45 protein-coding genes and 8 pseudogenes (1 of these 53 cut by a window edge) are annotated in these 57,671 nt (G+C 39.2%); 35 read left to right on the top strand and 18 right to left on the bottom strand.

The window, feature by feature from the left end; genetic code table 11:
• Window positions 1–389 precede the first annotated feature (389 nt).
• The 3 genes from AC0VZ4_RS10935 (at window position 390) to tnpC (AC0VZ4_RS10925) (ending at window position 4,974) form a co-directional block, all read left to right on the top strand.
• A complete protein-coding gene (locus tag AC0VZ4_RS10935) occupies window positions 390–2,366 on the top strand; it encodes an agarase (RefSeq protein WP_475439679.1) in 1,977 nt (658 codons plus the stop codon).
• 51 nt (window positions 2,367–2,417) lie between these two features.
• The gene (locus AC0VZ4_RS10930; protein WP_475441477.1) at window positions 2,418–3,386 is read left to right on the top strand and encodes an IS30 family transposase; all 969 of its coding nucleotides are present in this window, start codon (window positions 2,418–2,420) and stop codon (window positions 3,384–3,386) included.
• Between the two features lie 148 nt (window positions 3,387–3,534).
• On the top strand, window positions 3,535–4,974 hold the full coding sequence (tnpC, locus tag AC0VZ4_RS10925; protein WP_475439674.1) for an IS66 family transposase: 1,440 nt from the start codon (window positions 3,535–3,537) through the stop codon (window positions 4,972–4,974).
• Between the two features lie 579 nt (window positions 4,975–5,553).
• Here tnpC (AC0VZ4_RS10925) and AC0VZ4_RS10920 read toward each other — a convergent pair.
• From AC0VZ4_RS10920 to AC0VZ4_RS10910, 3 genes and pseudogenes are all read right to left on the bottom strand, one after another.
• On the bottom strand, window positions 5,554–6,315 hold the full coding sequence (locus AC0VZ4_RS10920; RefSeq protein WP_475439610.1) for an IS5 family transposase: 762 nt from the start codon (window positions 6,313–6,315) through the stop codon (window positions 5,554–5,556).
• An 89-nt stretch (window positions 6,316–6,404) separates the two neighbouring features.
• Window positions 6,405–7,298: pseudogene (locus AC0VZ4_RS10915) on the bottom strand (NHL repeat-containing protein); the annotation flags it as partial.
• Window positions 7,299–7,375: 77 nt separating this feature from the next.
• Window positions 7,376–8,149 carry a phytanoyl-CoA dioxygenase family protein gene (locus tag AC0VZ4_RS10910; RefSeq protein ID WP_007378079.1) on the bottom strand — a complete coding sequence of 258 codons (774 nt, stop codon included), beginning with the start codon at window positions 8,147–8,149 and terminating at the stop codon, window positions 7,376–7,378.
• A 235-nt stretch (window positions 8,150–8,384) separates the two neighbouring features.
• Between AC0VZ4_RS10910 and AC0VZ4_RS10905 the strand changes: the two genes are divergently transcribed.
• From AC0VZ4_RS10905 to AC0VZ4_RS10865, 9 genes and pseudogenes are all read left to right on the top strand, one after another.
• A complete protein-coding gene (locus AC0VZ4_RS10905) occupies window positions 8,385–9,152 on the top strand; it encodes an IclR family transcriptional regulator (RefSeq protein ID WP_475439678.1) in 768 nt (255 codons plus the stop codon).
• A 227-nt stretch (window positions 9,153–9,379) separates the two neighbouring features.
• Window positions 9,380–10,264, top strand: coding sequence for an IS982 family transposase (locus tag AC0VZ4_RS10900; RefSeq protein ID WP_475441595.1), 885 nt, complete (start codon window positions 9,380–9,382; stop codon window positions 10,262–10,264).
• Window positions 10,265–10,396: 132 nt separating this feature from the next.
• Window positions 10,397–13,167: pseudogene (locus AC0VZ4_RS10895) on the top strand (TonB-dependent receptor).
• 73 nt (window positions 13,168–13,240) lie between these two features.
• Window positions 13,241–13,597 (top strand): annotated as a pseudogene (locus AC0VZ4_RS10890) (tryptophan 7-halogenase); the annotation flags it as partial.
• An 89-nt stretch (window positions 13,598–13,686) separates the two neighbouring features.
• Window positions 13,687–15,012: an IS4 family transposase gene (locus AC0VZ4_RS10885; protein ID WP_475439677.1), complete on the top strand. Its 1,326-nt coding sequence runs from the start codon at window positions 13,687–13,689 to the stop codon at window positions 15,010–15,012.
• 28 nt (window positions 15,013–15,040) lie between these two features.
• Window positions 15,041–16,234 carry a tryptophan 7-halogenase gene (locus AC0VZ4_RS10880; protein ID WP_475441642.1) on the top strand — a complete coding sequence of 398 codons (1,194 nt, stop codon included), beginning with the start codon at window positions 15,041–15,043 and terminating at the stop codon, window positions 16,232–16,234.
• Window positions 16,235–16,257: 23 nt separating this feature from the next.
• Window positions 16,258–16,638, top strand: a complete 381-nt coding sequence (locus tag AC0VZ4_RS10875; RefSeq protein WP_475439676.1) for a SapC family protein — start codon at window positions 16,258–16,260, stop codon at window positions 16,636–16,638.
• Window positions 16,625–16,873, top strand: a pseudogene (locus tag AC0VZ4_RS10870) (transposase); the annotation flags it as partial. The gene AC0VZ4_RS10875 and the pseudogene AC0VZ4_RS10870, both read left to right, overlap by 14 nt.
• Before the next feature lie 37 nt (window positions 16,874–16,910).
• Window positions 16,911–17,729, top strand: coding sequence for a sulfatase-like hydrolase/transferase (locus AC0VZ4_RS10865; RefSeq protein ID WP_475439675.1), 819 nt, complete (start codon window positions 16,911–16,913; stop codon window positions 17,727–17,729).
• Between the two features lie 127 nt (window positions 17,730–17,856).
• Here the strand turns inward: AC0VZ4_RS10865 and tnpC (AC0VZ4_RS10860) are convergent, their stop codons facing one another.
• Window positions 17,857–19,296 (bottom strand): IS66 family transposase, encoded by a 1,440-nt coding sequence (tnpC, locus tag AC0VZ4_RS10860; protein ID WP_475439674.1) that lies wholly within the window; start codon window positions 19,294–19,296, stop codon window positions 17,857–17,859.
• Window positions 19,297–19,638: 342 nt separating this feature from the next.
• Here tnpC (AC0VZ4_RS10860) and AC0VZ4_RS10855 point away from each other — a divergent pair, with 342 nt between their 5' ends.
• A complete protein-coding gene (locus AC0VZ4_RS10855) occupies window positions 19,639–20,238 on the top strand; it encodes a hypothetical protein (protein ID WP_475439673.1) in 600 nt (199 codons plus the stop codon).
• Between the two features lie 387 nt (window positions 20,239–20,625).
• Window positions 20,626–20,805, top strand: a complete 180-nt coding sequence (locus tag AC0VZ4_RS10850; protein WP_007376635.1) for a hypothetical protein — start codon at window positions 20,626–20,628, stop codon at window positions 20,803–20,805.
• Between the two features lie 416 nt (window positions 20,806–21,221).
• On the opposite strand, the gene AC0VZ4_RS10845 is transcribed toward AC0VZ4_RS10850, so the two are convergent.
• From AC0VZ4_RS10845 to AC0VZ4_RS10830, 4 genes and pseudogenes are all read right to left on the bottom strand, one after another.
• Window positions 21,222–21,836, bottom strand: a complete 615-nt coding sequence (locus AC0VZ4_RS10845) for a GntR family transcriptional regulator (RefSeq protein ID WP_007376633.1) — start codon at window positions 21,834–21,836, stop codon at window positions 21,222–21,224.
• Between the two features lie 172 nt (window positions 21,837–22,008).
• Window positions 22,009–23,367: pseudogene (locus AC0VZ4_RS10840) on the bottom strand (agarase); the annotation flags it as partial.
• Between the two features lie 29 nt (window positions 23,368–23,396).
• Window positions 23,397–24,494 carry an ISAs1-like element ISPsesp1 family transposase gene (locus AC0VZ4_RS10835; protein ID WP_475439672.1) on the bottom strand — a complete coding sequence of 366 codons (1,098 nt, stop codon included), beginning with the start codon at window positions 24,492–24,494 and terminating at the stop codon, window positions 23,397–23,399.
• Window positions 24,495–24,546: 52 nt separating this feature from the next.
• Window positions 24,547–25,560: a hypothetical protein gene (locus tag AC0VZ4_RS10830; RefSeq protein ID WP_475439671.1), complete on the bottom strand. Its 1,014-nt coding sequence runs from the start codon at window positions 25,558–25,560 to the stop codon at window positions 24,547–24,549.
• Window positions 25,561–25,660: 100 nt separating this feature from the next.
• On the opposite strand from AC0VZ4_RS10830, the pseudogene galT reads away from it, so the two are divergent.
• The 4 genes and pseudogenes from galT to AC0VZ4_RS10810 form a co-directional block, all read left to right on the top strand.
• Window positions 25,661–26,137 (top strand): annotated as a pseudogene (gene galT / locus AC0VZ4_RS10825) (galactose-1-phosphate uridylyltransferase); the annotation flags it as partial.
• Complete coding sequence (gene galK / locus AC0VZ4_RS10820; protein WP_475439670.1) at window positions 26,134–27,288, top strand: galactokinase; 1,155 nt, start codon at window positions 26,134–26,136, stop codon at window positions 27,286–27,288. The pseudogene galT and the gene galK, both read left to right, overlap by 4 nt.
• Window positions 27,289–27,298: 10 nt before the next feature.
• Window positions 27,299–28,327: a UDP-glucose 4-epimerase GalE gene (gene galE / locus AC0VZ4_RS10815; RefSeq protein ID WP_475439669.1), complete on the top strand. Its 1,029-nt coding sequence runs from the start codon at window positions 27,299–27,301 to the stop codon at window positions 28,325–28,327.
• 68 nt (window positions 28,328–28,395) lie between these two features.
• Entirely contained in the window at window positions 28,396–29,004 is a 609-nt protein-coding gene (locus tag AC0VZ4_RS10810; RefSeq protein ID WP_475439668.1) for a hypothetical protein, read from the top strand.
• Here AC0VZ4_RS10810 and AC0VZ4_RS10805 read toward each other — a convergent pair.
• Both AC0VZ4_RS10805 and AC0VZ4_RS10800 read right to left on the bottom strand, forming a co-directional pair.
• Entirely contained in the window at window positions 28,933–29,871 is a 939-nt protein-coding gene (locus tag AC0VZ4_RS10805; RefSeq protein WP_475439667.1) for a transposase, read from the bottom strand. The two genes, AC0VZ4_RS10810 and AC0VZ4_RS10805, sit on opposite strands and share 72 nt — an antisense overlap.
• 33 nt (window positions 29,872–29,904) lie before the next feature.
• Window positions 29,905–30,252, bottom strand: a pseudogene (locus AC0VZ4_RS10800) (transposase); the annotation flags it as partial.
• 142 nt (window positions 30,253–30,394) lie between these two features.
• On the opposite strand from AC0VZ4_RS10800, the gene AC0VZ4_RS10795 reads away from it, so the two are divergent.
• The 3 genes from AC0VZ4_RS10795 to AC0VZ4_RS10785 all read left to right on the top strand — a co-directional run bounded on the left by AC0VZ4_RS10795 (window position 30,395) and on the right by AC0VZ4_RS10785 (window position 32,574).
• Window positions 30,395–30,835, top strand: coding sequence for a sulfatase-like hydrolase/transferase (locus tag AC0VZ4_RS10795; protein ID WP_475439666.1), 441 nt, complete (start codon window positions 30,395–30,397; stop codon window positions 30,833–30,835).
• Between the two features lie 158 nt (window positions 30,836–30,993).
• On the top strand, window positions 30,994–31,116 hold the full coding sequence (locus tag AC0VZ4_RS10790) for a hypothetical protein (protein WP_475439665.1): 123 nt from the start codon (window positions 30,994–30,996) through the stop codon (window positions 31,114–31,116).
• A gap of 54 nt (window positions 31,117–31,170) precedes the next feature.
• On the top strand, window positions 31,171–32,574 hold the full coding sequence (locus tag AC0VZ4_RS10785; protein WP_475439664.1) for a sulfatase family protein: 1,404 nt from the start codon (window positions 31,171–31,173) through the stop codon (window positions 32,572–32,574).
• Window positions 32,575–32,636: 62 nt separating this feature from the next.
• Here the strand turns inward: AC0VZ4_RS10785 and AC0VZ4_RS10780 are convergent, their stop codons facing one another.
• Window positions 32,637–34,592 carry a CRTAC1 family protein gene (locus tag AC0VZ4_RS10780; protein ID WP_475439663.1) on the bottom strand — a complete coding sequence of 652 codons (1,956 nt, stop codon included), beginning with the start codon at window positions 34,590–34,592 and terminating at the stop codon, window positions 32,637–32,639.
• Window positions 34,593–34,883: 291 nt separating this feature from the next.
• Between AC0VZ4_RS10780 and AC0VZ4_RS10775 the strand changes: the two are divergent.
• From AC0VZ4_RS10775 to aldA, 3 genes and pseudogenes are all read left to right on the top strand, one after another.
• Window positions 34,884–35,905, top strand: a pseudogene (locus tag AC0VZ4_RS10775) (zinc-dependent alcohol dehydrogenase).
• A gap of 31 nt (window positions 35,906–35,936) precedes the next feature.
• Window positions 35,937–36,701: a 2,5-didehydro-3-deoxy-L-galactonate 5-reductase gene (locus tag AC0VZ4_RS10770; protein WP_475441641.1), complete on the top strand. Its 765-nt coding sequence runs from the start codon at window positions 35,937–35,939 to the stop codon at window positions 36,699–36,701.
• Window positions 36,702–36,705: 4 nt separating this feature from the next.
• Window positions 36,706–38,154, top strand: coding sequence for an aldehyde dehydrogenase (gene aldA / locus AC0VZ4_RS10765; RefSeq protein WP_475439662.1), 1,449 nt, complete (start codon window positions 36,706–36,708; stop codon window positions 38,152–38,154).
• A gap of 80 nt (window positions 38,155–38,234) precedes the next feature.
• Here aldA and yfaE read toward each other — a convergent pair whose 3' ends face one another.
• The 5 genes from yfaE to ubiG form a co-directional block, all read right to left on the bottom strand.
• A complete protein-coding gene (yfaE, locus tag AC0VZ4_RS10760; RefSeq protein ID WP_475439661.1) occupies window positions 38,235–38,507 on the bottom strand; it encodes a class I ribonucleotide reductase maintenance protein YfaE in 273 nt (90 codons plus the stop codon).
• A complete protein-coding gene (gene nrdB, locus AC0VZ4_RS10755; protein WP_007376605.1) occupies window positions 38,507–39,637 on the bottom strand; it encodes a class Ia ribonucleoside-diphosphate reductase subunit beta in 1,131 nt (376 codons plus the stop codon). Before nrdB ends, yfaE begins: the two co-directional genes overlap by 1 nt.
• A gap of 66 nt (window positions 39,638–39,703) precedes the next feature.
• Window positions 39,704–41,986 (bottom strand): class 1a ribonucleoside-diphosphate reductase subunit alpha, encoded by a 2,283-nt coding sequence (gene nrdA / locus AC0VZ4_RS10750; RefSeq protein ID WP_475439660.1) that lies wholly within the window; start codon window positions 41,984–41,986, stop codon window positions 39,704–39,706.
• A gap of 412 nt (window positions 41,987–42,398) precedes the next feature.
• A complete protein-coding gene (locus AC0VZ4_RS10745; RefSeq protein ID WP_475439659.1) occupies window positions 42,399–43,079 on the bottom strand; it encodes an HAD family hydrolase in 681 nt (226 codons plus the stop codon).
• Window positions 43,079–43,789: a bifunctional 2-polyprenyl-6-hydroxyphenol methylase/3-demethylubiquinol 3-O-methyltransferase UbiG gene (gene ubiG, locus AC0VZ4_RS10740; RefSeq protein WP_475439658.1), complete on the bottom strand. Its 711-nt coding sequence runs from the start codon at window positions 43,787–43,789 to the stop codon at window positions 43,079–43,081. The genes AC0VZ4_RS10745 and ubiG overlap by 1 nt, the downstream gene beginning before the upstream one ends.
• A 176-nt stretch (window positions 43,790–43,965) precedes the next feature.
• Between ubiG and gyrA the strand changes: the two genes are divergently transcribed.
• The 10 genes from gyrA to AC0VZ4_RS10690 all read left to right on the top strand — a co-directional run bounded on the left by gyrA (window position 43,966) and on the right by AC0VZ4_RS10690 (window position 54,918).
• On the top strand, window positions 43,966–46,665 hold the full coding sequence (gene gyrA / locus AC0VZ4_RS10735; RefSeq protein WP_007376601.1) for a DNA gyrase subunit A: 2,700 nt from the start codon (window positions 43,966–43,968) through the stop codon (window positions 46,663–46,665).
• A 158-nt stretch (window positions 46,666–46,823) separates the two neighbouring features.
• Entirely contained in the window at window positions 46,824–47,906 is a 1,083-nt protein-coding gene (gene serC, locus AC0VZ4_RS10730; RefSeq protein ID WP_033016435.1) for a 3-phosphoserine/phosphohydroxythreonine transaminase, read from the top strand.
• Window positions 47,906–49,198, top strand: coding sequence for a 3-phosphoshikimate 1-carboxyvinyltransferase (gene aroA / locus AC0VZ4_RS10725; RefSeq protein WP_475439657.1), 1,293 nt, complete (start codon window positions 47,906–47,908; stop codon window positions 49,196–49,198). Before serC ends, aroA begins: the two co-directional genes overlap by 1 nt.
• A gap of 91 nt (window positions 49,199–49,289) precedes the next feature.
• Window positions 49,290–50,000, top strand: a complete 711-nt coding sequence (cmk, locus tag AC0VZ4_RS10720) for a (d)CMP kinase (RefSeq protein WP_007376598.1) — start codon at window positions 49,290–49,292, stop codon at window positions 49,998–50,000.
• A gap of 95 nt (window positions 50,001–50,095) precedes the next feature.
• Entirely contained in the window at window positions 50,096–51,763 is a 1,668-nt protein-coding gene (gene rpsA, locus AC0VZ4_RS10715; protein WP_002961176.1) for a 30S ribosomal protein S1, read from the top strand.
• A gap of 66 nt (window positions 51,764–51,829) precedes the next feature.
• Window positions 51,830–52,117, top strand: a complete 288-nt coding sequence (ihfB, locus tag AC0VZ4_RS10710) for an integration host factor subunit beta (protein ID WP_007376597.1) — start codon at window positions 51,830–51,832, stop codon at window positions 52,115–52,117.
• A 21-nt stretch (window positions 52,118–52,138) separates the two neighbouring features.
• Window positions 52,139–52,420 carry a lipopolysaccharide assembly protein LapA domain-containing protein gene (locus tag AC0VZ4_RS10705; RefSeq protein WP_007376596.1) on the top strand — a complete coding sequence of 94 codons (282 nt, stop codon included), beginning with the start codon at window positions 52,139–52,141 and terminating at the stop codon, window positions 52,418–52,420.
• Window positions 52,421–52,422: 2 nt separating this feature from the next.
• Entirely contained in the window at window positions 52,423–53,559 is a 1,137-nt protein-coding gene (lapB, locus tag AC0VZ4_RS10700) for a lipopolysaccharide assembly protein LapB (RefSeq protein ID WP_475439656.1), read from the top strand.
• 187 nt (window positions 53,560–53,746) lie between these two features.
• Window positions 53,747–54,451, top strand: coding sequence for an orotidine-5'-phosphate decarboxylase (pyrF, locus tag AC0VZ4_RS10695; protein WP_475439655.1), 705 nt, complete (start codon window positions 53,747–53,749; stop codon window positions 54,449–54,451).
• A 92-nt stretch (window positions 54,452–54,543) separates the two neighbouring features.
• The gene (locus tag AC0VZ4_RS10690; protein ID WP_475439654.1) at window positions 54,544–54,918 is read left to right on the top strand and encodes a hypothetical protein; all 375 of its coding nucleotides are present in this window, start codon (window positions 54,544–54,546) and stop codon (window positions 54,916–54,918) included.
• 108 nt (window positions 54,919–55,026) lie between these two features.
• Here the strand turns inward: AC0VZ4_RS10690 and AC0VZ4_RS10685 are convergent, their stop codons facing one another.
• Together AC0VZ4_RS10685 and AC0VZ4_RS10680 are read right to left on the bottom strand one after the other, a co-directional pair.
• On the bottom strand, window positions 55,027–55,857 hold the full coding sequence (locus tag AC0VZ4_RS10685; protein WP_475439653.1) for a CvfB family protein: 831 nt from the start codon (window positions 55,855–55,857) through the stop codon (window positions 55,027–55,029).
• Between the two features lie 2 nt (window positions 55,858–55,859).
• Entirely contained in the window at window positions 55,860–57,188 is a 1,329-nt protein-coding gene (locus AC0VZ4_RS10680) for a DEAD/DEAH box helicase (RefSeq protein ID WP_475439652.1), read from the bottom strand.
• Window positions 57,189–57,396: 208 nt separating this feature from the next.
• Between AC0VZ4_RS10680 and trhO the strand changes: the two genes are divergently transcribed.
• A protein-coding gene (gene trhO, locus AC0VZ4_RS10675) for an oxygen-dependent tRNA uridine(34) hydroxylase TrhO (RefSeq protein WP_475439651.1) crosses the window boundary here: on the top strand, window positions 57,397–57,671 show its beginning. 733 nt of this gene lie beyond the right edge of the window; 275 of the gene's 1,008 nt are visible here — the first part of the coding sequence; the start codon lies at window positions 57,397–57,399; its stop codon lies beyond the right edge, outside the window.

Below are 57,671 nucleotides of genomic sequence, written 5' to 3'. Positions count from 1 at the left end.
CCAATGTGATCATTAGTCATCTTCCTTTTGAATGAATAACAACAAATTGTTAACACTGAAAAACGTCTGAAATAATTAGAATGTAATTAAAAGTCACACATAAAATATTTTTTATCAAATGCTTGGGTTCTGGTTTGGCTAAAAAGCAAGCATGCTGCAGCAAATTCAACCTCAAAAAGTTAACACTCTCTAAATACCTAGTTGTAAATAGGGTGTTCAGCTTGTTCATTTACGGCGTTAACTTAGTCCCGTTAATTACCACTAAAGTGTGAAATTTGAACAAAACTTTAACTAATCGTTGCATTTTGTTAATTGTTAACATTATATTAATCGTGAGTTCCATGCCTTTACACAAAGGATTAATTTTTACACCAAGATAGGTAACAGTTATGAAAAAAAGATCATTGTATTGTGCGGTTTCGAGTGCGCTATTACTTTCAAGTACCTTTAATGTGCACGCTGTTAAAGTGCAGTTTAATATTGATACAAAACATGCTGTAGGACAGTTTGATAGCTTCGATCGTCGTAAATTTATTACGTTACATTCATCAAATACCGAAAGTGACTGGTTTGGAAATAACGCTCAAAGCTTAAATGCGCCTAATGCTGATCCTGATTTAATGACGCATTTTTTAGAAGATTACGATGTGTACTTTGGTCGTGATACAGGGGGCATGAAATATCAACTAACACAATTACCAGAAGATTCAGCAAAACCAGGTTATGCAAGCGCAGCAACCGCAACAACAAATGGCGGCGGAGTAAAATGGAATTACACCAATATTACAACAGCTCAAGCTAAAACAATGCGAAAGCATGAAGGGCGTAACAGCGATTTAATTGTCGCTGCACAGCAACATCCTTATTATCCTGATGGCACTAAAATTGGTAATCAAAATTGGTCTTTCTCGCAAAGAGATACTGCGGCTGAACCACTAGGTACAGCCATGGGCGACTACATGGCGCAGTTTTTACAAAAATACTTTAAATCAGGCCCATCAGATAGCCTTGGTCAAAAGCGCCCAACGTATGTTGAGGTAATGAACGAGCCACTGTTTGAACTGCACGACTTTCCGCATACCGGTTATGATAAAGAAAGCCTCTATGACATTTTTAGATTGCATAACTCAGTTGCTGATGTGATTAATGCTAACCCTGCACTGAATGATGTGAAAGTAGGGGGCTTTACGGTGGCGTTTCCTGATTATGAAAAAGGGTCACAATTTTTCGATAACTGGAAGCAACGCGACAAGGCATTTTTAGATATTGCAGGAAATAAAATGGACTTTATTTCGATGCACTTATATGACTTTCCAAATTTCCCAGGTGGCCCTGGTGGTCAGCATCAAATACAGTACCGAAAAGGCAGCAATATGGAAGCGACCCTTGATATGGTTGAGCAATATATGGCTTATAAATGGGGAAGTATTAAGCCGTTAGTTATTTCCGAATATGGCTCTCAATTACAAGGCTCATTTGGTACTAAATGGACACCGCAACGTGACTGGTTATGTCTAAAGGCAATGAGCTCTATGCTGATGAGCTTTATGGAAAGGCCAAACCGTATTGATAAAGCCATTCCGTTTATTCCATTAAAAGCAGAATGGGGCCGTATAAGCGACACTATTCCCTATTACTGGCGTTTACTGCGTCAAGCTAAAGAAGGTCAAGGTGAAACCGGCGAGCAATGGGTTTACACCGAAATGGTTAAGTTTTACCAGTTATGGTCTGATATAAAAGGGACGCGAATAGATAGCTGGGCAAGCGATATGGATATTCAAGCTGACGCGTATGTTGATGGCAAAGATGTTTATTTGGTATTAAACAGCCTTGAATTTTCGCCGACCAATATTGATTTAAGTGTTTTAGGCAAGGGTTCTAACAACGTAACGGGTGTAAATATTAAGCATTTATATCCTAATGCCCAAGGCAAACCAGTATTGGATAACATCAACAGTACAACACTCCCAAGCTCTGTTGTATTAGGCTCTGAGTCAACCATGATAATTAAAGTGAGTCACAAAAAAAATGTTGTTATTAACAATATTAATCAAGAGACTAAGCATTACGCAAGTGCAGTAGTTAAAAATATTGCAGCCAACGCGACCCAGTTCTTTACTATTAACAATGTAGATAAAGGGGCTAATGGCGAGGCTACATTGCGCTTAGGTGTTGGCCGCCCTCATGGTAAGTCGTTAACGCCAGTTGTAACTGTTAATGGTAATAGAGTCGCTATTCCTACTGATTTTAGAGGATATGATCAAAAAAATGGTGGCCTTGGACGTGAGCGTTTCTTTGGTGTTATTGAAATTCCAGTGCCATATAATAACCTAAATTCGGATAATAAGTGCAATTTCTCAGATTAGATGGCCAGCTGTTATAATTCGGCCATTCTCTCGCCAAAGGAAATTGCTTTAATGAAATATAAACAGCTGACACAAGCAGAAAGATACCAGATTTACGCGTTAATAAAAGCAGGAAATAACCAAAAACAGATAGCTGATGAACTCACTCGTTCACCGTCATCTATCTCTAGAGAGTTAAAACGCAATAAAGGGCTTAAAGGCTATCGACCTAACCAAGCCAATAATTTTGCAGAGCAAAGACGCAAGTCATCTTTCAAAGCAAGTAAGTTAACAGATGATGTTACTGACTGGATTAATAAATTGTTGGTTGACGGACTTTCGCCAGAGCAGGTGGCAGGCCGCTTAGCTTTAGAGAAAAAGGTCGTTTTGCATCATGAAACGATTTATCAATATATTTACAGAGACAAGGCTCGTGGTGGTGAACTACATAAGACACTCACTCGTGCATGTAAAAAGTATAAAAAACGCTATGGAAGCTACGATAAACGTGGACAGATAGTTAATCGAGTCAGTATTGATGAACGCCCAAGTATTGTGGATTCAAAGTCTAGGATTGGTGATTGGGAGGGCGATACAGTGATAGGCAAAGGGCGTAAAAATGCCCTTGTTACAATGGTTGAACGTAAAACGTTATATACAGTCGTTCACAGAATTGAAAGCAAGCATGCGAAAATAACAGCCGATGCGCTGATCAAGTGTATGACACCCTATAAAGGTAAGGTTATTACCGTGACTTTAGATAATGGAAAAGAGTTTGCTCACCATGAGCATATTGCACAAAAATTAGAAGCGGATGTGTATTTCGCTCACCCATATTCATCATGGGAGCGGGGCATAAATGAGAATACCAACGGCTTACTTAGACGCTTCTTCCCCAAGGGAACTGACTTTATGTCGCTAAGTGAAGCAGAAATACAGGCGGCAGTTGATAAGCTCAACCATCGGCCAAGAAAAACAAGAGGGTATAAAACCCCTCATGAGTTATTTACGGGGCAATCAGAAGTTCTGGTGGCTGCATAATGATTGCACTTAATACTTGAATTCAAGTAACATTAAAAAAACTGTAACTATTCACCATGGTAAATTATTTTCAAAGGATCTTTTTTAACTATTGACCGATCCCGCCAGTATGCCAAGCTAGGGCTATGACCTAATAGCCCTAGCTTCAATGAATTTAAACAGCATCAACATCGACGAAATCGTTGAGAAAACCAAAGCTCAATTACAAGAAGGTAAAACTCTCACGCCTGCGCTGAAGATGTCTATTGAACTCATTCTGGTTGTCGTTGTTATGTTAGCAAGTAAATTAGGACTTAACAGTAACAATAGCAGTATCCCGCCATCAAAAGACATCAACCGAAAAAAACAAAACAAAGAGAAATCAGCCAAGTCAGCGGGTGGTCAAAAAGGCCGTGCAGGTAAAACACTAACCCAAACACAGACGCCTGATGAGATCAAAATCATCCTAGTTGAACGTGATTTTTTACCGAAAGGTCACTACCGTGAAATTGGCTTTCAAAAACGACAGGTTGTCGATATAGATATCAGGAAAGTGGTCACTGAATACCAAGCACAAATTCTGGAAAATGAGCAAGGTAAGCGTTTTATTGGTGAATTTCCAGAAGACGTTAACAGTCCTATTCAATATGGGGTTGGTGTAAAAGCCCATGCAGTTTACCTATCCCAATATCAATTACTCCCTTACAACCGCATTGAAGAATATTTTTGTGATCAACTCGGTATTCCAATCAGTGCGGGTAGTTTATTTAACTTTAATGAACAAGCAGCGGCCTTGGTAAAGTCCTCCGGCGCAGAAGCCGCGCTCAAGAAAGCCCTGAAAACGACTTATCAAGCCTTACACGTTGATGAAACGGGGATTAATATAGGTGGTAAACGACGATGGCTTCATGGTGCATCAACGACGTGGTGGACGTATTTTTACCCGCATGAGAAAAGAGGGAAAATAGCGATGGATGACGCCGATATTTTACCTCACTTTACTGGGGTACTATGCCACGACCACTGGAAACCGTATTATCAATATACACAGTGCCAACATGCCTTGTGTAATGCACATCATATCCGAGAGTTAGAAAGGGCATGGGAGCAAGACGGTATGCAATGGGCAAAGGATTTGCAAACCCTACTGACTGAAATCAATAAACATCAAATAGATAACCCCGAGCTAGATGCAGACACAAAAGCTCACTATATAGAGAAATATCAACAAATATTGGCTCAAGGTGACATTAAATGCCCTCCACCGGATAGAAACAGCCGAGTAAAAGGCCAGCGAGGCAGATTGAAACGAACAAAGTCTAGAGCGTTGTTAGAGCGGTTAAGAGATTATCAAGATGATGTCTTACGGTTCATGACGGAAACAGCGGTGCCTTTTAGCAACAACCAAGGTGAGAATGATATTAGGATGACCAAGGTTCATCAAAAGATATCTGGGTGCTTCAGAAGCATGCAAGGTGCAGAGATGTTTTGTTTAATCAGAAGCTACCTATCGACTTGCAGAAAACAGCATGTATCAGCAAGCCTAGCCCTTGAATTACTCTTCAAAAATCAGTTACCTGATATATTTATTGAAAATGTGGCTGAATAGTTACAAAAAACTAACAATATTGAAGTTACATTCCCTGACAGCGGTGGTGCAGTTAGTTCACTAACATTACAAAACTTTAAAATGAGTAAACGTATTACTCGCTAAAAACGTGTAATAAAGGTTTAGTAATAAACAAACTGCGGGTTTATCTATATGATAGCTTAGCCGTTTTTTTATTTTTATCGCTACAACTGCCTAACACAATACAAATAAACTAATACTAAATATGCTGGGAATGGCTTTAGGTGTATTTTTGCTGTTAAGCCTGTGAGTTTTATGCTTTACAATGAGTGCAAGGTACTCATTGTAAAGCATAAACACTATTCTCAGAGCGTTAAACTTAGCATGACTGTTTTATTAATTTAATTGGGTATGTTTTAGAGGAGTTCCACTGACCTACATATAAGTTGTCGTCTTGATCTACGCAAATACAATGCACGTGATTAAAAATGTCCCCGTTACTTTGCATCGGCTGTAGTTCTCCATTTATATACTGCGGTTGCGGTGCCCCTAAATTAGCTATTAGCGTGTTACTTTTATCAAATATACTAGGGGCTGTTGATCTTTGTAGTATATATATTAATCAGCCCATATTGGTAGCCACATCATAGTGAATGCTAAAGCGAGCATGGAATGATAATTCCGCTCAAGCTTTTCATACCGTGTGGCTATCCCTCTATATTGTTTGATCCGACCAAAGGCATTCTCAACTAAGTGCCTATATTTGTACATGCACCAGTCAATATCTTCATTACCCACTAAACTGTTATCCTTGCGTGGAATAACGGGTGTAGCGCTATTGTCACGAATAAACTCTCTTAGTTTTTCACTATCGTAGCCTTTATCTGCGACAACAACATTACTCGTTGGGCAATTGGCTACAAGTGACTCTGCATGGACGATATCATGCGTATTTCCACAGGATAATTCATAATAAACAGGCAATCCTCCGCTATCTACTGCAAGATGAATTTTAGTCGAATTACCACCTCGACTCTTACCGATTGATTCATTGTCAGCGGTTCTTGCACCGCAACTATGCTGGTGAGCCCTGACAATACTGCCATCAATAAAGATCCAATCCATATCAGCATAGTGGGATAACACTCGAAATAATTCATTCAAAATATCTTTTTTGGACCATAAATTAAATCGTCTATAAATAGCACTCCACGAGCCGAAATAAGACGGTAAATCTCGCCAAGGAATACCGGTACGCATCTTATAGAGTATGCCTTCGAGCGTTTTTCTATGCTCAGGCTTATTATAAATTCGACCACTTAAGTGCATTACTTTTGATAAGACATTCCATGTCGCGTCTGTTAACATTAATCTTGGCATGAGGGTTCGGTGTAACGTTTTTTAGCGAATTCAATTATACCTTATCCTTATGCTGTTTGTTTTTTATACCGCAAAGATCAACACGCCCTAATAAAGCCAGAGTCGTCAGCATTTTTATTGTCAATATGCGACCAGCAAACAGGTGCATAAAATAGTTCACCTTTGAACACGGGACCGCCAATATATGCCCCATTAGCGCTAATGCTATCAAGGTACTTACCATCAAACGAAAATACTTTTAAACATTGCTCAAAACGAGAGCTTACTATTAATGTAGGATTTAAGGGATCACGTAAGTCTACTTCAACCCCATGGGTGTTGTGTAAATTGTAATTTTTGTCTTCATTATGGTGACCGCCCCAATGGTTTATATAGCGACCTTGTTTATCATAATGCAGTAAAAAGTCGCTGCCATAACCATCGGTGACATATAAATTCCCATTGGGGGCAATGGCAATGTCAGTAGGGCGAAAAGGTTGCTCAGGTTTATAAGCACCGCACGTTTGTGGATGGCCGATACTGTATATTAGTTTGCCATCTAAGGTCATTTTGGCAATAAAGCCAGACTGTGGAATGACATTGTTAGTAGGGCTATCCCATTGCTCTGTGCTGTGACCATCCCAGTGGCGATTAACAATCCAGCCACTATCTACAACGTATAAAAATTCTTGCTCGCCTTCTTTTACAATTTTTATAGCGTGTCCACCAGGAAAAGAGCTTCCAAAAGCGTCAAGTAATTCACCGTTTTGGCTATACACTAAAATATTATTAGTCGTGTTATCGGTGATCATAAATATTCTCCCTTGTGAGTCCATCACCATCGCATGACAATTTTCTATAGGGTATTTATTGGGGTTTAACTTTCCCCAGTGGGCGTCTATTTTGTATTTAAATTTACCTTGGCCAATTACTTTCCCGTGTGGGTCTTCGTCATTTTTAGGAGTAGCGTGAGGTATAAGGTGTTTTTGCTCTGAGGTTAACATACAGAATTTTCCATATAAAAAAACCAGCTTATGCATTGGGCTATAATGCATAAACTGGTTTAGGCTAGAAGGTTACTTTAAGTGCGTTCTTTTGCTTTAAAATTTAAAATAGCATCATCGTTAACGCGATTTAAAGGATAATAAACAGCTTCGTTTTCTTTAAATGGTTGGTTGCTAATCGCATTGTAAGCACTGATCATTGACCAACGAGGTTCGGCAGCGCGGTTTTGATTTGATTTATGCAGTAAATTACAGTGGAAAAACAGTACATCACCTGGTTCAAGTTCTACATTTATAAGTTCATGGTACTTCATTGCTTCTTCTACAAACTCTAAACAGGCGCCTTTTTGGTCACCGGTTTTACTGTGATCCAATCGTCCCAAATGATGTGAGCCTTTAAGTACTTGCAAGCAACCATTTTCTTGCGTCGCTTTATTAATGGCGACCATACAGCTAATTGATTTTGGATAAAGCATGTAATTATCACGATGCCAGTAGCCAAAATCTTGGTGCCATTCCCAGGCGCCACCTACAAATGGTTCTTTCATCATAATTTTAGTGCTGGTGTGGTACACCTCTTCGCCAATAAGTGTTTCGCATACTTCAATTAAGCGACGACCGCGAGAAAACATACTGTATAAATCGTCGCCTGTTTTTTGCCATAAACAGACTTTACTTACAGCGCCATCGGCGTCTTTTTTGTCCCATGCTCGTTCATAGAGTGTATCGTCATTAAAAGCAGTTTGTTGTAGTAGCTCAATTTCATCAGCGCTGTAGTAATTTTTGACAATAATATAACCATCACGGTGAAAATCAGCTATTTGTTGTGGTGTTAAATAAGTGTGTGACATAAATGTAGTTCCATTTTCTCTTGCAGTTGTATATTGTTAACAATGATTGCTCGGTTAAGCATCTAGGTCAAGCGTAATTTATATAAAAATATAGAATTCATATACGAATGAATTTTGTTTAATTAAGCTATTGATTTTAAACTATTATTGAAGATTTAAAGCTAAAAAAAAGTTTTAAATTTATATATAAACAAACGTATTGTTTATCAATTTTAAAAGGCATAAATAAGTAAAAATGAACGATAAATCAAAAACTAAATATGCAGTTCCTGCTTTAGATAAGGGGTTGGATATATTAGAATTTTTAGCAAAAAATAAAAGGCCTTGTACACAAAGTGAGATAGCGGCTGGTATTTTAAAAACACCTAACGAAGTCTATAGAGTACTTGTTGGGCTTGAAAAACGCGGTTATCTAATTCGCTCTGAAACCTCTGGTCGATATCATTTGTCATTAAAGTTGTATAATTTATCGCGAAGTATTTCACCAATGGATAATGTACTAAAATCGGCCTTGCCACATATGGAAGATCTAGCTGTAAATATTGAACAGTCATGTCATCTAAGTATGCTTTATCAAAGCCAAGCTATGGTGGTAGTGCAAGCGCGTAGCAAAAGCCCTATGCATTTGAGTATTGCAGAGGGGGCTTTATTTCCACTTAGTAGCTCAAGCGCTGGTAAACTGCTTTTAGCCAACAGTAATGACGAAGTGCGGCAAATGCTTATCGAACACGATGAAATTTACAGTGCTAGTAAAGACGCCTATAAAGTATTATTAAATGAGCTAAATACAATCAAAGTGCAAGGGCACATAATGCAAAGCAATCCACTTATCGCCGGAGTACACGATTTTAGTGTCTTAATTGGCAGGCCTAATGCAAATTTAATAGCTGCATTGACCATTTCTTCTTTTGACTCAACCCTAAACACTCACGCTAATAAAAACAGTGTAATTAGCGAGCTTAAAAATACCGCCCAAAAAATAACCTCATTATTAGAGCGCTAATACCAACTAGCGCTTTTGTAGGGAGCAACCCGCTCAACAGTCATGCATAAGTCTCAGTACTTTACTACTTGCTTACAATGTCGAATAAAAAACCAACGCTAACTGTAAAATAAATGGTCAATTTGTTTGACTTAATTAACCTGAATCTCGTTTAAGAAATTGAACTAAATGCCTGTTCCGAGATCCGATCTTTCGACCAAAAACGATTGGATAAGCAAGGAACAGGCATGATTAAATTAGTTGAATTATTTTGCGATGTCGATGATTTTTGCAAAGTATTTATACCCCAATGGGAAAAACAATTACTCGAAGATGGCACCCAAAAACGTCAGCGTTCAGGACGTATGACGACCAGTGAAATTATGACTATTGTTATTAGTTTTCATATGTCACATCACCGAGATTTCAAAAATTACTACCTTGGCTATGTATCACTTATGTACAAAAGTGAATTTCCCAACTTGCTCAGTTACACACGATTTTTAGCCGTTATGCCAAGGGTAATTGTGCCGATGTGTGCCTATTTTACTTCACTTAAAGGTAAACCCACAGGCGTTGAATTCATTGACTCCACATGTATTAAAGTGTGCCATAATATTCGTATTCCAAGACACAAAACCTTTGATGGAATAGCCCAGCGTGGCAAAGGAACAATGGGATGGTTTTATGGCTTCAAGCTACATTTAATCGTTAATCACCATGGTGAAATTGTTGCTGCGAAAGTGACAACAGGAAATGTACATGATACTCAACCAGTGCGTGAGTTAGCGAGCTGCCTGACGGATAAATTATATGGTGACAAAGGGTATTTAAGTAAAGCTTTAGAAGCCGATTTACTCGATAAAGGGGTAAAGCTCATTACGACGGTTCGCAAAAATATGAAGGCAAAAGCGATGTCATTATGGGATAGAGCAATGCTTTCAAAACGCTTTATAATCGAAACAATTAATGACCAGCTCAAGAACATATCCTTCATTGAACATTCAAGACATCGGAGTATGAACGGCTTTATGTTGAATTTAGTCGCTGGATTGGTGGCTTATTGCTTGAAAGAAAAGAAGCCACACCTTAATTTAACTGACGTAGAGCTTAACGCATTAGTTATCGCTTAAGCAGAACTCAGGTTAATTAGCTAAACTAATTTATCGTAAAGTTAATTGTTAACAATATTGTAATGACAATAAGCATCCCGTAAATAATCCGTCAACGATTACACGTAATAAACACAATATTTAGGTGCAAAAATGACTAACACACAATTTAAATTAAATGCGATTTGCGCAGCAATGCTGATAACTTCTCCTGTAAGTTATCAGCACAGGAAAACGAGACAACTGTACAAAGTGATGTTGAAGTTATCCAAGTAACAGGTATCAGAAGCGCATTAAGTAAATCTGCTTCAATAAAGCAAGATTCATCAGGCGTCGTAGATGCTATATCAGCAGAGGACATTGGTAAGTTACCTGATACTAACTTAGCTGAATCGCTGCAACGTATTAGTGGTGTATCAATCGACCGTGCAAACAATGAGGGCAACCAAGTTAGTGTTCGGGGTTTTGGTCCTGGCTTTAATTTAGTAACCTTAAATGGTCGTCAAATGCCAAACTCTTCGGTTTTACAAGAAGCGGGAGTTTCTCGCAGCTTTAACTTTAGAGAAATCGCGGCTGAAAGTGTGTCGGGTGTATCAGTTTATAAAACGGGTAAAGCGAATGTAGCCTCAGGCGGTATTGGCGCAACCATTAATATAAATACAGCAAAACCATTTGATTTTGACGGTTTTAAAGCATTTGCAAATGCAAAGGCAATTAAAGACACCAGCTCAGAGAAATCAAACGTAACACCAGAAATTTCGGGAATGGTTAGCCAAACATTCGCTGATGATACGTTTGGTGTTTTACTTTCGCTGTCGCATTCAGAGCGAGAAAGTGGCCGAGAGCGCGTAGGCACATCGCAAGGTTGGGTACGTAACCGAGCAAATGCTGCCGGTGTTGATAGCAGTGCAATTGATACCACAGTTAATCCAACGGGTACTTATTGGGTACCTTGGACGCCAGAAATGGAGCGCTTTGAAACTAAGCGAGAACGCCAAAATGCGCAGTTTGTTTTACAGTATGCTCCTAGTGACAACTTAACGGCTACACTTGATTACACTTTATCGCGCTTTGAAGAAATTAGTAACACAAATAAAATGGCATTTTGGTTCGATAACCCAACAGGCACCGCCGATGAAAATGGCACTTTAGTCGATATTAAAAATGCAAATGATGAGTTGAATTTTTGGGCGTGGGAGCTTTACGAAGAAAAAGAAAACGATTCATTAGGCTTAAATTTAGCGTGGCAAGCAAGCGATTCATTGAAACTTACGTTTGACGCTCATAACTCTACATCACACTCAAACCCAGATGGTGATACAGCTGAAACAATTGCAAATTTAAAGAATGTCCCAGGTTCGGTTAAATCCATCAATGCTAACTTCTCTGGTGATATTCCGAGTATTGGGGTTGATGATTCAACATTGGCGGGTGGGGCTTACAACCCAGCTAATATTGTGTCAGATTTATATCAGCGCCGTGGCTATGAAATGAAAAATACCATTAAGCAGTATCATGCAAGTGGGCAATGGGAGAATTTGAAGAGTGGGGCACTCAGCGCTATAAATTTTGGTGTAATGTATACCGATTATCAAATTGATACTTATCTTTCTGAGCAGTTCTCATTTGTGGATATTCCTCTATACAACCTAGGACTAACCTTTGATGAACAAGGTGACTTTGCTGATGAGTTTTCAGGTTCGGATCAGCTATTTCCATTTATTCCACGTTACAGTGCCAACGATTTTGTAGATATTGTCAGAGATGAAGGATTATTTATTGAGCCAAATATTTCTACAAATGGGGTTGAGGAACAAACGCTCGCGATATATGTATCATTTGATCTTAAAACCGAATTTAATGATATTCCAATTGATATGAATGTCGGTGTGCGCTACGAAGACACCGATGTAACAGGTTATTCAGTCAAGCCTGGGGTTGTTGCTTTTAACTATCGTCATGCTGAAGAGCTTCGCCCTGTATTTGCTGCAACAGCAACACCGCAGGAACTTGAAGGTGGTTATACACGTGTATTACCAAACTTTGATATAAGCGCCGACTTAGATGACGGCTTTAAAACTCGTTTTTCATATAGTCGTACATTAGCTCGTGCAGGTATTGGTGGTATGTTCCCATCAACTACCATTAACGCCCGTCCTGAAGGACCGTTTAATGCATCGCAAGGTAACCCTAACTTATTGCCAATTACGTCAGATAACTTTGATTTTTCAGTTGAGTGGTATGGAGACGACGGAAGCTATGCATCAGTTGGTTACTTTAAAAAGTTTGTTGAAAACTTCATTGGTGCAGGCGTAGTGCAAGGTACGCTAAATGATGTAAATGGCGAGCCGTTACGCGATCCAAGTGTTAACCCCCGCCCTGGTTGTCCTGATAGTTCAGATACACCTAACCCAGCATGTTTAAGCCAAGCGTCAGACCCGATTGTTACATTTGATATTGCAACGCCAGATAATCTTCAAAATCGTGAAGTAGATGGTTGGGAATTAAATGCGCAGTACATGGTGCCTGATACAGGCTTTGGCGTGGTTGCTAATTATACGATAGTGAATAGCGATGAATCGTTTAAACCGTATGATTTTGACCAAACAATTGCACTAGCAGGACTAAGCGATTCAGGTAATTTGGTCGGCTTTTACGAAAACGATGATTACCAAGTACGTTTAGCCTATAACTGGCGCGATGATTTCTTACTGTCTTTGGGAACTGAGCCTACATTTACAGAGGCGTATGGTCAGCTAGATTTTAGTTTCAATTACACCATTAACGACACCTTGGGTGTTAGCTTTGATGCACTTAATTTAACGAATGAAACAACACGCCGCCATGGTCGTTTTGCAGAGCAATTAGTATCTGCTGAGCAATATGGTCCGCGCTTTAGCATTGGCTTAAGTGCTAAATGGTAAGTTAGTTTATTGACAAATAATACAAAACGACAGCTCAGCGCTGTCGTTTTGCTTTTTAACTAACGAGGTTGCTATGAACGATGATATTAAATCAATAGTAATAGTTGGCGGTGGAACTGCAGGATGGCTAAGTGCAGGAATAATTGCGGCGTATTTGCAAAAACATCACAGCAAAAAAATAAATATAACGCTGTTAGAGTCCTCAGATATTCCTACAGTTGGCGTTGGCGAAGGAACTTGGCCTACAATGCGCAGAACCCTTAAAGACATGGGTATTCGTGAAACTGAATTTATAAAAAAATGTAATGTATCGTTTAAGCAAGGTGCTAAATTTGCTAAGTGGGTAACCGGAGAAAATGATGATTACTACTATCACCCGCTTGAGCTACCTACGGGGATGTTTGAAAATAATTTAGCCACCAGCTTAATGCCGATCAGTTAAGAAATATTTGACGATCCATTGACCGATCTTCTGGTTAGTTTATAAAGGCTTCTGAATTTATTCAGGAGCCTTTTATTTTGCAACTCACTACCGCACTTTCTCTTGCCAATAGCTACGCACCCAATTCAGAAGGCTTAGGTCAACTGAGTGATTTTTTATGTCCTGACTTTATCAAACAATGCGCTGAAACCGCTGGTGTCGCGACGATAAGGAAAAGAAGGCTTCCTGTTGAGATGGCCGTTTGGACAGTCATTTGTATGTCGTTTTATCGTGAAGACCCACTGTGGAGTATTGTCAGTAAATTAGGGCTCGCTTTACCAGGTAAAAAAGAACTCGTTGCACCCAGTGCGGTTGTACAGGCTAGGCAGCGGCTTGGGGCTGATGCCGTTAAACAGGTTTTTGAGAAAAGTCAGCAAATGTGGAATGCTGATGCGAACCATCCCACATGGTGCGGGCTATCACTACTGGGTGTTGATGGTGTTATTTGGCGCACACCGGATACTGCTGAAAATCAACATGCATTCTCCGTGTGGAAAAATCAGCATGGTGACACGGCTTTCCCTCAGGTTCGCATGGTGTGTTTGATGGAGTTAACTAGCCATTTATTAATGGGGAGCGCCTTTGATAGTTGTCGTACTAGTGAAATGGTGTTGGCTGAAGACTTAATCGAGGCAACACCCGATAACTCACTGACGTTATTTGATAGAGGCTTCTATTCTCTAGGCTTACTCAATCGTTGGCATCATGCTGGGGGAAATAGGCATTGGCTTCAACCGATGAGAAAAGGCACGCAATATGAAATTGTTCGCTCTTTAGGTCGTCAAGACAAACTTATCAAGCTAAAAGCAACAGCACAAGCGAGAAAAAAGTTCGACGATTTACCACAGAGCATTGAAGTCAGGCTAGTCACGAAAACGGTTAAGGGGAAAGAGGTGAATATACTCACTTCACTGACTGATCCAATGCGTTTCCCTAAGGCTGACATTGTTGACCTCTATAGTGAACGGTGGGAAATTGAACTTGGTTATCGAGAAATGAAACAAACGTTACTGAATAGTCACTTCACGCTACGCAGCAAGAAACCTGAGATGATAGCGCAAGAATTATGGGGCGTAATGTTGAGCTATAACTTGCTCCGATATCAGATGGTGAAAATGGCGCAGAAAAAGTCTGGAATATATGCAAAACACCTGAGTTTTACGACGTGTGCTATTAGTATTATTAACCTTATTCATACAATGTTTATAGAAAATGCAGGACGGATACCTAAATCAATAGAGCAATTACAAGCTCAAGTTGAACATCACATATTACCGATAAAACAGGAGCGGGCGTATCCGAGATGTGTGAAACCAAAACCCAGTAAATACCCCAATAAAAAACGCCAGTCAGCTGTTAACTGACTGGCATTAAGCCACCAGCTGGCTTAATATTAATAACGCACAACCTCCTTTTGCCCAATATGTAAGTGCGCAGCAGTCAATATGCGAAAGTGGATTAGCTCCCAAACAAATCACCACACCCGAATTTAGTGCAATAGCAAATTATGCTTATCACTTGGATGCAGGCTTATTCGCTACATTTTTAAAAAACCACTGCATTGATAATCTTAATGTTAAACACATTGTAGGCACTGTCGTCGGTGTAAACAATTGCACAAATGGCGATATTAAAAGCGTTAGCCTTAATAATAAAATAGAGATAGCTGGGGATCTATTTATCGATTGCAGTGGCTTTAAATCGTTATTACTAGGTGAGAACTTAGGGGTGGGGTTTAAATCTTGTAAAGATATATTATTTGCTGATAGTGCGCTTGCCATACACATGCCATACAAAGATGACGAACCAATATGCTCGCATACTTTATCTACAGCACAAACATCGGGCTGGATTTGGGATATAGGATTACAAACACGCCGTGGAATAGGGCATGTGTACTCTAGTAAACACATTAGTGATGAAGATGCTAAGCAGCAATTATTTGATTACTTAAATATTAATAAAGATCAGCAAAGCGAATACAAAGTTAAAAAGCTTAGTTTCGAACCAGGGCATCGTGAAAAATTTTGGCATAAAAACTGTGTCGCAGTAGGCCTCTCAGCTGGTTTTTTAGAGCCACTGGAAGCCTCCGCTTTATTACTGGTAGAAATATCAGCCAATTTTGTTGCGCAGCAATTTCCGGCCAATAGGCATGTAATGAATATAACCGCGCAGCGTTTTAACCGTACATTTAGCTACCGATGGGAGCGAATAATCGACTTTTTAAAGTTGAATTATATGTTGAGTAAACGAACCGACAGCCCATTTTGGCAAGCGCACTGTCATCAAAATACTATTCCACAAAGCTTAAAAGATAACTTATCACTTTGGGAATTTCATACACCAAGCGATAACCACTTTGATCATTCACAAGAAGTGTTTCCAGCAGCAAGCTATCAATATGTGATGTATGGCATGGGGTTTACAGGCTCAAGCGAACTGTATGGCAACTCAGAAAGTTATTTTAAAAAGGCCATTGCGCTTGTTAATAACAACCAGCAATACACCCAAAAATTACTTAATAAATTACCTACCAATAAAGCATTATTAACGCAAATTAATCAATTTGGTATGCAGCAAATATAGTTAAAACATAAGAGCGACACACTATGACAAACTCAGTATTACTCGATAAAAATACACTTAAGCACACTCGCATTAAAACTGAACGCGGTACACAATACGGCGAAGCAGTAAACTACATTCCGGTTATTGCTGATGAGCTTGCTCAACTTGCATTAGACTACCCAGTCTATTTTATGAAGAACAATCAAACTGGCCAGTTTGAACTATATGCTTTAACTGGCTTTGATGAGGGGCAAAACTTATTTTTACAAAATGATATATGGCATGCCACATACGTACCTTTACACTTACAGCGACAACCATTTAAGTTAGGAATAGGAAATAAACTTACTAACAAGACCGAGCAAACAGATCTCGCTGTTACAATTAACGAACAACACCCAAGAGTAAATATTGATAAGTAAAGCAATAAGACAACATTGGCTGATAGAAAATCAGCAACACTGGATACTGGATGTCGTATTTAAAGAAGATGCCTGTCAAATACATGAGCTATTAAGTGCGCAACATATGGCACTATTTAGACGCGTCGTTAGGAACATGATAAAGCAGCATACGAAAAGCAAGGGGTCAATAAGAAGTAAGTGTGTAAGAGCTTGTTATGATGATGCTTTTAGAGAAGAACTTCTTTTTGGTTAACATTTTTAACAAAGTATGCTCGCGCCCTAGTGGGTTAGTGCAGTCCAAACAGCCTAATATATTATGGATTATTACTGACGACCAGCGACCCGATTCAGTATCAGCTTTTAATCAAGCTATGTATGGGCAAAAGGAGAGTCCTTTAGGGTATGTTGAATCCCCGAATATCGACAAATTAGCCGCTGAAGGCGTGTTATTTACCCATGCTTTTACCAACTCACCGGTTTGTGGTCCGTCGCGAGGTTCAATGCATTCAGGACGATACCCGTTTCGAAATGGCCATTATGCTTTTGAGTTAACGCATCAAAACCCTGATTTTGTGAAACCGACTGTTTCTGAGGTGATGAGAAGCAATGGTTATACTACTTCTACTTTTGGTAAAGAAGACCATTATATTTATAAATGGGGTCCCGGGCAGGGCTTTCACAATGCTCAGTTATTTGATGTAAAAGTACACTTTAAAAATGATTTACAGAAAAATGGCCTAGGCGATTTATTTACTAAAGCGCAATATGATGAAAATTATAATGTAATTGGTACTACTGAAAACGTACTTTATCCCGATGGTACACAACGTAAATACTATTTAAAACGAAATAATGCAGAATTGACCACTGAAGATATTGCGCAAAAAAAGCTTACGGATAAAGAGTTTGATATTTTACGTGCTTATACTCGCGGTAATACTGATCTAATCCTTGGGGGGGAAAACCCCAAACCAGCTGGTGAAACAATAGATGCCTACATAGTTAAAGAGTTCCAACATTATTTGCAAAATGCAAATACAGAGTATTCATCTTTATGGGGTAAAAAATGCAAGGAGCTAATAGCGCTGTGCCGCAGTTTTTACATTTAGGTTTTCATTTACCTCACACCCCAGTACTACCGCCCAAGTCATTTCGTGACAGGTTTAAAAACAAACAATATAAAGTACCAAGCTTTAATGAGTCAGAGTTAAAAAAACTACCTAAACAATTATGTAACTATTCAGCCACATTTTCAATAAATATATCAGGTAACTGATTTTTGAAGAGTAATTCAAGGGCTAGGCTTGCTGATACATGCTGTTTTCTGCAAGTCGAGAGGTAGCTTCTGATTAAACAAAACATCTCTGCACCTTGCATGCTTCTGAAGCACCCAGATATCTTTTGATGAACCTTGGTCATCCTAATATCATTCTCACCTTGGTTGTTGCTAAAAGGCACCGCTGTTTCCGTCATGAACCGTAAGACATCATCTTGATAATCTCTTAACCGCTCTAACAACGCTCTAGACTTTGTTCGTTTCAATCTGCCTCGCTGGCCTTTTACTCGGCTGTTTCTATCCGGTGGAGGGCATTTAATGTCACCTTGAGCCAATATTTGTTGATATTTCTCTATATAGTGAGCTTTTGTGTCTGCATCTAGCTCGGGGTTATCTATTTGATGTTTATTGATTTCAGTCAGTAGGGTTTGCAAATCCTTTGCCCATTGCATACCGTCTTGCTCCCATGCCCTTTCTAACTCTCGGATATGATGTGCATTACACAAGGCATGTTGGCACTGTGTATATTGATAATACGGTTTCCAGTGGTCGTGGCATAGTACCCCAGTAAAGTGAGGTAAAATATCGGCGTCATCCATCGCTATTTTCCCTCTTTTCTCATGCGGGTAAAAATACGTCCACCACGTCGTTGATGCACCATGAAGCCATCGTCGTTTACCACCTATATTAATCCCCGTTTCATCAACGTGTAAGGCTTGATAAGTCGTTTTCAGGGCTTTCTTGAGCGCGGCTTCTGCGCCGGAGGACTTTACCAAGGCCGCTGCTTGTTCATTAAAGTTAAATAAACTACCCGCACTGATTGGAATACCGAGTTGATCACAAAAATATTCTTCAATGCGGTTGTAAGGGAGTAATTGATATTGGGATAGGTAAACTGCATGGGCTTTTACACCAACCCCATATTGAATAGGACTGTTAACGTCTTCTGGAAATTCACCAATAAAACGCTTACCTTGCTCATTTTCCAGAATTTGTGCTTGGTATTCAGTGACCACTTTCCTGATATCTATATCGACAACCTGTCGTTTTTGAAAGCCAATTTCACGGTAGTGACCTTTCGGTAAAAAATCACGTTCAACTAGGATGATTTTGATCTCATCAGGCGTCTGTGTTTGGGTTAGTGTTTTACCTGCACGGCCTTTTTGACCACCCGCTGACTTGGCTGATTTCTCTTTGTTTTGTTTTTTTCGGTTGATGTCTTTTGATGGCGGGATACTGCTATTGTTACTGTTAAGTCCTAATTTACTTGCTAACATAACAACGACAACCAGAATGAGTTCAATAGACATCTTCAGCGCAGGCGTGAGAGTTTTACCTTCTTGTAATTGAGCTTTGGTTTTCTCAACGATTTCGTCGATGTTGATGCTGTTTAAATTCATTGAAGCTAGGGCTATTAGGTCATAGCCCTAGCTTGGCATACTGGCGGGATCGGTCAATAGTTAAAAAAGATCCTTTGAAAATAATTTACCATGGTGAATAGTTACACAATTATTAGGTATTTACGAAACTTCAAAAATGAAAGGTATGACAGACGCAGAAATTCAGCAAGCGATTTAAGATTATTATGCTTTTTGTGCGTATGGCGACTTTTTAATTGGTGAAGCGGTAGAGACCTTTAAGCAATACAGTAAAAAGAATCATCAAGAATATGTGATAATTTTTACAGTTGGAGATCATAGCTGGCACCTTGGTGAGCAAAATTTGGCCCTTGGCAACAATCTGTGGGTAATGCGGCCATTGTCGTTGCTTCTGATAAGTCACTACTTCCTGCTAATAAAATTAATTCGGATTTAGTTGAGTTTGTTGACTTTGCACCAACAATTATGGCTGCCGGTGGAGTAGATGCAAGTGAGCCACAATATTCATATTTAGACGGTGTTAGTTTGTTTGATGTTTATAATAAATCTGTACCAAAGCGTGAGTATATATTGGGAGAAATTAACGTTATTGTAGGCCCAAGAGCGTATTTACACAGCAAACGATTTCGTTTTTCTATGCGAACTCGACCATTTAGTAATATTAACTTGAAACCAAGTCAACTTGGGAAAGATTTAAAATGGGCACTCACTGCACCAGCTGAAAAAGTTGAGATGGCTTTGTATGATTTAGACAAAGACCCAAAAGAACAAAATAATGTGGCCTACGACAAGCAATATGCTGGGCTTGTCAACTGGTTTAGGAATAAGTTAGGTAATATTGTGTTAGGGGATAATCGCGTTGAAGTTGATTGGAGTAAGGCTAATAGTTACCACTTAAGTAATTTTGCTGTTGGGGCTGATGATAAAAAATTAAATATTCCTAGACAGCTTATTCCTCGCTAAATAAGCAACTTTCTGTGCCAGAGAAAATGGTGTGAGGCGTTTAAAAGCCTCACATTCACGCAGCGTCTCTTAACCTCTTTTGTGAATAATTCAGTAAACTTTTTGTATAAAGAGCAGGGAGTGAGAAGTAAATGAAGGAAGCTTAGTGCTTAGTATTGGCATGCTAAAATAATCGATAGTCTAAAACGAGTATTATTAAGTGATGGAATCAAAATAGCAACTCAGTGATGGTTGAAGCATCAATAATTTGGCTAAATTAACTAGATTCTATTTATTATGCTATTTAGTAGTTTGAGTAGCGTTCTATAGGCCTTGTTTTAAAAGGAGTGGATAAGTGGTTCAATTTTAGCTCATTAAAATCACTCTAATCGTTTAACAGGATAAAAAATGAATAAATCACTTACGGCTATACTTTTAATTGCTTTCTCACTCTTGCTCTATTCACAATTTAAAGAGTTAGCATATAAATTTGGATTTGCGGAACTGAAGCTGGTTGCTGTGTTAGAAAACTCAGACAAAATGAAGTTAAGTGTGATGCCTACTCACTTGGTTTTTTTGATGAAATAAAACTTCAAAATAAATATCAAAAATGTATTGATGTGTATCAAGCCCAAGGTTATGAACTCATCAGTAGAAGTTATAAGGAATAGGTATTAACACTGGACTATCAGTAAAAAGGTGGCCCTTTTATTATCTTCTTAAACTTAACACACCTACCTTTATATAAGGGCAAAATGGGGTCGCACTTTGTCTTTTGCCATTTTCTCATTTGTATTGCAGGCCGTGTAATAAGATAAGCGGAGATGCATTGAAAGTAGACCCGTCAGTCTGACACAGCTTTACTATTTATTTTTAAAACGCCAGCTCTTAAGCGTAGCGCCTCATAATCTCTTTGTGAATAATAACTCAAAGGGGCTTCCGTTGGCTTTAAAACTGCAAAAGCCGCTTTGCAGCGGCTATGATTCAGCATAAAATTTATTTCATTACTTAATATTATGTTTTACAGCCTTAACTGCTGCTGTGCTATCTTGTGCTTTTAGTGCTTCTAAAATAGCACGGTGCTCGTTTACACATTCAGAACTTGAAGTAATTCGCTTATAGTTTAAGCGCATACGCATTACGTACGGGTACCAAATATTAACAAGTTCTTCGCCACCAGCTTGGTATATTAAATACTGATGAAACGAAATATCAATTTTAGTTACTTCGGTATAATCTTCTCTATCTAGAGCGTCTTCTAAAGACGCTAAAATACTCTCAAGTTCAGCAATGTTTTGATCAGTTAAATTACCGTTTAACTCAGTTATTGCATACTCTTCTATGCTGCGACGAAGTTTAATCATTAAACGTTGTAGCTTAGGCTCTAGTACGCTGTTGACTGATGCGCCGCAATTATTTCGCGAAATCAACAGACCTTCTTTTGTTAATTGCAAAATTACATCTCGAATTGGACCTCTAGAGAGACCAAAGCGCTCTGCCAGCTCTTTTTCATTTAACTTAGTTTGTGGTGGCATTTCACCAGAGATTATATCTGAACGTAATTGTTCAGCGATTTGATCTTTTACAGACAAAATTTTTGTTGCTCTGTTACCAGCCATATTTATTCCTAGATTTAATTTATTTTATGTGACCTTAGCTACGGTTAAAAAATAGTCGTTATTCGAGTTAAGATCATGTACTTACCTCAGTGTATATAAAAAAAAAGGAATGGTCTATTGTTAACACATTACAACAGGCCAATAAATGTACAATTAAATGATGAATGTGCAATTATTTTTTAAATCGTCGCTCATACATAGACTCATTCATCGCTTTAGCGGCTTCAATCATTTCAATGTAAGGTCTATCAGTGACACTTATAAAGCCTACGTTATAATTTTCGCCATCGTAAGCTCTGCCTGTAATCGGAGAATCTATATACTGAAACCAATGAGCACCTATAAAGTAGGGGTTGTCGATCACTGAGTTCATATAATCGGTATACATATTTGCTCTGTCTTGTTGATTAGCAGCATGTATTAACCCAGGATGAAATAATCCTGAATCAGATGAACCAACATGAAACTCACCAATTATAGCGGGTTTGTCAAATTGTGATAAAAACGCCCACTTGTCATCCCTTAGACCTTCTTTGTATGCGTTAAAACTTATTACATCAACATATTTAGCCGAGGCTTTAACAACTTCTATAGGCATGCCCCAATCAGGAAAACGCGCACCTAAATACATATGATTTGGTAGGTATTTATCCATAGCGGCATTTACCACACTAAAGTACTTATCAGCATAGGCGGTGAGTAATATAGAAAAATCGACAAGCTGCTCTTCATTTTTTATATCAACCGTTACACCTTTGTCAAACTCAACCCATGAGGCTAAGTTTAAGTGCCATACCTTATTAAGTTTAGCGACATCAGTATATTTTTCTTTCATTAAGCGAGAAAATTCAGCTTTAGTAGGCACTGTTTTAGCATCACGGCCTAATGTGTTTATTACAATACCATAATGGCTTTTTACAGAATCAGGGCGGCCAAAGCTTTTTTCGTTATCAATGAATACACCTACTGCCCAAGGTGAATTTTTAACTTCTTTTGCAACAACACTAACGGTTTCGTTAGCACGCACTGTAAATTCAGGGTCGAATACATCTGGCATGGCTCCCCAAAAATCGTTGCCGCTTGATACGGTTTTAAAATCACCTATAATCCAACCATTGGCAAAATAGGGCACTTTTTGATTATCGTAGTAGCTTGGATCTGTCCAGTTGCCTAATGAACTAAAGCCCCATGTAATCATTCTATCGAGGGTAACTTCTCGCCATTTTTGCATGTAATCTGCATTATTTTGACCATATTTGCGTTCTAAATTAGCAGCGTAGAAGCTATATGTTTCACCGTGTTCTAACGGACCCGAATGCGCACTTTTACGATAGCCAAAATGTTTACCGAGTGGATCGCTATAATCAGGTAGCCATTCAAATAAATTTTTACGCACTTGTGACGCTACAAAGCGGCTTTTAAGCGCTTCTTTATTTACTTGGTTTAAACCTTTTGAATCCTCAGGTGTTACACCTGCATCAGCTGGTTTAGCTAACAACGCTTGATCAAAATCGTAACCCGTCAGTGTTGTTAGGGCGCGAGCATACTTTGTTAAAAATGTTAACCAAAAAGAAGTTCTTCTCTAAAAGCATCATCATAACAAGCTCTTACACACTTACTTCTTATTGACCCCTTGCTTTTCGTATGCTGCTTTATCATGTTCCTAACGACGCGTCTAAATAGTGCCATATGTTGCGCACTTAATGGCTCATGTATTTGACAGGCATCTTCTTTAAATACGACATCCAGTATCCAGTGTTGCTGATTTTCTATCAGCCAATGTTGTCTTATTGTTTTACTTATCAATATATTGTCTGTCAACGATGTTAGGTAGTAATGTGTGTCAATACTCGTTCTATTACCCTTCGTTCGCTCTCGCTGCACCGCAACGATTGTTCTAACTGATGGCCAGCTCTCTTTAATTTCACTCGGTAATAAACGCGCATCAAGACAATCTATCGTGCGTACTTCTTTTCGCCCATGCCCTTCATCTTGTGTTACATGACTAAGTATCTCTGAGTTTTCAGATTCATACTGGTGTGTAAATGCATCTTGAATCGCGCTATAAAGTTTCTTTTGATTACCCTTTGCTTGCACTAGATAATCTGCATGTCTGCTAATTAGCTGTTTTAGCGTTTCTTTTTGGCAGTGCAAAGCATCAAGTGTAATGACGGTGTTATTGATATCGAGTATTTTCAATAAATCCCGAACTGCCGGTATTTCATTCGTCTTACTGCCAACTGTTTGGTGGAATAATGTGAGACCTGCTTCACAATCAAATGCTGAGACGAGATGTAATTTATCAGCAATGTGTTTACTTGCTCCGCGAATAGTTTTGCCATCGAAGGCAATGACAGGATGCGCTGACTTAACGCGGTTTTGATTGACCCAGCTATACATCGCGAGTAGTAATGAGTCAGTATCAACGGTTCTAAAAATCCGAGCAATACTATGTCGAGTGGGTATGCCATTTTTGAAAGAACGAAATCCTCTTAACCAATTAAGCTTACTTTCGCCATAGACTTCAATGTCTTGCCAGTTTTCACACCCTGATGTAACGGCAGTAATAATAAGAAAAAGCACATCAACTAAGTTATGGTGCTGATTTATATGTGAACGATTATCTTTGACGAGTTCTAAATGTGAGAAGAGTGACATAATAAGTTTAAGGTGATGAAATTTATGGTATTAGATCATAAAATTTGTTTATTTACAAAGTGTGATCCCGCCCTGTCAGTGTTGTTGAGTTTGCAAGACGAATAATATCAATGCCAGTTGCAAGATATAAATAGCCATCAGGGTCAACTAATGACCATTTATCATTGTATTTAGCCGTTCTAAAATAACCAGTCGCTTCTAATTTTGGACCTTCTGCCCAGCCACCAAAGCGTGAGCGATTAGTAGGGCGTTTAGAAAGCAACTGTGTTGCTTCTTGTTTTTTGTCGCTCAATAGCTCGGCTTCTGAATGTACTTTCCCTGCAAATTCTTGTTTTGCATTTTGGCCAAATTCATCAACAATTTTGGTTAAAAAAGCGGTATTAAATTGAGGGTTTTTACGAAGTGAAATAGATTTTATTTGTAGTTCTTTGTCGTGCAGATTGTTTTGCACGCTAATGGATATTTTATTTATACCTTTTAAGTTGAGATTTTTTTTACCCCACATAGAAATAAACTGTACCTCATCAGACTCCCACGTATCGGGATTAGAACGCAGACCTGAAGTAAAGTTTAGTTCTACATTTTCTTCGCCATCAGGGGTTGCAAGGTCGTGGCCGTCAAGTTTGGCATAGTAAGTGTTATAGCCTCCCACTGGTACATTTACACTACGTGTGTAGTTAGCGCCGTCTATATCAGAAATGTCTAAGTAAATCTGTACAGAATGCTTACCCGGGTTAGCTAATTCAAAAGCAATGTTAAAGTCGCTAAATTCGCTCCAATCCCATGGCTCATCAGATGAAAAAACAATATTAGCGTACAGATTATTTTTTGACTTAAATGTCACATCTAATACAGAGTTTTTTTCTTCGATAGTTGCTGCGTTACTTTTATAGTGAACAGGGGCTATCTGTGAGTGTGCAGCATCAGCAAATAAATACATTAATGTATCTGCTGATTTTATCTGCGTAAGCTCGTTTGTGGGCTTTTCAATCTTAACTTCTTCTTGATTACAGGCACTTAGCGCAAGCAAGAGCGATGTGAGTAGTATGTTCTTTTTATATGTCATGCTGTTTAACCTTTAATTACAATTTAACATACCATACATTAAAAAAACAAATTTGAAAATTGTTAACAATGTGCAATTTTTGCTTTTTAGGATGAACAATAAACAGTATGGCAGTAGTTTATTGCTCGATTACGCAAAACGTGAGATGGAATTAAATGAACGCGTAGTATGTGTAAACGATGATTGGCTTGTGGTTGTTCCTTATTGGGCTGCATGGCCATTTGAAACACTGCTATTACCTCAGTTTGCGGTTACTCAAATGATAGAGCTGACAGACGCTCAACAAAGTACTCTAGCTGAAATTATTAAAAATATAACGACTCGTTACGATAACTTATTTCAGTGTTCATTTCCGTATTCTATGGGCTGGCATGGTGCGCCTTATGATGGTCAAAGCCACTTATTTTGGCAATTACATGCGCAGTTTTTACCGCCATTACTACGATCAGGCAGTGTTAAAAAATTTATGGTTGGCTACGAAATGATGGCCGAAGCACAGCGTGATATAACACCCGAGCAAGCTGCCACTATTTTGAAGAAACAATCACTAACGCATTATAAAGAGAACACTAAATGAATGTTGAACAAAGCGCACGGTTAGCTTTTTTAAACCACTTTGGACGCGATGCCGACTTTATTGTCAAAGCCCCTGGGCGTGTTAATTTAATTGGTGAGCACACCGATTACAATGACGGTTTTGTACTGCCTTGTGCCATTGAATACGCTACTTACATTGCAGTGTCACCTCGAACTGACGATGTAGTAAATGTACTTGCACTTGATTGCGATAACCAAACCGACAACTTTTTAGTAAATAAACCGCTTAATAGCCACAGTACGCAAACGTGGAGTAATTATGTTCGCGGCGTAGTTGATGAACTGCAAAAACGAAATCATCAACTCAGTGGCTGCGACATATGCATCACAGGTAATGTCCCGCAAGGAGCTGGTCTTAGCTCATCGGCTGCACTTGAGGTAGGTATTGCTTATGCATTTAATCACTTATGCGAACTGTTTATTGAGCGAAAAGACATAGCCAAAATTGCACAAGCAGCCGAAAACAATTTTGTGGGCTGCAACTGTGGAATTATGGATCAGCTTATATCGGCGTGTGGTCAGCAAGGACAAGCATTGGGTATAGATTGCCGCTCACTTGATTTAATTGAAGTGAGTATTGACCCAAAGATGACCATTTTAATTGTTAACTCAAACGTTAAACGTGGCTTGCTAGATAGTGAATATAATTTACGCCGAGAACAATGTTATGCAGGAGCAGAAGCCTTGTCTAAACCGAGCTTGCGGGAAGTAAGTATTGGTGAGTACGAAAGTAAAAAGCATACCCTTGACCCAAGTGTAGCTAAACGTGTTGAGCATATAGTGTATGAAAATGCGCGAACATTAGAAGCTATGCAAGCTTTTACTAATAACGATATAACCAAACTAAGCACACTAATGGCACAAAGCCATGCCTCTATGCGTGATTTGTCCGAAATAACCACCTCCCAAATCGACACTCTTGTGAATATTATCGCAAAAGTAATTAACGAACACGGCGGCGTAAGAATGACGGGCGGTGGCTTTGGTGGTTGTGTAGTGGCGTTTGTTCCTAATTTTTTGGTAGAGAATGTAATTAGTGCTATTGAAACGCAGTACGAGCAACAAACAGGATTAAAAGAAACGATTTACACAAGCGTACCTTCAGCTGGTGTATCACTTATCAGAGCATAAGGACAATCTAATGAAAAAAGTACTGGTAACAGGAGGCGCGGGATACATTGGCAGCCACACTGTTTTAAGCTTATTAAAAGATGGTTTTGACGTAGTAGTAATAGACGATTTAAGTAACTCGAGTCGTGAATCGCTAACTCGCGTAGAAGCGTTATCAAAGCGAAAAGTTGAATTTATTCACGCCAGTTTACTTGATAACGATAAGTTGTCTGCCACGTTGAGCGAGCATAAATTTGATTCAGTTATTCACTTTGCAGGTTTAAAAGCGGTAGGCGAATCCATAGAAAAACCACTTGAGTATTATTATACCAACTTGGTGTCTACCTTAAATTTATGCCACTGCATGCTTAAATATAATGTTAATAAACTCGTGTTTAGCTCATCAGCTACAGTTTATGGGCAAGGGGCATCAGTGCCTTATACCGAAAACTTACCTCTAGGGCGTGCAGCAAGCCCGTATGGGCAAACAAAGGTAATGATTGAGCAAATACTACAAGAAATAGTAGCGTCAAATACTGGTTTGCAAGTAGCAAGCTTACGCTACTTTAACCCTATTGGCGCAGATATTAGCGGCCAAATAGGGGAAGATCCATTAGGTATTCCTAACAATTTAATGCCCTTTATAGCTCAGGTAGCGGTAGGTAAACGTGACAAATTAGCTATTTTTGGAGGCGATTACCCTACTGAAGACGGTACATGTGAGCGGGACTATATACACGTTAGTGATTTAGCCAAGGGTCATATTAAAGCTCTTAAATGGCTTGGCGAGCAACACCATAGCTTATATGAAGCATTTAACTTAGGCACTGGCAATCCTTATTCTGTGCTTGGTATCGTAAAAGCATTTATTGAGTATACCGGAGTTGATATTAACTTTGACATTGTAAAGCGCCGCGATGGCGACTTAGCTGCTTTTTGGGCCGATTCATCTAAAGCCAAGGCTATTTTAGGCTGGCAATGTAAATACACCCTTGCAGACATGATGAAAGACACGTGGCGCTGGCAAAGCAATAACCCTAATGGCTACCCAAATGTATAACCTCCTTATGTAAAAACACTGTCTACACAAGGCGTCCTAATTCACACACAATAATAAAGGTGATTAAAATGAAACGCAGAAGTTTTTTAAAGCTCAGCGCCGGCCTACTAAGTTCAAGTATGCTCGGTGGTTGCAGCGGTTTATTTGCATCATACCGAGGTGACTTAACCTCAACTGCACCATTAGATAATACGAATTTAAGCAAGCAAGTGTGGCTCGGTAAGCATTTTTGGGGGAACAGACTCCAAGACTGGCAACGCATAGGTAATGAGCTTTTATGTACTCGAGAAGAAAAAGATTTTGAAGCGCGTACCGTATCGTTACTCACCAGGCAGCTTAATAGCTCTTTACAAAGTGGGCGTATAAAAGCCACCGTACGTAATTTAACGCCGAACGAAAAAGGCTTTTGTGGATTTTTATTAGGGATTGGTAAAGGTGAGCTAACAGCTAAAGGTGCTGCTTTAGCGCAGCGAGCTGGTGGCGAAAATGGCGGAATAATTGCGGCCTTTGACAGTTTAGGTAAATTATCATTTAGACAGTTTGATGATGAAAGCAAAGCCCTTGATTTTACCATTATTAATCGTACTCCATTTAATATATGCGAATCAAAAGCCAAACTCGGGATAACTCCTAAGCATCATCGCTGCTGTCAGTCTTCCATAAATATGTGTAAGTAGCCCTGTTGACGATCGTACGTTTGATGCATCTCCAATGCCTGTAACCTTATTGAGCCAACCAAATAATGATTCAATTGGCTGTCTCATACTTGATGCTGCATTTGAATAAATTTTGTCTTCTGGCGATAAGTGTTTCTGGCCCTTTTGTTTTTTTACAGGGGTCAATACCTTTAAGTCTTGATTTAATTCAACTTCTTTCTCATCCGGTCTTTTGTAAGCTTGATCACCAAAGAGTAAATTGTCTGTGAGCAATGACCGGATTTGATCAAAAATAGGTCCATCCTGCCTCCCTGCTTCCTCAATAAATATAATTTCAATATCTGGTAAGGTCGCTTCTCTTTTACGTGCAACAACATGTGCTTTGACGCCGTAGTAATACATTTTTTTCGTTGAGTTGTAACTTTTACTTGCAAGCTCTGGTGCCACTTTAGCTGTGTATGCATAGTTACTCTTAGCTAGCGTAATGGGAAATGAATCAATAAGATAAACACTGTCATCGCTTTCAGGGACTTTCTTCATTTGTAAAAAAGATATCAACGCAATAAATCCATTTGACAACTTGTTAACCCGGTGTATGAATGCTGCATATCCAGAGAGCTTTGGAAAATGGTCACTAAGGTGATCTTTAGCATAACGGTGAATCGCAGTAATTGTTCGGTAACCTCTTAAAATACCATAACAATATATTGTCATTACTTCCTCATCCGTAAATGAAATATTTTTACCATTGGTAAACCTTTCAACATGTGGGTGAATTATTTCTTGATATTCATTGCTGATCACCACGTATAATGATATTAATTTATCTTCCCAGTCCATGCTTTCTCTCTCTTCTTTGGTTCGCACCTGAAGAGTAATACTAAACATGGACTGGGTCCTACCTTTTCAGCTTTTGATTCGCATATATAGATAAATGCATTCATGACTGACAGATTGTTTATTTTCCTTGCGCAACCATCCCGTTATTTGTTCAGGACTCCACTTCTCATTAAGCTTCTGGGTAATTAAAGCCATCATTTCAAGTGTCATCTTAAGTGGTTTTCTTGCACTTCTTCGGCGAGACAAAGCCCGCTCATGAGCTTGTTTGTATCTGTAACCTCGCTTGCCTGTATTTCTAGAAAGCTCTCTTGAAATCGTAGATTGCGATAAATTAGTTAGCTCAGCAATACTTTGTTGCGTAAAACCGCTTTTCTTTAGAACAGCGATCTGGCATCTTTGCTCATAGGTCAGTTGTTTGTAATGTCTCATTGTAAAATCTCTTGCCGAAGAAAAAGCAGTTAGCTTATGAGCAACTGACCACTTAATCTAGTCAAAACAAGTTATGCACTTACAATTTGAATCTAGGTAACCTTTCTTTGCAGTACTATCGTTTTCAGCGGTGCATGCGCCGATGCAAGCAACGAATGCTGATTTAGCTCAATTTCCACATTTAACAGGTAAGAGAAAAATATTAGCTGCGATGAATTTTGCTATGGATCGCGCTATTGCTGTCGTATTAGATAAGCTTAACGCACTTAAAATTAGTGATAACACTCTAGTGGTGTTTATTAATGATAATGGCGGACCGACTGATCAAAATTATGCCAATAATTATCCATTAAGTGGTACTAAAGCCAATCATCTTGAAGGCGGGATCCGAGTACCTATGTTATTAAAGTGGCCAAAAAGGCTTTCAAGTAATAATACGTGCTATACGTATCCGGTGAGTTCACTCGATTTATTACCGACTTTTATTCATGCTGCTAATGGCAAAGTGACTGAGCAGATGCAGCTCGATGGCGTTGATTTGATGCCATTTTTATTATCAAAGAGCACACAACGACCTCATTAAACCTTGTACTGGAAAAAGGAATCTCGAGCCGCTATTGAGACAAAGACTTAAAGCTACTGCGTTTTCCTGACCGGCCCGCTGAATTGTACGATCTTTCTGTCGATGTATCAGAGAACCATAATTTGGCATCGTCGCAGCCAAACCAAGTAGCGAACTTGATGAAAAAACTATTCCAGTGGGAACTAACACTAGAAAGACCTTTATGGCAATTAAAGCGTGAATACGAAGGTCATGCAATGACACGTATGGATAGCTATCGCATACATCAAAAAAATAATTAAAAAGAGGATTAAATAATGAGACGACACGTGTTATTGATACTGATAACTATGTTTATGAGTATAAACAGTTTTAATGTCAATGCCAGCGAGCAAAAACCAAATATAGTGGTGATCCTCGCCGATGATTTAGGATATGGTGACTTAGGGTTTACTGGTTCAAAAGAGATTAAAACACCTAATATTGATGCATTAGCGAGTAATGGCACCCGCTTTAAAAATGCGTATGTGACACACCCTTACTGTGGTCCTTCACGTGTAGGCTTACTGACTGCGCGTTATCAAGCGCGTTTAGGTATGGAAAACAATGTAAGTTATATGCCACAAGATAAATATATGGGACTACCACTATCTGAAAATACCTTTGCTAATCGTTTACAAGACGTTGGCTATCATACATCGGTATTTGGTAAGTGGCACTTGGGTGGCGCACCGCATTTTCAGCCTAATAAGCGTGGCTTTGACTATTTCTATGGTTTTTTAGATGGCGGGCATAATTATATGCCTGATCAAGTGACGGTTGGCGGAGATGGTTATTCACTGCCGCTGATGCGTAACACTCAAGTAACCGAATTTGATGAATATTTAACGACAGCGCTTAGTCGTGATGCAGTGAAGTATATTCACCGACAGCAAGAATCGCCATTTTTTATGTATTTATCTTACAACGCACCTCACACGCCACTACAAGCACCCGCTGAATATATTGAAAAATATAAGCATATTGAAGATGAAGACCGACGTGTTTATGCAGCCATGATTGATGTTATGGATGAAGGAATAGGTATGGTAGTCGATGCACTTAAAGACATAAATCAGTTAGATAATACACTTATTATCTTTTTATCGGATAATGGCGGAGTATTTCCTGAAAGCTGGCAACCGACTAGCGATTGGGCTGACAATTCACCTTTTAGAAGAGGTAAAGTGGCTTTACTAGAAGGCGGGATCCACGTTCCTTTTATCGCTCATTGGCCAGGGGTAATTCCTAAAGGCGAAGAGTTTACTGGTTTAGTATCGTCACTTGATATTGCTGCAACCTCAGTTGCACTAGCGGGTGCTGATAATAAGAAATTAGATGGTGTTAATTTACTGCCATTTTTACAAGGCACTAAACAAGGCAGCCCACATCAGGCGTTATTTTGGCGCTTAGAAGAGGCACCGAATATTTATGCTGTACGTACCGCTGATTATAAATATATGAACCAACCACTACCGAATGTAGGCCGTAGTTTTTTTGATATGAAAGCGGATCCGTATGAGCAACATAACTTGGTTGATACATTACCCGCTGAACAAGCTAAATTAGCCAAGTTGTGGAATGAGTGGAATAAGCACAATACAAATAATGTATTGCAGCAATCATGGGAATACAAAGCACAAATAGATAAGTTTTTTGAGCAGTTAAATAAGCAGAATATTGAACAGGCAAAACAAATCCCAAATTACATTATCAAGTAAATATAATAAGCCCCCTGTCGTTATTCGCTTAATTAAGGGGGCATGAGAGTTGCGGCTATAGATCAGTTATTTAAGTTACCAACACTTATCAATTGATCTGTAGGTTGTTTATTTAAATGCTCAGAGCTGCCATCTCGCCATGTAACAATAATTGATGAGATTGAATCTGCCTGTGCTAATCCAAAATGTACAATATTAAGTAAGCTTTGCGAGTGGGTAGCACTTTGTGAACCAATAACTTGATATTGGCTCGCAGTTGCTGTTTTAATTTGTACTTTTGCACCATATGGATCAACCCCACTTTTTGAGTACTCAACTCGAATAAGGGTGAAGTGTGCGTGACTTAACTCTGTGGTATTTTCATATAAATGCCATTGGCCGTTATCTTCATCTCCGCTTAGTAGGTCGAGTTTTCCGTCTAGGTTGAAGTCAAATGCGGCTCCCATATCGCCGTGTGAGTCTAAGCCACGTTCGGTATCGGCGTTATGAGTGATTGTTGTTTTAAAGTTGTAATCACCTTGGTTAATGAGTAAAACATCGGCAACTCGCTCTTTTAGTTCACCAAAGCGATAGACCATAAAGTCTATTTTTGTGTCGTTATTAAAATCGCCAGGTACAACTCCCCAGTTATTACTGTTTGTTAATGCTGGTAATTTAGATGAAATATCAACTAGCTTACCATTATCGTTACGTAGCAATACATCAGGAAGGGCTAGATTTTGTGGTTGCCAATCGCTTTGATAGCCTTTTACATTTTTGAATGATGCGCGTACATCCCATGCAAGGTTATCGGTAAGTACCCATTCTACTCGCCATTTATTATTCCCTAAATACCCAATGTACCAGCCAGTTTTATCAAGCTTAGTTGGAAACCCGCGCGCTCTTTTCTGGCTAATGGTTGTGTTTTTATTGGGTGTATTTATTAATTTTTTTTTCTCGCCTATGTATACATCCATATGGCTTAATAGCTTGGCACGCGGGAAGTGATAAAAGTCACTTAGTATAAGGCTTCCTGAGTTTGTGTTGTCGGTAATGAGTGTTATGCCATCGTGACTTTTATTACCTTCATCACGCAGGTCTAGTCGTTTGCTGCCTTTATTAAACGATAGACTGTTATTAGCGATAGTGTAGCTTAGCTTTCCGCGAGCAAGGTAGTAGTCCATATCGCCGTCGTTATCTATATCAGCTTGCGCAACTGCGAGCGTGCCTTTGTAGGCTTCACTATTTGCACCTAATAGATCTTGAGTCGTATTGGCGAAGGTAAAGTCGTTATTACCTTGATAAATAGCTAAATTGTTGTATCCATCAAAAGCAAAAATATCGAGTATGTCATCGTTATTGTAATCGGTTAATAATACACGCTCGGCTTTTATATTTTCAAAAGTAGCTGATGGGTGATAAGTAAATTTTCCATTGCCGATATTTTCAAAAATGATATTACGAGGGGAGTTTTCGTGAATTAATTTTTCGGCGTTTACTTGGATAAAATCAAGATCACCACCGCTATCTATATCAACCCAGCGCACAGAACGCCCGAGAGCCCCCATTTTAGATAAGCCAGCTTCAACGGTTTTATCTTCAAATTTACCATTATTGTTTTTAAGTAGTCGCTGGGGTTGAGGTGTAGTGCCATTTCCACCACCTAGTGCAATAAGTACATCGAGATCACCATCGTTGTCGTAATCACCGGCCGACATACCGTGTAGATCTGCTCGTGGAAAAATATCGTTTTGTAGTGTGTATGTGCCATCTCCATTTGCCATAAATAAACGAATAGGAGTGGTGTCGTGATTTGTTAGCAGCAGGTCATAATGACCATCACTGTTTATATCGGCAATGGTAGGGCCGCCATATTTCCAGTTTTTTTGTGTTATTAAGCCAGCTTGTTCAGACACATCAGAAAATACAACGTTGTTACTTGTTTGGCTACTGGGCGTTTGTGTGGTTTGACTGCATCCCGCTAAGTTCATAGCGCTAATTATCACTAAGCTAAAAATTGATTTTTTGTTTTTAATCACTATTGTGCCCCCTTACATTGTGTTAATTGTTGACAATATAAATTAAAAGTAAAACATACAAGTAAATTTTATTACCCAAGCCTTAATGTTTTTAACGGACTCGCTTTAGTGCTCTGAAGTTATATTAAATATTAAGAGTGGCTTTACAAATTACATACCTAGGTGTGAATTGTTAACAATAAACCATATCAGAGGTGTGATAGTTCACTTTGATATTCCTCGTATCGGCATTGTTTTAATGATGCATTACTTGGTCACTATTTAATTAAACATTCTTGAAGGTATAAAAATATGCAAGCTGCACAATATATAGGTAGCAAGTCATTTAACATTGTTGAAGGCACATCTATTAAACCTAAAGCGGGTGAGATTAGATTGAGTGTTGGATACGTTGGGATTTGTGGTACTGATATGCACATATACCATGGTGTATGGATCAACGAGTGTCTATTCCGCAAACAATTGGCCATGAAATATCAGGTGTTGTTGCAGAAATAGGTGAAGGCATTGAAGGCTTTGCTGTCGGCGAAAACGTGGTAGTACGTCCACTAGATTGGTGTGGCGATTGTCCTACGTGTAATGCAGGGCATACGCATATTTGTCAAAAATTAAAGTTTATGGGAATAGATACGCCAGGTGCTTTTCAGTCAAGCTGGACGGTTAAAGCGCGTACTTTGCATAAATTACCAGCAGGCGTTGATTTAAAACAAGGCGCATTAATAGAGCCGTTATCGGTTGCGTGCCATGATGTACGACGCTCGCGCTTACAAGCGGGTGAGAAAGTTGTTGTGCTTGGTGGTGGGCCAATTGGGCAATTAGTTGCTGCGGTTGCTAAAAGTGTTGGCGCAGAAGTACTCGTGTCTGAGCCTAACGAAAGCCTCCGTGCTTTTGCCGATGAGCTAGGTGTTAAATCGGTTAATCCCATTGAAGAAGATTTAGCTGCCTATGTAGATAGCTGGACGCAAACAAAAGGTGCTGATGTTGTATTTGAAGTATCAGGCGTAAAACCCGCAATAGAGGCTATGACTGAAATAGCAGGGCGCCGGGGTCGTATAGTCATGGTGGCTATTCACAGTGTTAAACCTGAAATCGATTTATTTCAATTCTTTTGGAAAGAGTTGGAGTTATTAGGTGCACGTGTATACGAAGCGGCCGACTTTGATTGGGCTATCGAATTAATTTCATCGGGCCAAATAGATCTTAAACCTTTTATTAGTTCGGTTAGTTCGTTAACTGATATTGGTAGTGCATTTGCGAGTATGGATGGAAATCCAGAAGGTATGAAAGCGCTTGTTGAATGTAACCCACAATAATAAAAATTATAAAGGTATGAAAATGAATAATATGTTAGAAAAATTTAGTTTAGAGGACAAAGTAGCTCTTGTTACAGGTTGTAAGCGCGGTATTGGTAAAGGTATTGCTCTAGGTTTAGCACAGGCTGGCGCTGATATTATTGGTGTATCTGCAAGCTTAGAGCTTGAAGGCTCTGAAGTAGAAAAAGAAGTTAAAGCCCTTGGCCGAAATTTTAAAGCTTACCAATGTGATTTTGGTGATCGTGATGCGCTTTATTCGTTTATTAATGATGTAAAAAGTGATTTTCCAAAAATTGATATTTTAGTCAATAATGCAGGTACAATCCTTCGTGCTCCTGCGGCTGAGCATGGCGATGATTTATGGGATAAAGTGATTGAAGTTAACTTAAATGCTCAATTTATTTTAAGCCGCGAAATAGGCAAACAAATGATAGAGCATGGCGAGGGTAAAGTTATTTTCACGGCTTCTTTGCTCACTTTTCAAGGTGGTATTACAGTACCAGGTTACGCAGCTAGTAAAGGTGCTATTGGGCAATTGGTTATGGCGCTTTCTAATGAATGGGCTGGCAAAGGCATTAATGTAAATGCGATTGCGCCAGGTTACATTGATACCGATAACACTGAGGCATTACGCAATGACAAAGAGCGTAATGCAGCCATCTTAGCGCGTATTCCACAAGGTCGATGGGGAAATCCTGAAGACTTTAAAGGGCCTGCTGTGTTCTTGGCTTCTGAGGCTGCTAGTTACGTAAACGGCGCTATTTTATTGGTTGATGGCGGATGGATGGGGAGATAGTTCAATGAACTTTCATAATAATGTGAATTTTATAAATGGCGAATATGTTGCTTCTAAAGCAAGTGGCACGATTGAAATATTAAGCCCATCTACAGGTCAAAAAATTGGTGAAATACCAAAAGGCTGTATAGAAGATGCGCAGTATGCACTTGAATCAGCGAATGTAGGGCAGAGAAAGTGGGCTAAATTGACAGCTCGCACACGTCAAAATATATTGCGTGTGTTTGCTAATAAAATTCGTGAAAATAAAGATATTCTTGCGCCAATGCTTGTTGCAGAGCAAGGTAAATTACTATCAGTTGCACAAATGGAAGTTGACGTAACAGCGACTTTTATTGACTATGCATGCGACCATGCACTTACTATTGAAGGCGATATTTTACCTTCAGATAACGATGATGAAAAAATATACATTCATAAAGTGCCACGAGGCGTAGTTGTTGGTATTACTGCGTGGAATTTTCCGTTGGCATTGGCTGGTCGTAAAATTGGACCTGCGTTGATCACAGGTAACTCTATTGTATTAAAACCTACTCAAGAAACACCTTTAGCAACCACCGAGCTAGGTCGTTTAGCAAACGAAGCGGGTATTCCTGCTGGCGTGCTAAACGTTATTAATGGATCAGGTTCTGTTGTTGGCCAAGCATTGTGTGAAAGCCCAATTACTAAAATGATCACCATGACAGGCTCTACTGCTGCAGGTAAGCAAATCTACAAAACTAGCGCAGAATACATGACGCCTGTAATGCTTGAACTTGGCGGTAAAGCCCCAATGGTTGTTATGGCCGATGCCGACCTTGATGAGGCTGTTGAAGGTGCGCTTTGGGGTCGTTTTGCTAACTGCGGGCAAGTATGCACCTGTGTTGAGCGTTTATATGTTCAAGAGTCTGTGTACGATGCGTTTATGGCTAAATTTATACCAGCTGTAAAAGCACTTCGTGTTGGAGATCCTATGAACCCAGATACGCAAATGGGTCCTAAATGTAATCAACGCGAAATAGACAACATTGATCACATAGTTCAACAAAGTATTCAACAAGGCGCTTCTGTCGCCACTGGTGGTAAAGTTGCTTCTGTTGAGGGTTTTGAAGGCGGTTGTTGGTACGACCCCACGTTACTTGTAGACGTTAAGCAAGATAACATTGCAGTGCACGAAGAAACTTTTGGCCCAGTACTCCCTATTGTTAAAGTTAAAGATATGGAGCAAGCGATTGAATACTGTAACGACAGTATTTATGGCTTAAGCGCTTATATATTTACGCAAAACTTTTTCGATATTAATAAAGCCATTAACGAATTAGAAGTGGGTGAAGTTTATATTAACCGTGGTATGGGTGAGCAGCACCAAGGTTTTCATAATGGCTGGAAACAGAGCGGCTTTGGCGGCGAAGATGGTAAATTTGGTCTAGAGCAATATCTAGAGAAGAAAACCGTTTATTTGAAAGAAAAATAATACTCCAAAATTTAGCCGTAATGCAGCTTAAGCAAAAAGCCAATAATGTTTTCATTATTGGCTTTTTATTTGTCAGCAGATTACTTTAAATTAATACTTATATCGCCATTTGGTTTACAGCAGCACAACAATATTTCACCTTCTCGCACAAACGCAAGTGGCTCTTCGTTATACTCAACACTGCCAGACACTAAAGTAGCTCTGCAAGCTCCACAGTAGCCTTCACGGCATTGGAATGCGACGTATATTTTCATGGATTCTAAGCAGTGTAAAAGAGAAGGGCAGCCAGTATTAAATTCTATACACTGGCTGTTTTCTGCAAGCGTTATGCTTGCAGTAGACTTGTCACTCATTATAAATCAAAATCACCAAATTCTGATGCATCAACTTGAGAGTCTATTTGACCAACAAGGTATGAGCTTATTTCTGCTTCTTGTGGTGCTACTTGTACATTATCAGACACGAGCCATGAGTTGATCCATGGAATAGGGTTACTGTTGTTTTCAAACTGTGCAGGTAAGCCAATCGCAGTCATACGGGCGTTGGTGATGTATTCAACGTACTGACATAAAATATGTTTATTTAAACCAATCATTGAGCCATCTTTAAACAGGTATTCTGCCCATTCTTTTTCTTGCTCTGCGGCTTCAACAAACATTTTAATTGCTTCGTCTCGGCACTGAGCGGCAACAATCGCCATTTCTGGGTCGTCTTTACCGTCTTGCATAATATTTAAAATATGCTGAGTACCCGAAAGATGCAGTGCTTCATCGCGCGCAATAAGCTTGATGATTTTAGCGTTACCTTCCATCAGTTCACGCTCAGCAAACGCAAACGAACATGCAAAGCTTACGTAAAAACGAATCGCCTCTAAAATATTTACCGACATCATTGCAAGGTAAAGTTTCTTTTTAAGCTCAAATAAATTCACGATAACGGTTTTACCGTTAATTTCGTGTTTTCCTTCACCGTATAAATTGTAAAGTGATACAGAGTTAATTAGGTCATCGTAATATTTTGTTACCGCATCAGCACGTTCGCTAATTTTATCGTTGCTAACAATGTCATCAAAAATAAGCTCAGGTGCTTGTGTTACGTTACGAATAATATGTGTGTATGAGCGGCTGTGAATTGTTTCACTAAACGCCCATGTTTCTATCCATGTTTCAAGTTCTGGTAGCGATACGATAGGCAGTAGGGCTACGTTTGGTGAACGCCCTTGCACACTATCAAGCAATGTTTGGTATTTTAAGTTACTTAAAAATATGTGCTTTTCGTGATCTGGTAATGCCTGAAAGTCTAAACGGTCTTTACTTACGTCCACTTCCTCAGGACGCCAAAAGAAAGACAATTGTTTTTCGATTAGCTTTTCAAAGATAGGGTACTTTTGTTGGTCGTAACGAGATACGTTAACTGTTTGGCCAAAAAACATTGGCTCTTGCATTTGGTTATTATGGTTTCGGCTAAAAGTAGTATAAGACATGTTTATCACTCAAAAAAACTATCAGAAAAAGCGGGCTAAATGCCCGCTTAAAATAAAAATTAGTAACTATATTTTACACGCGCCGCCTTCACAATCATCATCTTCCACTTCTGGAGTGTCTTCTTGTGAATCTGATGCGCCATCACGGGTGTTGTGATAGTACAACGTTTTAACGCCCAGTTTGTATGCACTAAGTAAGTCTTTTAATAAGACTTGCATAGGTACTTTACCGCCTTCGAACTTGTTTGGATCATAATTTGTGTTTGCTGAGATTGTTTGGTCAACAAATTTTTGCATTATGCCTACAAGCTGTAAGTAACCATCGTTTGATGGGATATCCCATAATAACTCATAGTTATTTTTTAAGCGTTCATACTCAGGAACTACTTGTTTTAAAATACCATCTTTGCTTGCTTTAACACTAATATGACCACGTGGAGGCTCAATACCGTTTGTAGCGTTAGAGATTTGCGACGATGTTTCTGATGGCATTAATGCACTTAGTGTTGAGTTACGCATACCGTGCTCTTTAATGCTTGCACGTAGTGTATCCCAATCAAGATGAAGTGGCTCATCACAAATTTTATCTAAATCACGTTTATACGTATCGGTTGGCATTATACCTTGTGAGTACGTTGTTTCGTTAAATTTAGGACATGCACCACGCTCTTTAGCAAGTTCGTTAGATGCTTTCATCAAGTAGTATTGAATCGCTTCAAATGTTTTGTGAGTCAGGGCGTTCGCGCTACCATCTGAATAACGTTTACCGTTTTTAGCTAGGTAGTATGCGTAGTTAATTACACCTATTCCTAACGTACGGCGTCCCATAGTTGCATTTTTAGCAGCCGGTACAGGGTAGTCTTGGAAATCAAGTAAGTTATCAAGTGCACGTACAGCAAGCTCAGCTAATTCTTCAAGCTCATCAAGTGATTCTATTGCACCTAAGTTAAACGCAGAAAGTGTACAAAGGGCAATTTCGCCTTCTTCGTCATTTACGTTATTAAGTGGCTTAGTTGGCAATGCAATTTCTAAACATAAGTTAGATTGGCGAATAGGCGCAACTTTAGCAATGAACGGGCTGTGTGTATTACAGTGATCCACATTTTGTAAGTAAATACGACCTGTACTTGCACGTTCTTGGGCAAACATAGAGAAAAGCTCAATGGCTTTGATACGCTTTTTACGGATAGACTCGTCTTGTTCGTATTTGACGTAAAGCGCATCAAATTCTGCTTGGTCTTCAAAAAATGCATCATAAAGGCCAGGCACATCTGATGGGCTAAATAACGTAATGTAATCGTCTTTAATTAAACGAGAATACATTAATTTATTAAATTGTACGCCGTAATCTAGGTGACGAACACGGTTATCCTCTACACCACGATTATTTTTAAGTACCAGTAGGTTTTCTACTTCTAGGTGCCAAAGCGGGTAGAACAATGTTGCAGCGCCGCCACGTACACCACCTTGCGAACAACTTTTAACCGCTGTTTGAAAGTGCTTATAAAAAGGAATACAACCAGTGTGATACGCTTCGCCATTACGAATATGGCTACCTAGCGCACGAATTCGACCTGCGTTAATACCAATACCCGCACGTTGTGAAACGTACTTAACAATAGCTGATGATGTTGCATTGATTGAATCGAGGCTGTCGCCACATTCAATTAATACACATGAGCTAAATTGACGGGTAGGGGTACGAACACCAGCCATTATTGGTGTAGGCAATGAAATCTTAAATAACGATACCGCATCATAAAAACGTTTAATGTAATTAGTACGCGTTTCACGTGGGTAATCTGAAAATAAGCTTGCCGCTACTAAAATATATAAAAACTGTGCGCTTTCGTAAATTTCACCTGTTACACGGTTTTGAACGAGGTACTTACCTTCAAGCTGTTTTACAGCAGCGTAGCTGAAGTTAAGATCGCGAGAATGATCAAGGTACGCATCAAGCTCATCTAATTCTTGCTCTGTATAATCTACTAATAAGTGAGCATCATAGCGTTTATCTTCAACCATTTTAGTTACATGATCAAATAAACGTGGTGGCTCAAATTGGCCATAGGCTTTTTTACGTAGGTGGAATACAGCTAAACGCGCTGATAAATACTGGTAATCTGGCGATTCTTTTGAAATCTGATCTGCAGCTGCTTTAATAATGGTTTCGTGAATATCTTTGGTACGAATACCATCGTAAAATTGAATGTGTGATTTTAATTCAACTTGCGAAACCGAAACGTTATTTAAACCTTCGGCGGCCCATTCAATAACGCGATGGATCTTATCAAGATCAAGCGGCTCTTTACGCCCGTCACGTTTGCTTACAGATAACTGTTGGTTCATAGCTTTGCCTGTATTCCTTGGGGATTATGTATTTTGACCAATGTTTACACCTCAAATTAGCAAGGTGTAGTGCTCATTTATTATAGGTTTCACCAAATTAGTGAATTTAATTGAATAACATTTGGCCACAATATCTGGTGTTGTTCAATTTAGAGATCACAAGATAGTGTGGTCTGCATTGTTTTGCAAGGGACATAATTGCCCCTGTTTGTGGATAACTTTGGGATAACGCATTTGTGTTAGTAGACACTCACCTTCGAACAATCATTTAAGTTGAAATATGCAAAAATCAACTAATGATCTGTTAAATTTACGCATTTTAAAAATAAATTTTGACTGCTTTTTTTATCAGCAAGCTTTGCATAAAAACTAACACAATCACAATATATAGTGTTTATTAATTAACATAGCACTATATATGGTTAAAACCATCAATTGGACTTAGCCAGTTTAAATTGGCTTTCCAGCTTAATGCCTCATCTTCACTGGGAATGTAACCCCAAAGTGCAGTCGCGGTATGCATACCTGCTGCTTTGCCTGCTTGTATGTCACGCTGTGCATCACCAATGTATAAACAACGCTTTGGCTGTACTTGCATAAGCTTTGCACAATGTAGCAGTGGTAAAGGTGATGGCTTAGCCTCTGCTAAAGTGTCACCACTTATTACTACACTGGCATTTTTTAAAGCAGGAATAGCTGCAACTAAAGGATCGGTTAAAAACCCTGGTTTGTTAGTCATGATCCCCCATTTGATCTTTTTCTGATCTAGGGCGATAAGTAACGATTCAACTCCGCTGAAGCAGCGTGTGTGATTTGCTATGTTTGCAGCGTACTCGTCAATTAATTGCTTTATAAGCTCGCTTTGAGGTTGTTTGTCCCATAACGCTTTAAAACCAGCCTCTAATAATGCGCCAGCTCCGTTAGATGCAGCAGGACGGTATATATCACTACTAACAGGCTCTATTTTATTGCTAATAAGCACTGCGTTTAAAGCGGCACCTAAATCATCAGCAGTGTCGAGTAGGGTGCCGTCTAAATCAAATAAAAATGCATCGTACTCAATAAGGGGGTGGGGGGCTTGAGAGTTAGCCATTAAGCTAACTTCTCAAAATAAAGTATGTAATTTACGCTAACGTCGTTATTAAGCGTATATTGCTTTGATAGTGGGTTATAAGAAAGGCCTGTACTTGCACGAACTTTTAAACCCGCTTGCTCTGCCCATGCAATGAGCTGTGCAGGTTTTATAAACTTTTTATGGTCGTGTGTACCTTCAGGCACCATTTTTAAAAGCTTTTCAGCACCAATAATAGCGTATAAGTATGCTTTAGGTGTTTTGTTCAGGGTTGAAAAAAACACGTCTGCGCCTGGTTTGGCTAGTGCGGCTACGGCATGAATGATAGATGCCGGGTCGGGAACGTGCTCAAGCATTTCCATACAGGTTATTACATCAAAGCGCACTGGATTTTGTGAAGCAAACTCTTCTGCAGGCACTTTTATATAATCTACATTTACGCCAGTTTCTAAACTGTGCAACTTAGCAACACTTAAAGGCTCTTGCCCCATGTCGATGCCAGTTACTTTTGCGCCCATGCGCGCCATGCTTTGGCTTAAAATACCGCCACCACAGCCAACGTCGAGTGTTTCTTTATCGAATAAGCCTTGCGTTTTATTTGCTATAAAGTCTAAACGTAACGGGTTAATTTCGTGAAGAGGTTTGAATTCTCCGTCTAGGTCCCACCAACGCTCGGCGATGGCTTCAAATTTTGCTATTTCTGCGTGATCTACATTTTGATGTTCGGTCATAAGATGCTTCCTCGTCAATCTGAGGCCATTATATAGGGCTAAATTGATAAATCGCAAAGTTTTGCGCCTGTAAATTAAAATTAATTGTGATAGCATGGCTGTTAGAAATAATAACAATACTCTTAATACCCAATACCGGGTCGTTGAGAGCTGATACTGAAGGAATGTGATATCAAATGACTGATCTCGCCAATGAAATTCTGCCAGTCAATATTGAAGACGAGTTAAAAAACTCCTACTTAGATTACGCGATGAGCGTAATTGTAGGACGTGCATTACCAGACGTACGTGACGGCTTAAAACCTGTTCATCGCCGCGTTTTGTTTGCAATGAACGAGCTTAGTAATGACTGGAACAAGCCTTACAAAAAATCGGCCCGTGTGGTCGGTGACGTAATCGGTAAATACCACCCACACGGCGACAGTGCAGTTTATGACACGATAGTTCGTATGGCTCAGCCATTCTCACTACGTTATATGCTTGTAGATGGCCAAGGTAACTTCGGTTCGGTTGATGGCGATTCAGCTGCGGCAATGCGTTATACAGAAGTACGTATGGCAAAAATGTCGCATGAGCTATTAGCTGATCTTGAAAAAGAAACGGTTGATTTCGTTCCTAACTACGACGGCACAGAACAAATCCCTGACGTTTTACCAACAAAGGTCCCTAACTTATTAGTTAACGGATCATCAGGTATTGCGGTAGGTATGGCTACAAATATCCCACCACATAACTTAACAGAAGTTATTAATGGTTGTTTAGCGCTTATAATCAACCCTGAATTAACTATAACTGAGTTAATGGATTATATTCCGGGCCCAGATTTTCCAACCGCTGCAATTATCAACGGTAAGAAGGGTATTGAACAAGCATACCAAACTGGCCGTGGTAAAGTGTACATGCGTGCACGTGCTGAGATTGAAACGGATGAAAAAACAGGCCGTGAAACAATTATCGTTCACGAAATTCCTTATCAAGTTAACAAAGCACGCTTAATTGAAAAAATTGCTGAGCTTGTTAAAGATAAAAAAATTGAAGGCATTAGTGCACTACGTGATGAATCAGACAAAGACGGTATGCGTATCGTTATTGAGATCAAACGTGGTGACGTAGGCGAGGTTATTTTAAACAACTTGTATGCGCAGACTCAGTTACAAACTGTGTTTGGTATGAATATGGTTGCGTTAATTAACAACCAGCCTAAGTGTTTCAACTTAAAAGAAATGCTAGAAGAGTTTATTATTCACCGTCGTGAAGTAGTAACTCGTCGTACAGTATTTGATTTACGCAAAGCCCGCGATCGTGCACATATGCTAGAGGGTTTAGCTATTGCGCTTGCAAACATTGACCCTATTATCGAACTTATTCGTAAATCCCCTACACCTGCTGAAGCTAAAGTTGCTTTAACGGCACGTTCGTGGGAATTAGGTAATGTAAAATCAATGCTTGAAAAAGCAGGCGAAGATAATGTTGCACGTCCAGATTGGCTAGCTGCTGATTTAGGTATTCGCGACGGTCAGTATTTTATTTCAGAGCAACAAGCCCAAGCAATCCTAGATTTACGCTTACACAAGCTAACAGGTCTTGAGCATGAAAAAATCCTGAGTGAATATCAAACACTATTAGATTTAATTGCTGAGCTTTTACATATTTTGGCAACGCCAGAGCGTTTAATGGAAGTTATTCGTGATGAGTTAGTTGAAATTAAAGCACAATACGGCGATGAACGTCGTACTGAAATTAATGCAGCGGCTCACGATATTAGCTTAGAAGATTTAATTACCGAAGAAGACGTTGTAGTAACGCTTTCTCACGAAGGTTATGTGAAATATCAGGCATTGTCTGATTACGAAGCACAACGCCGTGGTGGTAAAGGTAAATCAGCAACGAAGATGAAAGATGAAGATTTCATTGAACGTCTACTCGTTGCAAATACGCACGATACTATTTTATGTTTCTCTACGGCCGGGCGTTTATATTGGCTTAAAGTATATCAGTTACCACTGGCAAGTCGTGCAGCGCGCGGTAAGCCAATTGTTAACTTGTTACCACTTGAAGCTGATGAACGAATTACTGCTATATTGCCAGTACGCGAGTACGCAGAAGATAAATACATCTTTATGGCAACAGCATTTGGTACAGTTAAGAAAACACCATTAACGGCTTACAGTCGTCAACGTGCAAGCGGTATTATTGCTGTTAACTTAAATGAAGGCGATAGCCTGATTGGGGTTGATATTACCGATGGTAGCAACGAAATTATGTTGTTCACTGATGCAGGTAAAGTTGTACGTTTTAAAGAAGCTGAAGAAACAACGGTTGTTGATGAAAACGGTAATCCTGTATTAGACGAAGAAGGTAACCCTGAGATTCGTTTCAAAGGTGTTCGCCCTATGGGTCGTACTGCTACAGGTGTTCGTGGTATTAAAATGCCAGATGAGCAACGCGTAGTATCGTTAATTGTACCAAAAACTGACGGTGCTATTCTGACGGTAACTGAAAACGGTTACGGTAAGCGTACGCAACTTGAAGATTACCCATCGAAGAGTCGTGCAACACAGGGTGTTGTATCAATTAAGGTGAGTGAACGTAACGGTGCTGTTGTTGGTGCTGTGCAAGTTGACGACAACGATGAAATAATGATTATTTCAAATCGTGGCACCTTAGTACGAACTCGTGTTAATGAAGTTTCTACGGTTGGACGTAACACTCAAGGTGTTATTTTGATCAGAACTATTGACGAAGAGCAAGTAGTTGGTTTACAACGTATAGAAGAGATTGAAGTTACTCAAAGTGACTTGATTGATATTGAAGACGTTGAAACTGTAGATACGGTTATTGATGAAGTAGCGGATGATAATCCTCCTTCAGAATAATTGATATTGAAAAAGCGGCCTTGGCCGCTTTTTTTAATGTTGTTGAAAAAAATTAATAGAGTGTGAAATTATATTCATTCATTAAAATCGTAATGTTGAGTGGATGGGGATTATACGTTCATGCTTAGTAGTTAAATTACTGGAATGAGGCAAAGGTAATGAGTAAATATAATTTTTGTGCGGGACCGGCTATGCTTCCGCAAGCGGTTATGAAAAAAGCGCAAAAAGAGTTTCTAGATTGGCAAGACTTGGGTGTTTCTGTAATGGAAATGAGCCATCGCAGCAAAGAGTTTTTAGCATTAACTGCAAAGTGTGAAGCGAGTCTTCGCCGCTTAATGAATATCAGTGATGAATTTGAAGTGTTGTTTATGCACGGAGGCGGTCGTGGCCAATTTAGTGCTGTTCCTTTAAATTTGCACCAAGAAGGCAAAACAGCGTTTTATTGCGAGAATGGCGTATGGTCGAAAAGCGCCAGAGATGAAGCGAATAAGTTCACTCAAACGTCTTTTACGGATGTACGTAATGATGCTGATGGTGAATTTTCAATTAAAGACGTTGCAGACTGGGAATTACCAGAAGATGCGGCGTACATTCATTATTGCCCTAACGAAACGGTAGATGGACTCGAGATTTTTGATGTACCGAGTCACCCAACTGCGCCGATTGTTGCTGATATGTCATCGACTATTTTGTCTCGCGAAATAGACGTGAACAAATTTGATTTAATTTATGCCGGAGCACAAAAAAATATCGGTCCATCGGGTATTTCAATCGTTATTGTTCGTAAAACACTACTTGAGCGTGAAGGGTTAGCAAAGCCTGGTATTTTAGATTACGCCCTTGAAGCAAAACAGGGCAGCATGTTTAACACGCCACCTACTTTTGCATGGTATTTAGCTGCTGAAGTATTCGAATGGTTAGAGAGAAATGGCGGCGTAAAAGCCATGGAAACACAAAATATTGCAAAAGCTGAGCTACTGTATAATTTTATTGATAATTCTGACTTTTACTCAAATATAGTCGCTAAGCATTGTCGTTCACGTATGAATGTTCCTTTTTGGCTAAACGATGAAAGCTTAAATGAGCAGTTTGTAACTCAATCCAATGATGCGGGTTTACTTGCACTTGAAGGGCACCGAATTGTAGGCGGTATGCGTGCGAGTATTTATAACGCCATGCCACTTGAAGGAGTTCAAGCCCTAGTAGACTTTATGGCTGCCTTTGCTAAGGAGCACAGTTAATGGAACAGCTACGTTTAGAACCAATTACAAAAGTAAATGGCACGGTAACCCTACCAGGCTCAAAGAGCTTATCGAATAGGATTTTGCTCTTAGCAGCACTGGCAAGCGGTACCACTGTTGTTGAAAATTTGCTTGATAGCGATGATATACGCCATATGTTAGGTGCTTTAAAATTATTAGGTGTGCATGTAACTTTAAATGGTGAGCGAACAGTCGCGATAGTAAACGGCGTTGGTGGCGTATTTAAAACGCCTAGCGAGCCATTGTTTTTAGGGAATGCCGGCACTGCTTACAGACCTTTAACGGCTGTACTTGCTGCTGTTACTGGTGAGTATGAGTTAATAGGCGAGCCGCGCATGGAAGAGCGTCCAATAGGGCATTTAGTTGATGCTCTTCAAGCATTGGGTGGTGATGTTACTTATACTAAACACAAAGACTATCCACCACTTAAGATTATGGGTGGGCAAATTAAGGGCGGCTCAGTTGAAATTGACGGTAGTATTTCAAGTCAATTTTTAACTGCATTACTAATGGCTGCACCTTTGTTTAGTGGTGATACAAATATAACCATTAAAGGTACCTTGGTTTCTAAACCATATATTGATATTACGCTTGATGTAATGGCACGTTTTGGTGTTAATGTTGAACACAGTAATTATGCAACTTTTAAAGTTAAAGGTGGTCAACAGTATCAATCACTCGATCGAATTATGGTTGAAGGGGATGCGTCTTCTGCTTCTTACTTTGTTGCTGCAGCTGCGATAGCGGGTGGTGAAATTGAGATTAAAGGTGTAGGTGCTAAATCGGTTCAAGGTGATATAGGCTTTGCCAAAGTAATGGAGCAAGTAGGCGCGAAAATCGATTGGTATGATGAGCGTTTAGTTGTTCGCAAAGGCGAATTAAAAGGCGTAGATATTGACGCTAATGCAATTCCTGATGCAGCTATGACACTCGCAACAGTTGCTCTTTTTGCTAAAGGTCCAACTGCCATTCGTAACATTTATAACTGGCGAGTAAAAGAAACAGACCGTTTATATGCAATGGCAACTGAGCTTAGAAAAGTAGGTGCAGAAGTTGTAGAAGGGCATGATTTTATAGAAATTACACCACCTGAACATTTCAATGATGTAGCAATAGATACCTACGACGATCACCGTATAGCCATGTGCTTTGCCATGGTTGCTGTTGGCGGGAAACCTATAACGATTAATGATCCAAAGTGTACTTATAAGACATTCCCTACATTTTTCAATGTTTTAGCGTCAGTCAGTGAATCGGGCTTTTATAACTAATTATAAAAAGTTACACACTAATAGCAGATATATTTTTATAACTGGCGTATAATATGGCGGTTTATTTAGGTGTGCATTGCAGGAGGTTTAAATGCAGGCGTTATTAATGCCCGTGATCACCGTTGATGGCCCAAGTGGTTCAGGTAAAGGAACTGTTTGTCGCTTGTTAGCCGACAAGTTAGGGTGGGATGTATTAGATAGCGGTGCGATTTATCGCGTTTTATCTTTAGCTGCACTTCATCACCAAATTGCATTAGACAATGAAGAAGGGCTTGTCCCTCTTGCTGCAAATTTAGATGTGCAGTTTTTGGTAGATAGCCAAACTAATGCAGGGAAAGTTATTTTAGAAGGCGAAGATGTAACGACTACTATTCGTAATGAAGAAGTAGGCGCTGCGGCATCAAAGGTTGCAGCATTACCTCGCGTTCGTGAAGCATTATTACGTCGCCAGCGAGCGTTTCGTACTGAAAGTGGCTTAATTGCCGATGGTCGCGATATGGGGACTGTGGTTTTTCAAGATGCGCCGTTAAAAATTTATTTAACAGCAAGTGCAGAAGAGCGTGCTCGTAGGCGTTTTGTTGAGTTGAATACGCGCGGCCTTGATGTTACACTGAGTGGTCTATTACAGGACATTCAAGCTCGTGACGAGCGCGATATGAATCGTGCCGTTGCTCCGCTTGTGCCGGCAGACGATGCTATTGAACTCGATACTAGCGAACTCAATGCTCAGCAAGTGTTTGATAAAGTGATGACTTTATTAGATGTTGCAATATCTGAAGGTAAGCTTCCTAAACGAAGCTAAACACATTTTATGCACCAGCAGGATGCCAGTGCTATTTTAACAACCCCATGCAGCATGGTTGCTTATTGGTATTAATATATGAGACGTATATTCGTATGTCAGAAAATTTTGCGCAGTTATTTGAAGAAAGCTTAAAGGGTTTTGAAGCAGAGCAAGGCTCTATTGTTAAAGGTACAGTAATCTCTATCGAGAATAACATTGTACTTGTAGATGCTGGTCTTAAATCAGAAAGTGCTATCCCTGCAGAGCAGTTCAAAAATGCTGCTGGTGAACTTGAAGTTGCTGTTGGCGACGAAGTAGATGTTGCACTAGATGCAATTGAAGACGGTTTCGGTGAAACTATCCTTTCTCGTGAGAAAGCGAAGCGTCACGAAGCGTGGATCCGTCTTGAGAAAGCATGTGAAGAGCAAGAAACTGTTACCGGTGTTATCAACGGTAAAGTTAAAGGCGGTTTCACAGTTGAAGTTGATTCAATCCGTGCTTTCCTACCTGGTTCACTTGTTGATGTTCGTCCAGTACGTGACACAACTCACCTTGAAGGCAAAGAGCTTGAATTTAAAGTAATCAAGCTTGATCAAAAACGTAACAACGTTGTTGTTTCACGTCGTGCAGTTATCGAATCTGAAAACTCACAAGAACGTGAAGAGCTTCTTGCTAACCTTGTTGAAGGTCAAGAAGTTAAAGGTATCGTTAAGAACCTTACTGACTACGGTGCATTCGTTGACCTTGGTGGTGTTGATGGTCTACTACACATTACTGATATGGCTTGGAAGCGTGTTAAGCACCCTTCAGAAATCGTTAATGTTGGCGACGAAATCGCAGTTAAAGTTCTAAAATTCGACAAAGATAAAACTCGTGTATCTCTAGGCCTTAAACAGCTTGGTGAAGATCCATGGGCAGCTATCGCTGGTCGTTACCCAGAAGGTTCTAAACTTTCTGGTCGTGTTACTAACCTTACAGATTACGGCTGTTTCGTGGAAATCGAAGAAGGCGTTGAAGGTTTAGTACACGTTTCTGAAATGGATTGGACTAACAAGAACATCCATCCTTCAAAAGTTGTAAGCCTTGGCGACACTGTTGAAGTTATGGTTTTAGAAATTGACGAAGAACGTCGTCGTATTTCTCTTGGTCTTAAGCAATGTATTGCTAATCCTTGGCAGGAATTTGCTCGTCTACAGAACAAAGGCGATCAAGTTACTGGTAAGATCAAATCAATCACTGACTTCGGTATCTTTATCGGTCTTGACGGTGGTATTGACGGTCTTGTACACCTTTCAGATATTTCTTGGAATACACCTGGCGAAGAAGCTGTACGTGAATTCAAGAAAGGCGACGAAATCACTGCTATCGTATTGCAAGTTGACCCAGAGCGTGAACGTATCTCTCTAGGTGTTAAGCAAATCGAAGCTGACCCATTCAATAACTACCTTGATGCAAACAAAAAAGGTGCTATTGTTAAAGGTAAAGTGACTGAAGTTGATGCGAAAGGCGCAACTGTTGAACTTATCGAAGGCGTTGAAGGTTACATCCGTGTAGCTGATATCGCTCAAGAACGCGTTGAAGATGCAACTACTGTTGTTTCTGTAGGCGACGAAATTGAAGTTAAATACGTTGGTGTTGATCGTAAGAACCGCACTTTAAGCTTATCTGTAAAAGCTCTTTTCGAAGCAGAAGAGAAAGAAGTACTAGAGAAGCTTAAGAAAGAAGAGCCAGTGTTTGAAAACGCAATGGCAGCTGCTTTCGCAAATGCACAAAAAGACTAATATATAATTAGTTTTAGTTGGAAGGGCATCTTTTGCCCTTCCTATATTTCTTTTTAAGGAAACGATATGACTAAGTCAGAATTGATAGAAACACTTGCGGAACAACACGCACACGTTCCAGTGAAAGATGTTGAGAATGCTGTAAAAGAAATTCTTGAACAAATGGCCGGCTCATTATCTACTTCAGATCGTATTGAGATCAGAGGTTTTGGTAGTTTCTCTTTGCATTTCCGTGCTCCTCGCACAGGTCGTAACCCTAAGACTGGCGATACAGTTGAGCTTGACGGAAAGCATGTACCTCATTTTAAACCGGGTAAAGAATTACGCGACCGCGTGAATGAAAGTATTGCCTAGTTAACTTAGTGGAGTAGTTACTTGTTTAAGGTCTTAAAAATTATTCTGGTTGCGCTATGCCTAATTAGCGCATTTGTATTGGGTTCTCAAAATCCACAATTAGTACAAATTAATTATATTATTGCCAGTAATACATTACCTTTAGCTGTAATAATAAGTATTTGCTTTTTACTAGGTGTTTTGATCGGTTTTTTTATTAGCTTTAAGTTATTTTCACAATTGAAGTGGCAAAACTATCGGTTGAAAAAGTTATTAGTACCTGAAGAAGATAAAAAAAAGCTTGCTGCTAATAAAGACATTTAATTATGATTGAGCTTTTGTTTTTATTACTCCCTGTTGCAGCCGGTTACGGTTGGATTATGGGGAAAAACAGTGCTAAAAACCAAGCTCACTTACTTAATCGTCAGATTACCTCTGAATACAGTAAAGGCTTAAAGTTTTTACTTGATAGAGAAGAAGACCAGGGCTTAGAGCATTTAATTAACTTGCTTGAAGTTTCGGCTGATTCAGTCGAGCACTATTCTACACTTGCCACTATGTTTCGCCGTCGAGGTGAACTAGACCGCGCAATAAAAATCCATGAACTACTTTTAAAACACCCAATCTTAAATGAACAACAAGCTGCAACAAGCCGTTTAGAACTTGCTGAAGACTATATTATGGCTGGTTTACTTGATGGTGCTGAAGAACATCTAGTCTGGCTAGTTAAAGCAGGACATGTTGAAGCGCTCGAACCTATTATAACTTTGTATTCGCAAACTCGCGAATGGGAAAAAGGTATCAATATGTTTGAAGCCCATAGCGAGTTATTTTCTAAAGAACAGCAATTCAAATCTATTGCTAATTTTTATTGCGAATCTGCTCTGAGTGATAATAATCCACAATTAATGAGAAAAGCAATTAGCTTAAATTATAAAGCAGTGCGTCCTCTGTACGAATTAGGTTTATTGGCTTATATAAAAGAAGACTACGTTAAAGCAATTTATTACTGGCGTGAGCTTGTTACTCAATTTACTTTGTTTGCTCCGCTATTTATTGATCAGCTCGCACATAGTTATAAACAATTAAATTTAACGCATCAATTTCATGAATTAGTCAGTGACTTGTTAGAAAAGGGCGGCGTATTAATTAAAATAAAACATTGCCAAGCATTGCTTGAGCAAGGACACACTAAACAAGCCTTTGAATTTCTAACTGATAGTTTAAAACGTCAACCTACCATTCGTGGTTTTAGTTTTTTACTGCAATTGATGGGTGATCAAAACAAAAACACAAAAGAAGTACTGAATCAAATTGATAAATTGGTTACTTCTTACATAGCGACTAAACCTGACTTTCAATGTCAGCACTGTGGCTTTACTAGCTACACGATTTATTGGAATTGCCCTTCTTGTAAACATTGGGAAACCATTGTTCCAAGCAGAGGATTAGACGGATTTTAATAACCCCTTTAATAATACTGGATTTAAAGATGATCATTTTAGCAAATTAAACTGAGTGTTTACTTAGTTGAAATTTTTGTAAAACACAGTCTATATAAATTTCATTTATCAACACTTAAAATCACCTGCTGAAGATATCGCATTAGATCTATTTATAGTTACTTTATAGCCATACATTAGGATAGTTATGTCTTTTGAACACTCAAAAAAAATTCTTATAGCATTAGATTACGACGATCAACAAATAGCTCTAGACTTTGTTAAGCAACTTTCACCAGAGACATGTCGCCTTAAAGTTGGCAAAGAGATGTTTACTTATTTTGGTCCTAGTTTTGTTAAAGAACTAATTGATTTAGGCTTTGATGTTTTCCTAGACTTAAAGTTTCATGACATTCCTAATACAGTTGCAAAGGCTGTGACTGCAGCTGCAAAAATGGGAGTATGGATGGTAAACGTTCATGCATCTGGTGGCTTTGAAATGATGAATAAAGCTAAAATGGCCCTAGAAAAATTTGGTGATAAAGCACCTTTGCTAATTGCTGTGACTGTTTTAACAAGCATGGATGAAAAAGAGCTTGAGCGTTTAGGTATTGATAAGCCGGCGAAAGAGCAAGTTATCTATTTAGCTAAACTTGCTCAAGAGGCTGGACTTGACGGTGTTGTATGTTCAGCACAAGAGGCTAAGGTACTTAAATCCGAGCTGGGGGAAAGCTTTAAACTTATCACTCCAGGTATTCGTCCAGAAGGGAGTGCAGCAGGCGATCAAAAGCGTATCATGACACCTAAGCAAGCCATTGATGCTGGTAGTGATTATTTAGTGATTGGACGGCCTATAACGCAATCTGAAAATCCTTTGAGAGTATTAACTGATATTAACAAGTCCATTGCTTAATTCAATAAAAAGTAGTTGTTAAGTGCTATGCCCTTACTTAATTTGTATATTATGCTACATTAATAGTATCAAAATTCAGTAGGGGATCTATTTTGAAGTCGTTTTTTGGTTTGTTATTCATTATTATTGCGGGTTTTTTAGTTAACAAGTATGTTCTTTCAAGTAAAGCTTATGATGGCGTGACAAAGGTCACAGATATTATTTCTAGCTACCCTATTAACGTATATGATTTTAAAAAGACGATGGCTGATTACGCTTATCATTTATGTTATAAAAATGAAGGCGTCTTAAGTAACCATAATATTAGTATAAGTGAATGTGTTGATAATCACGATGAGCGAAAACTAGACTGTGACAAAAAGGTATTTCGTTTAGCACCACTTAATCTAGAAACTAAAGAAGATGCGCTTGATTATTCTAAGCAATATACGCAATGCACTTTACCTTACAAGTATATTTTAGGTTGATACACTTTCATTAATACTTTAGGTTTTAATAAACGATAAAAACCTTATTTTCAAATCAACTAATCTAAAAAATTAAAGCGTTTAGTAAGTATACTAAACGCATTTTTGTTACTTCAAACGGATTGATTTTGCTTCAATATCTATTAACTCTTGTTTAAATAAGCCACCAATTGCTTTTTTATAATTAGCCTTACTTGTAGAAAACATCTTTTTTATTGCTTCAGGATCAGACTTATCACCAAGTGGAATAACACCGCCTTCGTTTTTAAGTTTTTGCATAATAGTTTCACCAAGGTCACTTACTTTTCCCATACCTGGCTTTTCTAGTACAACATCAATTTTTCCGTCGTCACGTACTTTTTGAATATAGCCTTTAAGCTTTTGACCCACAAATAAGCTTTTAAATACCATATTGTAAAAAACAACACCGAAGTGCGACTCTTCAATTAATACTTTGTAGCCAATATCTGTTTTTCCAGCAACAATTAAATCCACTTCTTGTAAGTGAGTATATTGCGGCTCATCTTTTGACAGGAAACGATTAAAGTTGTTTGAGGCACAAATACGTTGGCTTGCATTATCAAGGTACAGACGTACTAAATAAGAATGGCCTTCTTGCATGCGTGGTTTTTGTTCATTAAAAGGTGCAAGCACATCTTTCTCAAGCCCCCAATCTAAAAACGCCCCAATACTATTTATTTCTTTAACGCGTAGTAGGGCATACTCGCCAACTTGAGCATGTGGTTTCTTTATTGTTGCTGTGGCCAAATTAGCATTGTCTAAAAAGATAAATACACTAATACTATCGCCCGCTTCAAGCTCATGTTTTATTTCTTTTTTTGGTAAAAATACTTCACCTAAATCATGGCCGTCTAAGTAAGCACCTTCGTTACTCACTTCTTTTAAAAATAATGTTTGTGTGGTTCCTAGGTAACTCATACTTATTCCTGCTCAGGCTTTTTTTTACGGCGCATTGGTGTATCGCCATCAATGTTCATCGGTGCTTTAATTGATGTTGTAGGCTTTTTAGGTTTGGCTTTGCGCTTAAATGTAGGCTTTTTAACAGCGGCGGCTTTTTCTTTAGATTTGTCCCACGCTGCCTCAGGTTTTTTCTCTTTTAAACCTTTAAACTTAGCTTTTAAGCTCTCTACGCTCGCAAATTTTAACTCGTCATTTAAAAATGCTTTAATAGCTAAATAACTTGCCCAATCTTTTGGGCCAACTAATGAAATTGCGTTACCTTTAAAGCCTGCTCGTCCTGTACGACCTATGCGGTGTACATATTCTTCAGCGTGTTTTGGTAAATCAAAGTTAATAACATGCGTTACGCTTAGTAAATCTAAACCACGAGATGCAACGTCGGTGGTGATCAATATTTTAAAGTTTTCGCGACTAAACGAATCCATGATATCTAAACGTTTACTTTGCGTTAAATCACCAGCAAGCGCTACAGATTTGAAGCCTTTAGCATTAAGCGCTTCACTCAAACGGCTCGTGTCAGAACGCGTTGCTGTGAAGATAATACATTGGCCAACATCATCTTGGTTTAAAAAGTGCTCTAATAGCGCTTCTTTATGATCAAGGTGATCGGCAAGGTATAACGTTTGTTTAATATCGCTATGTTGCTCATTTGCTGCACTTAGCGTAATTTGCTTTGGTTTTTTTAATAGGTTACGTGATAGAGCATCTACTTGTGCATGGTCAAGTGTTGCAGAAAATAATAACGTTTGACGTAAACGGTGATTAGCTTGCTCGTTAATCATTTTTAACTGCTCAGTAAAACCTAAATCTAAAATACGATCGGCTTCATCAAAAATAAGCAGTTCTAGTCCGCTCAATTGTAATGAGCGTTTTGTAATGTGATCAGCTAAACGCCCAGGTGTAGCAACTACGAATTGTGGGTCGTTTCTAAGTGCTTTTATTTGGTCATTAAAGTTTTCGCCGCCAAGTATTTTAACTGCCTTAATAGCTGTGCCAGCAATTAATAAACGCAGCTGAGTAAATACTTGCGTAGCAAGCTCACGCGTAGGAGCAACAATAAGTACACGAGGATCGCGTTTGCTGAGTGCTTTTTGTTTCATTACCCTTTGTACAGCAGGTAATAAAAACGCCAAGGTTTTGCCCGACCCAGTTTTAGACTGAGCGAAAATGTCATGCCCTGCAAGTGCGGTAGGCACTGCATGCGCTTGAATATCGGTGGGCTGGGTGATCCCTTGATGTGCTAATTGTGTTTCAAGGCGTGTATCAATCCCAAGGTCAGTAAACTGCAATGTGTGTTTCTCCAAAATGAGCAAATTAACTCTATAAATTTATCAGCGCATTATAGCTTACACAGCTAGGTCGCTAACAGTAAAAACCAATCTATAGCGTTATTTTTTGCAATTAAACTAAAAAAGCGTAAAATACGCGCCCCATATGCGCCGGATTTACGATTCGGTAAACGCCAATATTGGCTAACAAGGCAAAATAGGAAATATAATGACTGTTGTTCATAAAGATAATGTAACGGGCGATCACTTTGTAGTATGTGCGCTGTATAAGTTTGTAGGTTTACCTGAATTTGAAGCTATCCGAAAGCCATTACTAGAAGTGATGGAAGCAAATGAAGTACGCGGTACTTTATTGCTCGCTGCCGAAGGTATAAACGGCACTGTTTCTGCAAAACGTGAAGGGATAGACAACTTATTAGCCTGGCTTGATGAGCAACCAAATTTAAAAAACATCGTAACAAAAGAATCTTACGACGATGAATG

The organism is Pseudoalteromonas sp. QJM3NY_22 (assembly GCF_056173065.1).
This window is presented reverse-complemented; position numbering and strand designations above follow the sequence as displayed.

Bases quoted from the DNA above. Each gene is read 5' to 3' on its own strand.
- AC0VZ4_RS10935 (WP_475439679.1), top strand. From the start codon at position 390: ATGAAAAAAAGATCATTGTATTGTGCGGTTTCGAGTGCGCTATTACTT.
- AC0VZ4_RS10930 (WP_475441477.1), top strand. From the start codon at position 2,418: ATGAAATATAAACAGCTGACACAAGCAGAAAGATACCAGATTTACGCG.
- tnpC (WP_475439674.1), top strand. From the start codon at position 3,535: ATGAATTTAAACAGCATCAACATCGACGAAATCGTTGAGAAAACCAAA.
- AC0VZ4_RS10920 (WP_475439610.1), bottom strand. From the start codon at position 6,315: ATGCCAAGATTAATGTTAACAGACGCGACATGGAATGTCTTATCAAAA.
- AC0VZ4_RS10910 (WP_007378079.1), bottom strand. From the start codon at position 8,149: ATGTCACACACTTATTTAACACCACAACAAATAGCTGATTTTCACCGT.
- AC0VZ4_RS10905 (WP_475439678.1), top strand. From the start codon at position 8,385: ATGAACGATAAATCAAAAACTAAATATGCAGTTCCTGCTTTAGATAAG.
- AC0VZ4_RS10900 (WP_475441595.1), top strand. From the start codon at position 9,380: ATGATTAAATTAGTTGAATTATTTTGCGATGTCGATGATTTTTGCAAA.
- AC0VZ4_RS10875 (WP_475439676.1), top strand. From the start codon at position 16,258: ATGACAAACTCAGTATTACTCGATAAAAATACACTTAAGCACACTCGC.
- tnpC (WP_475439674.1), bottom strand. From the start codon at position 19,296: ATGAATTTAAACAGCATCAACATCGACGAAATCGTTGAGAAAACCAAA.
- AC0VZ4_RS10850 (WP_007376635.1), top strand. From the start codon at position 20,626: ATGAATAAATCACTTACGGCTATACTTTTAATTGCTTTCTCACTCTTG.
- AC0VZ4_RS10845 (WP_007376633.1), bottom strand. From the start codon at position 21,836: ATGGCTGGTAACAGAGCAACAAAAATTTTGTCTGTAAAAGATCAAATC.
- AC0VZ4_RS10835 (WP_475439672.1), bottom strand. From the start codon at position 24,494: ATGTCACTCTTCTCACATTTAGAACTCGTCAAAGATAATCGTTCACAT.
- AC0VZ4_RS10830 (WP_475439671.1), bottom strand. From the start codon at position 25,560: ATGACATATAAAAAGAACATACTACTCACATCGCTCTTGCTTGCGCTA.
- galK (WP_475439670.1), top strand. From the start codon at position 26,134: ATGAATGTTGAACAAAGCGCACGGTTAGCTTTTTTAAACCACTTTGGA.
- galE (WP_475439669.1), top strand. From the start codon at position 27,299: ATGAAAAAAGTACTGGTAACAGGAGGCGCGGGATACATTGGCAGCCAC.
- AC0VZ4_RS10810 (WP_475439668.1), top strand. From the start codon at position 28,396: ATGAAACGCAGAAGTTTTTTAAAGCTCAGCGCCGGCCTACTAAGTTCA.
- AC0VZ4_RS10805 (WP_475439667.1), bottom strand. From the start codon at position 29,871: ATGTTTAGTATTACTCTTCAGGTGCGAACCAAAGAAGAGAGAGAAAGC.
- AC0VZ4_RS10795 (WP_475439666.1), top strand. From the start codon at position 30,395: ATGCAAGCAACGAATGCTGATTTAGCTCAATTTCCACATTTAACAGGT.
- AC0VZ4_RS10790 (WP_475439665.1), top strand. From the start codon at position 30,994: ATGAAAAAACTATTCCAGTGGGAACTAACACTAGAAAGACCTTTATGG.
- AC0VZ4_RS10785 (WP_475439664.1), top strand. From the start codon at position 31,171: ATGAGTATAAACAGTTTTAATGTCAATGCCAGCGAGCAAAAACCAAAT.
- AC0VZ4_RS10770 (WP_475441641.1), top strand. From the start codon at position 35,937: ATGTTAGAAAAATTTAGTTTAGAGGACAAAGTAGCTCTTGTTACAGGT.
- aldA (WP_475439662.1), top strand. From the start codon at position 36,706: ATGAACTTTCATAATAATGTGAATTTTATAAATGGCGAATATGTTGCT.
- yfaE (WP_475439661.1), bottom strand. From the start codon at position 38,507: ATGAGTGACAAGTCTACTGCAAGCATAACGCTTGCAGAAAACAGCCAG.
- nrdB (WP_007376605.1), bottom strand. From the start codon at position 39,637: ATGTCTTATACTACTTTTAGCCGAAACCATAATAACCAAATGCAAGAG.
- nrdA (WP_475439660.1), bottom strand. From the start codon at position 41,986: ATGAACCAACAGTTATCTGTAAGCAAACGTGACGGGCGTAAAGAGCCG.
- AC0VZ4_RS10745 (WP_475439659.1), bottom strand. From the start codon at position 43,079: ATGGCTAACTCTCAAGCCCCCCACCCCCTTATTGAGTACGATGCATTT.
- ubiG (WP_475439658.1), bottom strand. From the start codon at position 43,789: ATGACCGAACATCAAAATGTAGATCACGCAGAAATAGCAAAATTTGAA.
- gyrA (WP_007376601.1), top strand. From the start codon at position 43,966: ATGACTGATCTCGCCAATGAAATTCTGCCAGTCAATATTGAAGACGAG.
- serC (WP_033016435.1), top strand. From the start codon at position 46,824: ATGAGTAAATATAATTTTTGTGCGGGACCGGCTATGCTTCCGCAAGCG.
- aroA (WP_475439657.1), top strand. From the start codon at position 47,906: ATGGAACAGCTACGTTTAGAACCAATTACAAAAGTAAATGGCACGGTA.
- cmk (WP_007376598.1), top strand. From the start codon at position 49,290: ATGCAGGCGTTATTAATGCCCGTGATCACCGTTGATGGCCCAAGTGGT.
- rpsA (WP_002961176.1), top strand. From the start codon at position 50,096: ATGTCAGAAAATTTTGCGCAGTTATTTGAAGAAAGCTTAAAGGGTTTT.
- ihfB (WP_007376597.1), top strand. From the start codon at position 51,830: ATGACTAAGTCAGAATTGATAGAAACACTTGCGGAACAACACGCACAC.
- lapB (WP_475439656.1), top strand. From the start codon at position 52,423: ATGATTGAGCTTTTGTTTTTATTACTCCCTGTTGCAGCCGGTTACGGT.
- pyrF (WP_475439655.1), top strand. From the start codon at position 53,747: ATGTCTTTTGAACACTCAAAAAAAATTCTTATAGCATTAGATTACGAC.
- AC0VZ4_RS10685 (WP_475439653.1), bottom strand. From the start codon at position 55,857: ATGAGTTACCTAGGAACCACACAAACATTATTTTTAAAAGAAGTGAGT.